This window comes from Staphylococcus sp. AtHG25, from assembly GCF_003217445.1.
GTDB classification, from domain to species: Bacteria; Bacillota; Bacilli; order Staphylococcales; family Staphylococcaceae; genus Staphylococcus; species Staphylococcus haemolyticus.
Window position 1 is genome coordinate 173,014 of the sequence record NZ_QJSN01000003.1, and the last position, 57,671, is coordinate 230,684.

Annotated in this window: 51 protein-coding genes and 1 pseudogene (1 of these 52 running past the window's edge); 19 read left to right on the forward strand and 33 right to left on the reverse strand. The window is 32.3% G+C overall.

Features of this window, described 5'->3' with window-relative positions; translation table 11 throughout:
- Positions 1 to 465, forward strand: partial view of a magnesium transporter CorA family protein gene (locus BDW31_RS03825; protein WP_037535792.1) — the 3' end only. The gene continues 477 nt to the left of window position 1, outside the view; only the last 465 of its 942 coding nucleotides appear in the window; its start codon lies off the left edge, out of view; it ends in the stop codon at positions 463 to 465.
- 597 nt (positions 466 to 1,062) lie between these two features.
- Here the strand turns inward: BDW31_RS03825 and BDW31_RS03830 are convergent.
- On the reverse strand, positions 1,063 to 2,505 hold the full coding sequence (locus BDW31_RS03830) for a sucrose-specific PTS transporter subunit IIBC (RefSeq protein WP_053025032.1): 1,443 nt from the start codon (positions 2,503 to 2,505) through the stop codon (positions 1,063 to 1,065).
- A 180-nt stretch (positions 2,506 to 2,685) separates the two neighbouring features.
- Between BDW31_RS03830 and BDW31_RS03835 the strand changes: the two genes are divergently transcribed.
- The 4 genes from BDW31_RS03835 (at position 2,686) to BDW31_RS03850 (ending at position 7,214) form a co-directional block, all read left to right on the forward strand.
- Complete coding sequence (locus BDW31_RS03835) at positions 2,686 to 3,060, forward strand: YbgA family protein (RefSeq protein WP_037550035.1); 375 nt, start codon at positions 2,686 to 2,688, stop codon at positions 3,058 to 3,060.
- A 1,006-nt stretch (positions 3,061 to 4,066) separates the two neighbouring features.
- Positions 4,067 to 6,172 carry an AraC family transcriptional regulator Rsp gene (gene rsp, locus BDW31_RS03840; RefSeq protein WP_110709190.1) on the forward strand — a complete coding sequence of 702 codons (2,106 nt, stop codon included), beginning with the start codon at positions 4,067 to 4,069 and terminating at the stop codon, positions 6,170 to 6,172.
- Between the two features lie 56 nt (positions 6,173 to 6,228).
- Complete coding sequence (locus tag BDW31_RS03845; RefSeq protein ID WP_370591707.1) at positions 6,229 to 6,660, forward strand: pyridoxamine 5'-phosphate oxidase family protein; 432 nt, start codon at positions 6,229 to 6,231, stop codon at positions 6,658 to 6,660.
- 203 nt (positions 6,661 to 6,863) lie between these two features.
- Positions 6,864 to 7,214 carry a DUF4889 domain-containing protein gene (locus BDW31_RS03850; RefSeq protein WP_110709192.1) on the forward strand — a complete coding sequence of 117 codons (351 nt, stop codon included), beginning with the start codon at positions 6,864 to 6,866 and terminating at the stop codon, positions 7,212 to 7,214.
- Between the two features lie 148 nt (positions 7,215 to 7,362).
- Here BDW31_RS03850 and BDW31_RS03855 read toward each other — a convergent pair whose 3' ends face one another.
- Together BDW31_RS03855 and BDW31_RS03860 are read right to left on the reverse strand one after the other, a co-directional pair.
- Positions 7,363 to 8,640: a cation:dicarboxylate symporter family transporter gene (locus BDW31_RS03855; RefSeq protein WP_053022232.1), complete on the reverse strand. Its 1,278-nt coding sequence runs from the start codon at positions 8,638 to 8,640 to the stop codon at positions 7,363 to 7,365.
- Positions 8,641 to 8,847: 207 nt separating this feature from the next.
- Positions 8,848 to 9,207, reverse strand: a complete 360-nt coding sequence (locus BDW31_RS03860) for a DUF3139 domain-containing protein (protein WP_053025035.1) — start codon at positions 9,205 to 9,207, stop codon at positions 8,848 to 8,850.
- A gap of 280 nt (positions 9,208 to 9,487) precedes the next feature.
- On the opposite strand from BDW31_RS03860, the pseudogene BDW31_RS03865 reads away from it, so the two are divergent.
- Together BDW31_RS03865 and BDW31_RS03870 are read left to right on the forward strand one after the other, a co-directional pair.
- Positions 9,488 to 9,931: pseudogene (locus BDW31_RS03865) on the forward strand (MarR family winged helix-turn-helix transcriptional regulator).
- Positions 9,932 to 10,151: 220 nt separating this feature from the next.
- The gene (locus tag BDW31_RS03870) at positions 10,152 to 10,568 is read left to right on the forward strand and encodes an Hsp20/alpha crystallin family protein (RefSeq protein WP_011274987.1); all 417 of its coding nucleotides are present in this window, start codon (positions 10,152 to 10,154) and stop codon (positions 10,566 to 10,568) included.
- Between the two features lie 79 nt (positions 10,569 to 10,647).
- Here BDW31_RS03870 and BDW31_RS03875 read toward each other — a convergent pair whose 3' ends face one another.
- The 19 genes from BDW31_RS03875 to BDW31_RS03965 all read right to left on the reverse strand — a co-directional run bounded on the left by BDW31_RS03875 (position 10,648) and on the right by BDW31_RS03965 (position 31,020).
- Positions 10,648 to 11,805, reverse strand: a complete 1,158-nt coding sequence (locus tag BDW31_RS03875) for a nitrate/nitrite transporter (protein WP_070581965.1) — start codon at positions 11,803 to 11,805, stop codon at positions 10,648 to 10,650.
- Between the two features lie 229 nt (positions 11,806 to 12,034).
- Positions 12,035 to 12,688 (reverse strand): nitrate respiration regulation response regulator NreC, encoded by a 654-nt coding sequence (gene nreC, locus BDW31_RS03880; RefSeq protein WP_011274985.1) that lies wholly within the window; start codon positions 12,686 to 12,688, stop codon positions 12,035 to 12,037.
- A gap of 21 nt (positions 12,689 to 12,709) precedes the next feature.
- Positions 12,710 to 13,744: a nitrate respiration regulation sensor histidine kinase NreB gene (gene nreB / locus BDW31_RS03885; RefSeq protein WP_110709194.1), complete on the reverse strand. Its 1,035-nt coding sequence runs from the start codon at positions 13,742 to 13,744 to the stop codon at positions 12,710 to 12,712.
- 9 nt (positions 13,745 to 13,753) lie between these two features.
- Entirely contained in the window at positions 13,754 to 14,203 is a 450-nt protein-coding gene (gene nreA, locus BDW31_RS03890; protein ID WP_053025039.1) for a nitrate respiration regulation accessory nitrate sensor NreA, read from the reverse strand.
- A 20-nt stretch (positions 14,204 to 14,223) separates the two neighbouring features.
- Positions 14,224 to 14,907 (reverse strand): respiratory nitrate reductase subunit gamma, encoded by a 684-nt coding sequence (gene narI, locus BDW31_RS03895; protein ID WP_011274982.1) that lies wholly within the window; start codon positions 14,905 to 14,907, stop codon positions 14,224 to 14,226.
- Positions 14,900 to 15,475 carry a nitrate reductase molybdenum cofactor assembly chaperone gene (narJ, locus tag BDW31_RS03900; RefSeq protein WP_053025040.1) on the reverse strand — a complete coding sequence of 192 codons (576 nt, stop codon included), beginning with the start codon at positions 15,473 to 15,475 and terminating at the stop codon, positions 14,900 to 14,902. The genes narI and narJ overlap by 8 nt, the downstream gene beginning before the upstream one ends.
- Positions 15,468 to 17,021, reverse strand: coding sequence for a nitrate reductase subunit beta (gene narH, locus BDW31_RS03905; RefSeq protein ID WP_110709197.1), 1,554 nt, complete (start codon positions 17,019 to 17,021; stop codon positions 15,468 to 15,470). Before narH ends, narJ begins: the two co-directional genes overlap by 8 nt.
- On the reverse strand, positions 17,011 to 20,694 hold the full coding sequence (locus BDW31_RS03910; RefSeq protein ID WP_110709199.1) for a nitrate reductase subunit alpha: 3,684 nt from the start codon (positions 20,692 to 20,694) through the stop codon (positions 17,011 to 17,013). Before BDW31_RS03910 ends, narH begins: the two co-directional genes overlap by 11 nt.
- A 206-nt stretch (positions 20,695 to 20,900) precedes the next feature.
- Positions 20,901 to 21,845 (reverse strand): uroporphyrinogen-III C-methyltransferase, encoded by a 945-nt coding sequence (gene cobA / locus BDW31_RS03915; RefSeq protein WP_053025042.1) that lies wholly within the window; start codon positions 21,843 to 21,845, stop codon positions 20,901 to 20,903.
- Positions 21,836 to 22,150, reverse strand: coding sequence for a nitrite reductase small subunit NirD (nirD, locus tag BDW31_RS03920; protein ID WP_110709201.1), 315 nt, complete (start codon positions 22,148 to 22,150; stop codon positions 21,836 to 21,838). The genes cobA and nirD overlap by 10 nt, the downstream gene beginning before the upstream one ends.
- Before the next feature lie 3 nt (positions 22,151 to 22,153).
- On the reverse strand, positions 22,154 to 24,565 hold the full coding sequence (nirB, locus tag BDW31_RS03925; protein WP_070631828.1) for a nitrite reductase large subunit NirB: 2,412 nt from the start codon (positions 24,563 to 24,565) through the stop codon (positions 22,154 to 22,156).
- A 235-nt stretch (positions 24,566 to 24,800) separates the two neighbouring features.
- On the reverse strand, positions 24,801 to 25,517 hold the full coding sequence (locus tag BDW31_RS03930; protein WP_181414818.1) for a sirohydrochlorin chelatase: 717 nt from the start codon (positions 25,515 to 25,517) through the stop codon (positions 24,801 to 24,803).
- 192 nt (positions 25,518 to 25,709) lie between these two features.
- Entirely contained in the window at positions 25,710 to 26,531 is an 822-nt protein-coding gene (locus BDW31_RS03935; protein ID WP_053025045.1) for a formate/nitrite transporter family protein, read from the reverse strand.
- A 142-nt stretch (positions 26,532 to 26,673) separates the two neighbouring features.
- The gene (locus tag BDW31_RS03940; protein ID WP_011274973.1) at positions 26,674 to 26,856 is read right to left on the reverse strand and encodes a hypothetical protein; all 183 of its coding nucleotides are present in this window, start codon (positions 26,854 to 26,856) and stop codon (positions 26,674 to 26,676) included.
- 59 nt (positions 26,857 to 26,915) lie between these two features.
- Positions 26,916 to 27,395, reverse strand: a complete 480-nt coding sequence (locus BDW31_RS03945) for an SRPBCC family protein (protein WP_070442581.1) — start codon at positions 27,393 to 27,395, stop codon at positions 26,916 to 26,918.
- 150 nt (positions 27,396 to 27,545) lie between these two features.
- Positions 27,546 to 28,061, reverse strand: coding sequence for a YceI family protein (locus BDW31_RS03950; RefSeq protein WP_053025047.1), 516 nt, complete (start codon positions 28,059 to 28,061; stop codon positions 27,546 to 27,548).
- Between the two features lie 137 nt (positions 28,062 to 28,198).
- Positions 28,199 to 29,749, reverse strand: a complete 1,551-nt coding sequence (adcA, locus tag BDW31_RS03955; protein ID WP_110709205.1) for a zinc ABC transporter substrate-binding lipoprotein AdcA — start codon at positions 29,747 to 29,749, stop codon at positions 28,199 to 28,201.
- Between the two features lie 291 nt (positions 29,750 to 30,040).
- Entirely contained in the window at positions 30,041 to 30,637 is a 597-nt protein-coding gene (locus BDW31_RS03960) for a DsbA family protein (protein ID WP_053025048.1), read from the reverse strand.
- Between the two features lie 23 nt (positions 30,638 to 30,660).
- Positions 30,661 to 31,020: a DUF4467 domain-containing protein gene (locus tag BDW31_RS03965; protein ID WP_053025049.1), complete on the reverse strand. Its 360-nt coding sequence runs from the start codon at positions 31,018 to 31,020 to the stop codon at positions 30,661 to 30,663.
- A 254-nt stretch (positions 31,021 to 31,274) separates the two neighbouring features.
- On the opposite strand from BDW31_RS03965, the gene BDW31_RS03970 reads away from it, so the two are divergent.
- The gene (locus BDW31_RS03970; protein ID WP_070631823.1) at positions 31,275 to 32,519 is read left to right on the forward strand and encodes an aminoacyltransferase; all 1,245 of its coding nucleotides are present in this window, start codon (positions 31,275 to 31,277) and stop codon (positions 32,517 to 32,519) included.
- A 64-nt stretch (positions 32,520 to 32,583) separates the two neighbouring features.
- Here BDW31_RS03970 and BDW31_RS03975 read toward each other — a convergent pair whose 3' ends face one another.
- The 4 genes from BDW31_RS03975 to BDW31_RS03990 all read right to left on the reverse strand — a co-directional run bounded on the left by BDW31_RS03975 (position 32,584) and on the right by BDW31_RS03990 (position 36,515).
- Positions 32,584 to 33,315, reverse strand: coding sequence for an amino acid ABC transporter ATP-binding protein (locus BDW31_RS03975; protein WP_053025051.1), 732 nt, complete (start codon positions 33,313 to 33,315; stop codon positions 32,584 to 32,586).
- The gene (locus BDW31_RS03980) at positions 33,312 to 34,031 is read right to left on the reverse strand and encodes an amino acid ABC transporter permease (protein WP_037550342.1); all 720 of its coding nucleotides are present in this window, start codon (positions 34,029 to 34,031) and stop codon (positions 33,312 to 33,314) included. The genes BDW31_RS03975 and BDW31_RS03980 overlap by 4 nt, the downstream gene beginning before the upstream one ends.
- Positions 34,012 to 34,812: a transporter substrate-binding domain-containing protein gene (locus tag BDW31_RS03985; RefSeq protein WP_037550106.1), complete on the reverse strand. Its 801-nt coding sequence runs from the start codon at positions 34,810 to 34,812 to the stop codon at positions 34,012 to 34,014. The genes BDW31_RS03980 and BDW31_RS03985 overlap by 20 nt, the downstream gene beginning before the upstream one ends.
- Before the next feature lie 251 nt (positions 34,813 to 35,063).
- Complete coding sequence (locus BDW31_RS03990) at positions 35,064 to 36,515, reverse strand: MDR family MFS transporter (protein WP_053025052.1); 1,452 nt, start codon at positions 36,513 to 36,515, stop codon at positions 35,064 to 35,066.
- A gap of 167 nt (positions 36,516 to 36,682) precedes the next feature.
- Here BDW31_RS03990 and BDW31_RS03995 point away from each other — a divergent pair, with 167 nt between their 5' ends.
- Positions 36,683 to 36,796 (forward strand): putative metal homeostasis protein, encoded by a 114-nt coding sequence (locus tag BDW31_RS03995; RefSeq protein ID WP_107609856.1) that lies wholly within the window; start codon positions 36,683 to 36,685, stop codon positions 36,794 to 36,796.
- A gap of 210 nt (positions 36,797 to 37,006) precedes the next feature.
- On the opposite strand, the gene BDW31_RS04000 is transcribed toward BDW31_RS03995, so the two are convergent.
- Entirely contained in the window at positions 37,007 to 37,693 is a 687-nt protein-coding gene (locus BDW31_RS04000) for a 2,3-diphosphoglycerate-dependent phosphoglycerate mutase (protein WP_037550112.1), read from the reverse strand.
- A 430-nt stretch (positions 37,694 to 38,123) separates the two neighbouring features.
- Here BDW31_RS04000 and BDW31_RS04005 point away from each other — a divergent pair, with 430 nt between their 5' ends.
- Positions 38,124 to 38,702, forward strand: a complete 579-nt coding sequence (locus tag BDW31_RS04005) for an aggregation-promoting factor C-terminal-like domain-containing protein (protein WP_110709207.1) — start codon at positions 38,124 to 38,126, stop codon at positions 38,700 to 38,702.
- Positions 38,703 to 39,331: 629 nt separating this feature from the next.
- On the opposite strand, the gene BDW31_RS04010 is transcribed toward BDW31_RS04005, so the two are convergent.
- The 3 genes from BDW31_RS04010 to BDW31_RS04020 form a co-directional block, all read right to left on the reverse strand.
- Complete coding sequence (locus tag BDW31_RS04010) at positions 39,332 to 40,198, reverse strand: cation diffusion facilitator family transporter (protein WP_053025054.1); 867 nt, start codon at positions 40,196 to 40,198, stop codon at positions 39,332 to 39,334.
- A 216-nt stretch (positions 40,199 to 40,414) separates the two neighbouring features.
- Positions 40,415 to 40,795, reverse strand: a complete 381-nt coding sequence (locus tag BDW31_RS04015; protein ID WP_053025055.1) for a GtrA family protein — start codon at positions 40,793 to 40,795, stop codon at positions 40,415 to 40,417.
- A gap of 32 nt (positions 40,796 to 40,827) precedes the next feature.
- Positions 40,828 to 42,300: a hypothetical protein gene (locus tag BDW31_RS04020; protein ID WP_053025056.1), complete on the reverse strand. Its 1,473-nt coding sequence runs from the start codon at positions 42,298 to 42,300 to the stop codon at positions 40,828 to 40,830.
- 146 nt (positions 42,301 to 42,446) lie between these two features.
- Between BDW31_RS04020 and BDW31_RS04025 the strand changes: the two genes are divergently transcribed.
- The 5 genes from BDW31_RS04025 to BDW31_RS04045 all read left to right on the forward strand — a co-directional run bounded on the left by BDW31_RS04025 (position 42,447) and on the right by BDW31_RS04045 (position 47,487).
- Entirely contained in the window at positions 42,447 to 43,592 is a 1,146-nt protein-coding gene (locus tag BDW31_RS04025; protein WP_053025057.1) for a glycerate kinase, read from the forward strand.
- 17 nt (positions 43,593 to 43,609) lie between these two features.
- The gene (locus BDW31_RS04030; protein WP_053025058.1) at positions 43,610 to 44,410 is read left to right on the forward strand and encodes a hypothetical protein; all 801 of its coding nucleotides are present in this window, start codon (positions 43,610 to 43,612) and stop codon (positions 44,408 to 44,410) included.
- A 159-nt stretch (positions 44,411 to 44,569) separates the two neighbouring features.
- On the forward strand, positions 44,570 to 45,769 hold the full coding sequence (gene tcaB / locus BDW31_RS04035; protein ID WP_053025059.1) for a putative multidrug effflux MFS transporter TcaB: 1,200 nt from the start codon (positions 44,570 to 44,572) through the stop codon (positions 45,767 to 45,769).
- A 273-nt stretch (positions 45,770 to 46,042) separates the two neighbouring features.
- Positions 46,043 to 46,711 carry an iron-sulfur cluster repair di-iron protein ScdA gene (gene scdA / locus BDW31_RS04040; protein WP_053025060.1) on the forward strand — a complete coding sequence of 223 codons (669 nt, stop codon included), beginning with the start codon at positions 46,043 to 46,045 and terminating at the stop codon, positions 46,709 to 46,711.
- 11 nt (positions 46,712 to 46,722) lie between these two features.
- The gene (locus BDW31_RS04045; protein WP_053025061.1) at positions 46,723 to 47,487 is read left to right on the forward strand and encodes a class I SAM-dependent methyltransferase; all 765 of its coding nucleotides are present in this window, start codon (positions 46,723 to 46,725) and stop codon (positions 47,485 to 47,487) included.
- Between the two features lie 71 nt (positions 47,488 to 47,558).
- Here BDW31_RS04045 and BDW31_RS04050 read toward each other — a convergent pair whose 3' ends face one another.
- Positions 47,559 to 48,080, reverse strand: a complete 522-nt coding sequence (locus BDW31_RS04050; protein ID WP_053025062.1) for a GyrI-like domain-containing protein — start codon at positions 48,078 to 48,080, stop codon at positions 47,559 to 47,561.
- A gap of 140 nt (positions 48,081 to 48,220) precedes the next feature.
- On the opposite strand from BDW31_RS04050, the gene BDW31_RS04055 reads away from it, so the two are divergent.
- Entirely contained in the window at positions 48,221 to 48,844 is a 624-nt protein-coding gene (locus BDW31_RS04055) for a C39 family peptidase (protein ID WP_053025063.1), read from the forward strand.
- A 58-nt stretch (positions 48,845 to 48,902) separates the two neighbouring features.
- Here BDW31_RS04055 and BDW31_RS04060 read toward each other — a convergent pair whose 3' ends face one another.
- Positions 48,903 to 49,721, reverse strand: a complete 819-nt coding sequence (locus BDW31_RS04060; protein WP_053025064.1) for a metallophosphoesterase — start codon at positions 49,719 to 49,721, stop codon at positions 48,903 to 48,905.
- 311 nt (positions 49,722 to 50,032) lie between these two features.
- On the opposite strand from BDW31_RS04060, the gene BDW31_RS04065 reads away from it, so the two are divergent.
- Together BDW31_RS04065 and BDW31_RS04070 are read left to right on the forward strand one after the other, a co-directional pair.
- Positions 50,033 to 51,433, forward strand: a complete 1,401-nt coding sequence (locus BDW31_RS04065; RefSeq protein WP_011274948.1) for an amino acid permease — start codon at positions 50,033 to 50,035, stop codon at positions 51,431 to 51,433.
- 305 nt (positions 51,434 to 51,738) lie between these two features.
- Positions 51,739 to 53,946 (forward strand): cation:proton antiporter domain-containing protein, encoded by a 2,208-nt coding sequence (locus BDW31_RS04070; protein WP_053025065.1) that lies wholly within the window; start codon positions 51,739 to 51,741, stop codon positions 53,944 to 53,946.
- A 59-nt stretch (positions 53,947 to 54,005) separates the two neighbouring features.
- Here the strand turns inward: BDW31_RS04070 and BDW31_RS04075 are convergent, their stop codons facing one another.
- Positions 54,006 to 55,832: an APC family permease gene (locus tag BDW31_RS04075; protein WP_053025066.1), complete on the reverse strand. Its 1,827-nt coding sequence runs from the start codon at positions 55,830 to 55,832 to the stop codon at positions 54,006 to 54,008.
- A gap of 277 nt (positions 55,833 to 56,109) precedes the next feature.
- Here BDW31_RS04075 and BDW31_RS04080 point away from each other — a divergent pair, with 277 nt between their 5' ends.
- Entirely contained in the window at positions 56,110 to 57,603 is a 1,494-nt protein-coding gene (locus BDW31_RS04080) for a serine hydrolase domain-containing protein (protein ID WP_070442634.1), read from the forward strand.
- Positions 57,604 to 57,671: the final 68 nt, after the last annotated feature.

A 57,671-nucleotide genomic window follows, 5' to 3' on the forward strand; every position in this document is an offset into this window, starting at 1 on the left:
GAACTAAAAAATAATATTACCAATAAACAGCTATACAAATTAATGGAAGTTGAAAAAAGTTTGGTATACTTTCTAGCTGCTTTAAAAGGAAATGATACAATTATTAAAAAATTATTCCGTTTACCTGCCATAAAACGCTTTGAAGAAGATGAAGATTTATTAGAAGATTTAGTGATTGAAAACAACCAAGCGATTGAAACGACAGAATTATATACTGGCATTTTAGAGAGTATTACGACTTCGTATTCTTCATTGTTATCTAATGAAATGAATAATATTATGAAGACACTTACATTATTTACAGTATTACTCACATTACCAACACTTGTGTTTAGTTTCTTCGGTATGAACGTTCCGCTTCCACTCGATGAGAAAAGTTATTCATCATGGCTCTTCATCGTAGGAATTTCACTCGTTCTCGTGACTATAGTAAGTATCTTCTTATGGAGAAAACAAAAATTATAATTATAATAGATACAAAAAAGCCTGGGACATAATCAATGACTCAGGCTAAAAATATATATTGGCAGTTGTTGACTGATTTAAAAATGCACTTCTAACAAACTTTTTTATTTTAGTCAACCTTGCCGAGGGGCGGGACCCCCAACAAAGAGAATTTCCTAAAGAAATTCTACAAGCTAAGCAAGCTGGGGTTCGGGGCCCCAGCAAAGAGAATTTCCTAAAGAAATTCTACAAGCTAAGCAAGTTGGGGTTCGGGGCCCCAGCAAAGAGAATTTCCTAAAGAAATTCTACAAGCTAAGCAAGTTGGGGTTCGGGGCCCCAGCAAAGAGAATTTCCTAAAGAAATTCTACAAGCTAAGCAAGTTGGGGTTCGGGGCCCCAGCAAAGAGAATTTCCTAAAGAAATTCTACAAGCTAAGCAAGTTGGGGTTCGGGGCCCCAGCAAAGAGAATTTCCTAAAGAAATTCTACAAGCTAAGCAAGTTGGGGTTCGGGGCCCCAGCAAAGAGAATTTCATTAAGAAATTCTACAAGCTAAGCAAGCTGGGGATAAAACGAAATGAATTTTGGAAAATATTATTTCTGTTCCACCCCTTATTTTTGTTTATTCAGCTGCTGCTTGATAAGCTTTGCGTCGAGATAAGACTAAAGTAATAGCTACAGAGACAATAAAAGCAATGAGCATGCCAATAAAGTAATGCAACCACCCAGCATGCGCTGGATTAATAGAAATAAAGCCTGGTAGGCCAGCTGTACCTAAAGCGATGGCTTTAACTTTAAAGAATGAGATATAAGCTGATCCAATAGCCGATCCAATGATTGCACCTATAAATGGATATCTTAACTTAAGATTTACACCAAACATTGCTGGTTCTGTAATACCTAATAGCGCTGATACACCAGCTGCAGATGCAACACCTTTTAATTTTTTGTTATTTTTAATAATGATAAATGCTGCTAATGCTGCACCACCTTGTGCTACGTTAGACATTGTTGCAATTGGGAAGATAAATGAACCTCCCGTTTTTGCTTGATCAGCGATTAATGTTGTTTCAACAGCGATAAAGCTATGGTGCATACCTGTTATAACAATTGGCGCATAGAATAAACCGAAGATAAACCCACCAATTGCACCACCAAATTCATATAACCATGTTAATCCGTCTGATAACCAATAACCAAGCTGTCTTGTTAATGGTCCTACAAATAAAAATGTTAGAAATGCCGTAACTAAAATAGATAATAATGGTGTTAATAAATTATCTAATACAGTTGGTATAACCTTACGTAACCACTTTTCAATAGTTGCTAAAATATATGCTGCCACCAACATTGGTAACACCTGTCCTTGATAACCCACTTGATTAATATGTAAACCAAATAAGTCCCAATGTGGAATTGCTTTACCCGCTTCTACAGCCTTAGGAAAATCGTATGCGCTCATTAATGATGGATGTACTAAAATCATTCCTAAAGCTGCACCTAAGAATGGATTACCTCCAAATCGTTTCGAAGCACTAAATCCAATTAATATTGGTAATAACGTAAATGGTGCATTTGCAAAGATGTTAATCATATCTGCTAATCCAGCAAACTGACTATGAACATCTATTAAAGACTTATTATCATAAAAGAGATCTGGCGCAGTTAGAATATTATTAATTCCCATTAATAACCCACCAGCAACAATGGCTGGAATAATAGGAACAAATATATCTGATAGCATCTTAACGAATCGTTGTAATGGATTCATGTTTCGAGCAGATTTATCTTTAACATCCGCTGTTGTAGAAGCCTCTTTCCCTGTTATTTTTTCAAGTTCATTAAATACTTTATTGACTGTACCTGAACCAATAATGATTTGATATTGACCGCCAGTTGAAAATGTACCTTTAACAACATCCATCTTCGATAAAGTGTCCTCATCTACTTTACTTTCATCATTAAGTACGAGTCTCAATCTTGTGGCGCAATGGGCCATTGCCTCTAAATTATCTTCCCCACCTATAGCTTCAAGAATTTCTTCAGCCGACTTTTTATAGTTCATTAAATTTCCCTCCTATTGAATGGAACCGGTTCTATTCATTAATTTTATTGTAATCGGTTCCAAAAAATAACGCAATAACCTTTTTTATCTTCACCAATTATTCATATTTTAGATTTGTAATCTAAGTTTCTGGGAAAAACATATTAAAACTTATAAAATAAGTGAGCGAGGCGGTATTTGATGAAAGAACGTGGCTATATTGAAAAGTTATGGAGAGAAGAAAAGTATAATGTCTTGTACCATAGTCAGCAGCATTATAATTATATTCGTGAATTGCTTAAGCAATCTCCAACTTTAAATGAAGTTCAACTCGCTATCAATGAAGCATTCCAAACGACTCCATCCAATGGTTCAATAATCAATGCATACGATCATATGTGGGGATACTTTAAACACAAAGCTAATGAAATTGAAAAAAACAAATCAGCTCAATTAAAAACTGATTTCAAACAAGATAAAGTTCAAAGTAAAGAATTGCTGATTTTTATAAAATACTTAGCCGACAAATATGAAGTATATTACCTTCAAAAAAGTACCCTGCTTAATTTCCAATGAGAATACTTAAGGTATGAAAATTTTATTGGCACGGAAAGAAGTAGCACCTACTATGTTTGAATTAAGTACTTATAATAATAAAAATGCTACTGCTATTCGCTAAATTTATAAAACAAAAAAGTTGAGACAACGTATGTGTTGTCCCAACTTTTTTAAAATTAATTCTGTTTTTCTGTAAAATATTATTCTTGATGTTACGCCTATAATAAAATCAGTATATTAAAGGATGGTAGATATTAAAACTGTTACTTATACATCAGTGATTTAGTAATTGGGGGAGTTAGGTTCCTTAGTAATATACATTAGCTTGCTACTGCTAATACCACTGTTAATAATACGCATACATATTCTTATTCTAAGTTGAATGGCAAATCTTAGGTGTGGTGTCTGACTATTATTTAATTTATTAATTCTCACTCTCTCTAGTTGTTTAATTCATGATGAAGATGAGTTGAATTTCTATATCACGCACAAAATAATTTACTTTACTTGTGTAAGATGGAAAATTCTTGTTGTCTTGTCTAATCATTGATATAGAATTTAATCATTTTAATATGTTGTTGGTACTTGTATCATTAACTTTAATATGTTGGCAGAATTTGAACTCAATGATTTAATTATAGCTTTTCTTGTTGTGGAAATACTTTATGTTGTTATTTCATGTTGTTGATACAGAACTAATGAATGTAAGATTTCGAATCATCAATTAAATTAATAAAAATGATGTTTAATCAATTCTGTTTCGAAATCTATATTTATTATGCATCAAATTAAGTTGTCCCACGCTATTAAAACTTTCCAAATCAGTCACACTATATTTTCAATTTTTCATTTAAGTTGCTTCTTTGAGAAAATTTTTATCGCTTTCACAAAATAATCGCAAAATTTTTTTATTTTTAGTTATTAATTTTTTCTTACTTTTAATTTATAATAGCTTTTATTATTCACAATTCAATTGAACAGTAATATTTAGCCAATAAATATAAAAGCTAGGAGAACAACATACATGAGTAATTCCCTTCTATTACATGAACATTTAACAACTGCCCCATCGCGTAATATAAATTATATTATTATATATTTCTCTTTAACAAATGAATTAACGATTACTATTAATGGTGAAAAGAATGATATTCAAAACCATATTGCTATAGTCAATCAAGGTGATTTATTTAATATCGATCATGCTAAAGATTTAATTGAGTTAAAAATTCCAATAGCTTACTTCTATATAGAAGATAATGATTTCTTTAATTGTTTCTTTGACCGTTATTTATTGCAGTCGAATCATTTTATTAAATCTCAAATTTTGCAATGTCTTTCTAACTTTGCAAGTAATGAAGAACAAGATAGTGAAACAGTATCTAAAATTATAAGAACGTTATATAAAGAAGCCGTAGTTAGAAACACAACATTATATGTACCGACTATGTCTATTGATAATCAGTTACTGTCTAATATTGTCATGTTTATTAACAATAACATTACATCTAATCTATCTTTGTTAGATATTGCACAACATGCACTTATTTCAGAATCATATTGTTCTAATTTGTTTGCTCGCATATTAAATGTAAATTTTAAAGATTATTATACCAGTCTAAAAGTTAATCACTCTGTACAATTACTAATGACAACGAATCACTCTATAACAACGATTTCCGAATTATCAGGTTTTAGTAGTCACACCAATTTTACTAATCAATTTAAAAAACATTTGGAAGCGAGCCCTAAGCAATTTCGTACGATGCTAAATCAATTAGAACCTCTGCCCTCTATTTTAATAAGAAGTTCAGTTAGTCAATCTTTTTTAAATTTAATTTCACAATTTGAGTTTACGAATCATTTGACCACGGAAACCACACAAATTCATATTGCTAATTACGATCCTAAAGATCAGACGCAATTTTCAACGGCTTTTATAGATTTTCAAAACATAAATGAATTATTTCAATTTGTGTTTAATGATTATTTTGATATTGATTTATCCTATTTACCTAGACCAGCAATTTTAATTAATGATGTGAGTGACATGGTAGGTCGTCACACAAATTTAAATTTATTAAATCGTTGCTTTGAGAAATTATTTGAAAAAAATATTAGATTAGCTGTCACTATTAAAAATAATCAAGAATTTAAAATGATATACCAACTAATCATGATATTCTTACAAAATAATAGAGATTATAAATGGAATAAAAAATTAGTGAAATTTATGCTTGTATTTGATACTGAAACAATGTCCATTCATGATATCCACCTTGCACACCTTAAACTCAAGAATAAAAACCGTGCTATCAAATTTAGTTTAATGGTTGATGGTTTGTTAAAACAACTGGGTTCATTACAAGAAACATATGATATTATGCATCGTATGAACTTTGATTTTTACTTTGTTGATATTGAAAATATTGATACCAAGAATGTGCTTATTGATATACAACGTGGCTTTACTCACTCATCGACGCACTTTGAAAATTATTTGCGTTTTATAGAGGGATCTAATATACCTTCAACTCAGTTTATTTATAGCAACCTATCATCAAAATGTTTCAAATACACTAATAATGGTACACAATCACTTCAATTGTCAGATCTCGTATGTCATCTATATCAGTTAATGAGACACGGTGGTGGCGTGTGCTATAAATTAATAGAAACAGATCCAATGTATATCTCACTCTTTAATAATCATGGTAGTTTATTACCTATCATGCATTTATATCGATTTGTTTCTACATTTAGTAATGAGTCATTTCAAATATCAAATAATTATTTAATGTGTTATAAAGATGGGAATTATCATGTGATACTTTTCAATAAAATCAATGACCGTTATTTATCTGATAGCCAACAACACTATATCTTTGAAAATGACTTTAAAGAAAACACCCTATTTATTGTAAATACATTAAATAATGAACATGGCTCAATACAACATTTAATTCCACAATATAAGCGTGATGTTTACATTGAAAAAGATATCATTCAACAATTAGATAGATGTAATCATCCAAAGACTGAACTATTGATTCAAGAAAATGATTATGCCGCATTTCAAATAACGCTAAAACATGATGAAGTGAAATATATTTGTATTAAACCTTCTTAGTATACCTTTGATGTAAGTTTAAAAAACATTATTTAGGCTAAAATTAGTGTAAGGAGATGATAACTTTGGATAAACAACAAGTGATTCAATCAATTGAAAAAGTCTTAGATACTTCAAAAGTCGGCGTCTTATCAACAGCATATAATAATCAACCAAATAGTCGTTATATGGTATTTTATAATGATGAATTAACTTTATATACGAAGACAAGTAATGAGAGCACTAAAGTTGAAGAAATTAAAAATAATCCTCATGCATATATTTTATTAGGTTACAATGAAACAACAAATAATAGCTTTGTTGAAATTGAAGCAAATATAGAAATTGTTGAAGATCAAAAAGTAATTGACTGGCTATGGGAAACGCAAGATAAAACATTCTTTAATTCAAAAGAAGATCCAAATCTATGTGTGCTCAAAGTCGTACCTAAAACCATCAAGTTAATGAATGATGATGACATCGATACACCTGTAACGATTACTGTATAGAATTTAAATAACTGTTTATAATAAAGAGTTTAGGACTGAGTTAATCAAGTTCTGAACTCTCTTTTTTTGATTAATTGGTTAACACCTTTGATGTAGTTTATGTCATTAAATTATAATTCAATTTAATACAGATTATTATTTTATTGCAATTTAATAGTATTTTATGTATAAAAGAGATAGAACTTTTTAAAGGAGTCTATAAAATGAAGAATAAAAAGGGTTTAGGCATCGGTATTGCACTTATTGCTATCATGTTAATTGTATGCATCGTTCTTGTTGTCATGATGATGACAGGTGGTCAAAAAGAAACGTATTATGGCTATATGAAAAACGACCATACAATTGATAAGATGGTAAATGAACAGACTGAAAAAATTGAAAAAAATGTTGAATTGCCTCCTAGCAATGCTAATGTTAAGAAAGGCGACTTCGTTTTTTTAGTCAAAGAAAAAGGATCAGATAAATTTTCAAGAGTATCTAAAGTAGATCACGATGACGTACCACATGGTTTAATGATGAAAATTCATGAAATGCATGATATGAAAGGTATGTAAATTACAATAAATCACTGTCAATGAAGAGAAATCTTCGTTGGCAGTTTTTTAAATATCATAAAGTATTTATACACTAATCTTTATAATTTTAAGCAATAAAAAAGTATCGAGCCTATGCGCTCGATACTAAAAATGTCAGATTTCTTTTTTAAATTGATTCTAAGTATTTTTTACCTTGTTCTTTGTCATAAACCTTTTCCCATTTAGAGATAACAACAGCTGATAGTGCATTACCTATTACGTTAACACATGTACGAACCATATCTAATAAACGGTCTACACCGATAATTAACGCAAGTCCTTGTGCTGGTAAGCCCATAGCTCCTAATGTTGTTAATAATACTACGATTGAAACGCCTGGTACTCCAGCCATACCTTTAGAGGCAACCATTAATGTCACCATTAAGATAATTTGTTCCGATATAGATAAATGAATGCCATACATTTGTGCAACAAATAATGCTGCAATTGATTGGTATAGCGCTGATCCATCAAGGTTGAATGAGTAACCTATTGGAATAACAAAGGATGTGACATCTCTTGGCGCTCCGAATTTTTCCATTTTATTCATCATTACTGGTAATACTGCTTCTGAACTTGAAGTAGAGAATGCTAGTAATAACTCATCTTTCAAAATTTTAATGATTGAGAAGATACTAATACCACAGATTCTTGCTACAATTCCTAGAACAACGATAATGAAGAACACCATCGCGAACACTACTACTAATACTAATTTTAATAATGGAATTAAAGCAGATGCTCCAAAAGTCATTACTGTTGTACAAATAAATGCAAATACACCTATTGGTGCTAATTTTAAAATTTTATTAATCATCCAGAATACTGCTTCAAGAGTTCCATTTAAAAAGCCTTTCACAGGATCTGCTTTTTCTCCTATTGCAGCCAATCCTAAACCGAAGAATACTGCGAAGAAGATGATTGGTAATAATTCGCCTTTAGTTAATGCTTCAAATATGTTTGTTGGTACAATATTTACAATGGTATCAATAAAGTGATTGCCATATGTAGATTGTTCTGCTGCGGATGCAGATGATTGATATTTAGAAATATCGCCTTTTGGTAATTTATCTGGATCTAAACCAGCACCTGGTTTGAATAAGTTACCAATGATTAGTCCTAAACCAATGGCGATTGTTGTTATAATTTCAAAGTAAAGAATTGCTTTCCATCCATAGCTACCTATCTTCTTTGAGTCCCCTAAGTTAGATATAGATAATGCTAATGCACAGAATACAATTGGTATGATGATCATTTTAATTAAATTTAAGAAAACATCACCGAACGGTTTTATATAATTTGCTACGTTATCTTGTCCAAATAATAATAAACCTACAACTACACCTAGCACCAATGCGATGATAACCTGCATCGGTAAACTAATTTTCCTCTTGAACAGAGCCATGTTGAAACCCCCTTCATCTGACATCGTTTAATTATATCAGATAATTATGAAATGAGATATAATATTTTTAAAGCTAACTATATATATACTATTCAATCAAGCTAAAATAATTAAAAATACTATAAAAAGGAGAACAGAAATCATTACGAATTCTATTCTCCTTATTTTTCATGACTTGTAAAATATTAATCCTCATTTAATGCGAAATTAAGGTTTGAAATTTTGGTTAAAATAATTATGTTTTGCATCTTTAATACTTTTTTTAGTTTCAGTATCAAAGCCTTCAGTAAAGATACCTTTGCGTGTTCCTATAGGTTGAATGACATATGTCATATGAGGTTCATCTTTAAAAACGACTTCTTTGTAATAAACCCCTTTTTTTGCACTATATTGTGTTTTTTCAGATTTAATATCATCACTTAAATGTTTTTGCTCTATATAACTATCTACCATTTTAATATTTCTATGACCTTGATACGTTTTCATAGCAAAAAAGAAAGCAATTGCCACTACTAATGAAATCGCCAAAATAATACAAACTCTAATCCATTTTTGTTTTTTACTCATTTTGAACTCCTTTGTACACAACCTAGTCTCATCATCTCTAGTTACTATCTAAATTATTATGAATGATAGTTAGAAAATTTTAAAGTATTTCAGTATTTCTGTAACAAAATGTCCTAACAATTTATCTCTAATTCAAAATAAATCGACACTTACATTAAACATGTAGACGTACTTTCAAATATAGTTCAAAACCCTATAAAAGTCCATGAAATACTATGGCAACAGCATTGACATTACTTTTAGTTCATAATATCTTTAAATAAGTTAAGGGGGGAATTGTATGTATATTAAAGATAGTTATTTAAGTAATCAATTATGTTTTTTATTATATGTTACTTCTAAAGAAGTCATAAAAAAATATACTTACTATTTAAAAAAGCATGATTTAACATATACAAGCTTTATGGTCATCATGGCCATCGAAAATGAAGAAAAGATAAATATTAAATCACTTGGTCGTCGCGTATTTTTAGATTCTGGAACACTAACACCTCTCTAAAAGAAATTAGAGAAAAAAGGCTACGTACAACGTATGCGTGAAAAAGAAGATGAAAGAAACCTTCAAATCACACTGACTGAAAGCGGTATTAATATTAAACCTACATTGGAAGCTATCTCTGACCAAGTTTTTGAGGACTTTGATATTTCACAAGACGAAAAAGATAATCTTGTTAACAGCTTAAAACATGTTATTTCAAATAACTTCGATTATACTACTCACTAATATTTAATCCTGGCAAAAGCGAAATACTTTATTTCACAATTACTAGGCTTTATACATATTGAGACTTTTGCCATGGATTTACTATTCCGCACTTTATCTGCGCCTTATTCTTTTATAATTCCTTTCGCTTTACGTTAATCCTCTCTATTACTATAATGTACTTGAAAAGTATCATTTTACAATTTTTGTATGCACGCTTAAATAAAGGAGAGACATTAGTATGAATAATAGAGAGTTTTTTGAACAATCCATTTTCAAGAATAATCCAAAAGATGTATTTCGTGATTTAGGTGAACAAGTTTTTAATCAATTTTCATCAAAAAGTTTCCCGACAAATATTTATAATCAAACTAATCAATACGTATTAGAAGCTGAACTACCTGGTGTCAATAAGTCTGAAATTGAACTTAAATTTGAACATGCGGCATTAACAATTAAAGTTCAAAAGCATGTATCTGAACAAACAGGTAGCGTTCAATTAAGTGAACGTGCAAGTGGTGAATTAGTTAGACATTTTGAATTTAACGATATTGATAAGTCACAAATTAAAGCAAGCTACGAAGACGGGATTCTAGTTGTTATTTTACCTAAAGAAGTTAGTGCACAAGATCAATCAACAACAATTACAGTAGAATAAATAGATATACAAAATAAAATGTTAAAGAGCAATACAAAACTTTCTTTAGCTTTGTATTGCTCTTTTTTAATGTATAAAATTATTTTGCATATTCTTTTTTATATAAGTGTCCCATAGTAATAAATGCTAAGGTACCAAATATTGCTAAAAGAATAAATGCTAAATGACTTGAACCTGTTAATCCTGTTACATAAGTAATTACTAAAGGTGGGAAGAATCCTCCTAAACCACCCATCATAGAAACAATACCATTAGCTGCACCAGATTCTTTTGCGAAGTAAGATGGTACAAGTTTAAATATTAAACCATTACCTAAACCAGCACAGATACTGATAGTTAAACAACCGATAGTAAATAAAGCAATATGACTTGAAATTCCTAAAATAACAGCACCTATAATCATAATAATAAAATCGATCATTAGTACTTTCACAGCATTAAATTTGTCTCCAAGTATACCGCCAATTGGTCTTAAGAAAGTTGCTAAAGCAATGAACACACCTGAACGAATACCTGCATCGACTTTATCAATTCCAAAGTTATTTACTAAGTAGTTAGGTAAGAATAATCCAAATGCTACAAATGCACCAAACGTAATAAAATACCAAAGACTTAAGTAATATAGCTTATAATTCGATGATAATTTTTTAAACTGAGATGCTAAAGGAACTTTCACTTTCGGTTCATTTTTATCGCCAAAAATAAACATTAAAATTGCAAAAATAGCAATAATAATTAAGTAACTTCTTACTGTTGTTTGCCAACCTATAATACCTGCAATTGGTGGTGCTAAGAATGATGATACTGCCGTACCAATGTTACCCATACCATAAATTCCATTCGCAAGCCCTACTTTATCTTTTGAAAAATATTTAGGTATCGATGTAACACCTACAGAGAATATCGCACCTCCAACACCTAAAAAGAATCCTGATAACATTAGCATTCCTGGCGTTTGTGCTTGTCCTAAAAAGAAGATAGGAAATAATAAAACGACAAAACTACAAAAGAATACCCATTTCGCACCAATAACATTCGTTAAATAACCGAATGGTACACGTAAAATCGAACCTAATATTACTGGAATTGCCAGTATAATTGACAACTGCCCAGGATTAACTTTAATATCTTGAGAGATATATGGCATTAACGGAGAAATAATACTCCATGCCATGAAACCTACTACAAGACTTAACGTTTGTAATGTAAGTTGAAAGCCACCTTTTGTCTTATACATTTTTTCACCTTCATCATTTAATTTTCTATATCAGTAATTGTTATATAAAAGAGGTCAAAAATTTATAATACAATCACATTACTGATTACAATTAAATTTTAGTGTAATTGTGAAAAAATGAACATAAGGATATTCCCTTATACTGCCTGGGAATCCCCCTATATTTTCATTGTTAAATGCACAAAAAAACTGAGACATTGCTGAATTGTCTCAGTATCATTTTCATCATTTAAAAATCTAATAATTTCTTTTTTAATGCATATTCAACTAACTCAGGTTTAGATTTTAAATCGAGTTTGGTCATTATATGTGTTTTATGCGCTTCGACCGTTTTGACCGACACGAATAACTTTTCAGCAATATCTTTATTACCATACCCCTTTGCAATTAAAGGTAGTATTTCTAGTTCACGCTTAGACAATATCTTAAATGGATCGTTAGTAGATACATCATCAGAATGTTTATGATTTACAAATTCATTCACTAATGACGTTGTTAATTTCATATCTACATATGTTTCGCCCTTATAAACTGTTCGCACGGCTAGTAATAATTGTTCATCAGGTGCATTCTTTAATATATATCCTTTAGCACCATTACGAAGAACGTGGAATAGATATTCTTCATCATCATACATCGTAAGTATTAATATTTTAGTTTCTGGAAAACTTTCTGATATTTTACTAGTTGCAATTAAGCCTGATTCACCAGGTGGCATACTTAAGTCCATAATTAAGACGTCTGGCTTATGCTCCATCACCTTTTGATAAGCTTCTCCCCCATCAGCAGCAGTTGCAACCACTTCCATATCCTCTTGAAAGTTTAATATCATTGAAAATCCTGTTCTAACGACTGCATGATCGTCTGCAATTACAATTTTCACTTTATATTCCCCTAACATATTTTAGACTGGCACATCCAATGTAATAATTGTACCTTTACCAATATGTGTTTCCATATTCACTGTACCTTTAACAAGTTCTGCCCTTTCATTCATACCATATAGTCCTAATCCCGTGCCTTGCGGTTTTAAATTAGGATCAAAGCCTTTACCTCGATCAATAATTTCAGCGATAAGGCCTGCTTCCGTTTGTTGAATCGTCACTTCCACTTCATAAACACCTGCATACTTTAATGCATTAAATATCGCTTCTTGAACAACGCGATAAACAACCGTTTCAATTTCACTATCGAAACGTATATTTTGAATATTAGATTGATAGACAACGTTTAATCCATAATTATGCTCTAATTGTTTGAAATAGGATTTAAAAGCCGCTTCTAATCCTAAATCATCAAGTGATGAAGGTCTTAATTCTACTGATAGATTGCGAATATCATTAATTAAATTAGACATTAACATTTCGATGTGTTCAGATTTTTCTATGAGTTGAGCCATATCTTGTTGATATTTCAATAATCTCAATTCAACATCTACATTTAACATCTCTTGAACAACACTGTCATGTAATTCTCTAGATATACGTTTTCTTTCATTTTCTTGTGCAACAATAGTTTTACGTAACATCTGACGTTGATACATCTTTTCTTGTCGCTCTATTTGTGGAGATATATCTTGTAATGTAAAAGCGTAGATTTGTGCCTCATCATCAATACATTGATACGAAGCAGTAAATGGTTGAATTTTATTATCTACCGTCTTCATGAATACTTGGAAGTTCATATCATTAGGCTTTGTCGTATCAAGATAACAGTTAATGCAACTTTGTAATGCAAATTCGTTAGAGTAACCTTCACAGCGATTACATATCGCATTGGTCATCGCACTATAATTATTATCCTTTGAAATTATCTCTTGTGCTGCGTCATTCATCGCGATAACCTTACCATCATTATTTACAAATACGATTTTTTCATTCGTCTTTTCGTAATATTTTTTTAGTAAGTTCTCTAAATCAAGATTATCAACATCCAACATTTTAAACACCTACATTTCTTCTGAAAATGTCCAAAGCTTGCCACTAATATCCAAAGTTTCATAATCAGGAAGAGGCTTGCCATCTCTCTGACCTAAGAGTAATACACCATACACCTGATTTTTGTAACACAATGGGATAGCTACCATTGCAGTTAGATTTTCGGCAATTAAGATTGGATATTTAATCTTATCTTCTGGTGATAAACTTGCTACTACGTCGGCAATGATCATGCGTTTTCCAGTCTTCATAACCATACCGGCTAGACCTCGCCCTTTACGCAAGATAATCATTTTATAGCGATCATTCAAGTTACCTGAGACATAATGCCATTTAATCGGTGCTGAAGTCATATGATGCTCATAAAGTGCAACCCCTGCAAAATCATACCCTTCACTGACCCTTAGATTATTCAATTGTTGTTGGAAATCCTGTTTTTCAAATACTGGATTCGTAATCACATTTGAATCTCCTCTCATACTCATGAACGTGTTTTATGTTTACGATAAACAATATATCTACGATTAGTATACGATAGCGGTACACTCCAAACATGCACTAAGCGAGTGAATGGCCAACAAGCTAAAATTGTAAACCCAAGTAAGATGTGAATTTTAAAAGATAAAGGAACACTCGTCATCAGACTCGCATCTGGTGAAAATGTAAATAAGTGTCTAAACCATATAGATATCGTTTGACGATAATCAAAATCACTTACCATCGCATTCGTAACTAATGTTGAATAACAACCCATGAAAATAATTAATATTAATAAGAAATTTACAAATATATCAGAAGCTGAACTTAGCTTTCTAACATTTTTAATAGTAATTCGTCGTGCTGTTAATAGTAACATACCAATAAACGTCATTATACCAAAGATACTACCGATGTATACAGCACCAAAATGATACATTTCTTCGCTTACACCTAATCCATCAATCCATTTAGCTGGTATAGCGAGACCTACGACGTGACCAAAAAACACCGGGATGATGCCCAAATGGAATAATAAGCTACCCCATTTTAATTGTTTTTTCTCTAAAAATTCACTCGATTTAGCAGTCCATGAGAATTGATCATATTTATAACGAGCGATGTGTCCAACAATGAAAATGGCTACACACAAATATGGAAATATAATCCATAAAAATTGATTAAGCATGAGATGTCACCTCATTTGGAATTTCTAGACAAGCTTTTAATGTATTTCTTAAAGCACGTATCACATAAGCATAAGGATTGTTATCTTGAGCTAAATGATTTGCCATTTCATACGTACCGTCTTCAATAATCATAATAACTAGTTCAATATTACCTTCTGCTCGTGAATCATTTTGCCATGATGCTACGTGTAAGAATTGGAGCATCAATGGTAGATAATCTGATAACTCGTTATCTACCATTTTCAACCCAAACATTTCATATAACACTTTAAGTTTAGCCAACATTTGGCCTCTTTCTTTTTGAGTGTCAAATTTGTTGTAAGTCATATAAAGCGGTGATTTCTTATTAAAATCAAAGGTATCTGTATATATTGCTTTAATTTCTGACAATGTGAATTGATGCATAATCTCTCTGTATTTTACTAAATCATCATAACCAGGATGAGAGGGCTCAATCGTTTCTTCAAATGTTTTTGGATGAAACGTTAATTTCTCCGGAAAATTAAGCTGCTGAGCGATATAACCAAAACTTTCTTGATAATTATGAAATTGTTGTAAATTAATCACGGAAAATCCCTCCATAGAAATTCTCATTATAAATTTCTTGTCCTGTTTTTCCTGAACCTACTGGAACACCACAGCCTTCACAATTGTCTCCAAAGTATTCGCCACCATACCCTTGGCTACCTTGCGCATGATACGTATCTAAATATGTTTCTTTATGAGATGTTGGTACAACAAAGCGATCTTCATATTTTGCTAACCCTAATAAACGATACATATCTTTAGTTTGAATTTCTGATAATCCAAGTCTTTCTAATTTAGAAGTATCAAACTCTTTACCTGTAACTTGTGAGCGCATGTAACTTCTCATCATAGCCATTTTTTGTAAAGATTCCTTAACAGGTTGAACATCACCGGCAGTAAATAAATTAGCTAAGTATTCTATTGGTAAACGCATTTCTTCAATAGCTGGGAAAATCATATCTGGGTTTTGTCCTGCATTTTTACCTTCAAAATAACTCATGATAGGACTTAATGGTGGGCAGTACCAAACCATAGGCATTGTTCTAAAATCTGGATGTAAAGGAAATGCTAATTTATATTCAATTGCCAGTTTATACACTGGTGAATTTTGAGCTGCTTCAATCCATTCATAGCTAATGCCATCTTTTTCAGCTTGTTCAATCACTTCTTCATCAAATGGATTTAAGAAAATATCTAATTGCTTTTCATATAAATCTTTTTCATTTTCAGCTGAAGCTGCTTCATGAACTCTATCGGCATCATATAATAATACACCTAAATATCTCATTCTACCTGTACATGTTTCAGAACAAACAGTTGGTAATCCAGCTTCAATTCTTGGGAAACAGAATGTACATTTCTCAGCTTTGTTTGTTTTCCAGTTGAAGTAAACTTTTTTATAAGGGCAACCAGTCATACAGTAGCGCCAACCACGACATGCATCTTGGTCAACTAAAACAATACCATCTTCATCACGTTTATACATTGCACCAGATGGACATGAAGCTACACAACTAGGATTTAAACAATGTTCACATAGACGAGGTAAATACATCATAAATGTTTCATCAAATTGGAATTTAATGTCTTCTTCAATTTTTTGAATATTTGGATCTTCTGGACCAGTAATATGTGCACCGGCTAAGTCATCTTCCCAGTTAGGCCCCCACTCAAGATTAAGTTTCTCACCTGAGATAAGTGAGTGCGCTTTAGCAACAGGAGAATGCTTACCTTCTTTAGCAGTAGTTAAATGTTCGTAATTGTATGTCCATGGTTCATAATAATCTTTAATAAGAGGCATATCTGGGTTGTAAAAGATTTTACCTAACGCCATTTTTGTCCAACGACTACCAGATTTAAGTTCTAATTTTCCTTTTTTATTTAAGACCCATCCACCTTTATAATGTTCTTGGTCTTCCCATCGTTTAGGATATCCTACACCTGGTTTAGTTTCTACGTTGTTGAACCACATGTATTCTGCACCTGGACGGTTAGTCCAAGTGTTCTTACATGTTACGCTGCAAGTGTGGCAACCTATGCATTTATCTAAATTTAACACCATTGCAATTTGCGCTTTAATCTTCAAGCCAATTTACCTCCTTCATCTTTCTCACTGCTACATATACGTCTCGTTGATTTCCTATTGGTCCATAATAGTTAAAGTGATAACTAATTTGTGCGTAACCACCTACAAGTTGGGTAGGTTTCAAATGAATTCTTGTTGGTGCATTATGTGAACCGCCACGAGTATCTGTAATTTCTGATCCTGGTGTTTCAATGTGTTTATCTTGTGCATGATACATAAACATTGTTCCTCTTGGCATACGGTGTGATGTGACTGCTCTTGCAGTTACAACACCATTTCTGTTATAAACTTCTAACCAATCGTTGTCATTGATGCCATGCTCATCAGCATCCTCATTAGATAACCAAACGACTGGACCACCTCTAAATAATGTCAACATACGTTCATTATCTTGATATGTTGAGTGTATATTCCATTTACCATGAGGTGTTAAATAACGTAATACTAATGCATCTTGTCCACCTTTAACTTGTTTATCTCTAGTACCAAATACCATTGGTGGTAATGTTGGTTTGTATACTGGTAAACTTTCGCCGAATTGTTGGAATACTTCGTGATCGATGTAATAACTTTGTCTACCTGTTAATGTTCTAAATGGTACGAGTCGTTCTACATTAGTTGTGAATGGAGAATATCTACGTCCATTTTTGTTTGAACCAGGGAACACAGCTGTCGGTATCACTTCGCGTGGTTGTGAAGTAATGTTTAAAAATGAAATCTTTTCAGATGCACGTTCTTTTGAAATGTCTTTTAATTCCATACCTGTTTGATTTTCTAAATCTTCGTATGATTTTTGTGATAATTTGCCGTTAGTAGCTGATGATACATTTAAGATTGTATCTGCTACTTTTCTAGCAGTATCGATACGTGGACGATTATTTCTGACTGATTCAGGGTTCTCATCGTTCCAAGTACCTATCATACTTTTAAGTTCTTCATATTCATCTTTCACGCTGAAGCTTACGCCATGTGCACCAACTTTTCCTTTTTCAAGTAATGGACCTAAAGTCACATATTTATCGTAAATTTTAGTGTAATCTCTATCTACAACTGCGAAGTTTGGCATTGTTTTACCTGGAATGGCTTCAACTTCTCCTTTAGACCAATCTTTAACAATACCGTATTCTGAACCTAATTCCTGTTTAGAATCATGGCCAAGTGGTGTCGTTACAACATCTTTAAATGTTCCTGGCAAGTAATCTTTCGCCATTTCTGAAACAGCTTTACTTAATGTTTTATAAATATCCCAGTCTGAACGTGATTCCCATAACGGATCGATCGCTGGATTAAATGGATGAATGAATGGATGCATATCTGTTGATGACAGATCGTGTTTTTCATACCATGTTGCAGCTGGTAATACGATATCTGAGTACAATGGTGTCGCAGTCATTCTGAAATCTAGTGACACTAATAAGTCTAATTTACCTTCTGTATCTTCACGCCATTGAATTTCTTCTGGTTTGTCTTCTTCGTTAGGTTCAGCCATTAGTCCTGAACGTGTACCTAATAAATGTTTCATAAAGTACTCTTGTCCTTTGGCAGAACTTGAAATTAAATTTGAACGCCATACGAATAATGTTTTCGGGTGGTTCTTTCTTAAATCAGGATCTTCTATCGCAAATTGAGTTTCTCTATTTTTAACTGATTCGATTGCTCTATTTAATATCGCTTCATTAGAGTCATCGCCGGCATCTTTTGCCTCTTCTCCGAATAACAAACTATTCTTATTGAATTGAGGGTATGACGGCAACCAACCTAATCTAGCAGCTGTGACGTTATAGTCAGCTGGGTGTTGATGTTTAATATTATTAGCTAATGGAGATTTTAATTTATCAACATTAGATTCCTCATATTTCCATTGATCAGTCGCAAAATAGAACCAACTTGTACCATTTTGCAGACGTGGTGGTCCTTGCCAGTCTTTGGCAAAGGCTACCGTATTCCAACCTTCTATTGGTCTACATTTTTCTTGTCCAACATAGTGAGCCCATCCACCACCGTTAACACCTTGACAGCCACATAAAAGAACAAGATTTAAAATCGCTCGATAAATCGTATCTGAATTGAACCAGTGGTTAATACCAGCACCCATGATTATCATTGAGCGTCCTTTTGTATCGATGGCATTTTGCGCAAATTCTCTAGCTACTTGTGTTACTAATTCTGGTTTAATACCAGTTACTCGTTGTTGCCATGCAGGTGTATATTTTGATTCAGCATCATTGTATGAAGTTGCTTCTAATTCATGATTAAATCGTTTAATGCCATATTGACTTGTCATTAAGTCATATACTGTCGCTACATACACTTCTTTTCCATCAGCTAATGTTACTTTTCTAGCTGCTATTGGTCTTTCAAAAATACCGTCACCTTGACTATCAAAGTAAGGGAATTGAATTGTTTTTAGTTCGTAAGTGTCGTCTGCCATTGACATCGCTGGATCAATCTTAGAACCATCTTCATTTTCTAATTTTAAGTTCCACTTCTTGCCTTCTTCCCAGCGTTGACCCATTGTGCCATTAGGTACTACAAACTGAAGACTATTCATATCGTGAATGACTGGTTTCCATTCGCTATTTTCACTTTCCATACCTAAATCACTTGCACGTAAGAATCGTCCTGCTTTATAGCCATTGTCATCTTCGTCTAACATAATCACGAAAGGCATATCTGAATATTGTTTTGAATAGTTAATGAACATTTCACTAGGATTATCTTGATAGTATTCCTGTAAAATAACATGTGTCATTGCTTGTGCTACCGCTGCATCAGTACCTGGATTAGGCGCTAACCAGTTATCCGCGAATTTAACATTTTCTGCATAGTCAGGTGCTACTGAAACAACTTTAGTTCCTTTATATCTCACTTCAGTCATAAAGTGAGCATCAGGTGTACGTGTAAGTGGTACGTTTGAACCCCACATAATAATATATGAAGCATTGTACCAATCACTTGATTCAGGTACGTCAGTTTGTTCACCCCAAATTTGTGGTGACGCAGGCGGTAAATCAGCATACCAATCATAAAAACTTAACATTTCTCCACCGAGTAAGTTGATAAATCTTGCCCCTGCAGCATAACTTATCATTGACATGGCAGGAATTGGTGTAAATCCTGCGATTCTATCTGGACCATCCTTTTTAATTGTATAAAGAATTTGTGCAGCAATAATATCTGTTACATCTTTCCAGTTAGCTCGAACATGTCCACCTTTACCACGTGCTTGTTTATACGCTTTTGCTTTCTCTTCGTCTTCAACAATAGATGCCCACGATGCAATACGATTTCCATTATTTTCTTCTAACGCTGTATTCCATAAATCTAATAATTTCCCTCTAATGTATGGATATTTCACACGAAGCGGACTATATTCATACCAAGAGAATGACGCACCACGCGGACATCCACGAGGTTCAAATTCTGGCATATCAGGCCCACAACTTGGATAATCGATTTGTTGATTTTCCCAAGTGATTACGCCGTTTTTAACAAATACTTTCCATGAACATGACCCTGTACAGTTAACACCATGTGTTGTTCTAACTACCTTATCGTGACTCCATCTTTCACGGTACATTTTTTCCCATTCTCTACTTTTGCTCTCAAGAACTGACCAATTACCATTAAATGTCTCAGTTGGTTTGAAAAAGTTTAATCCAAATTTTCCCATCTATATGAATCCTCCTACCGTTAAAGGTATTAACTTATTCCGATTTGCCGTTTTACTTTTGAATTTATAATGATTGTACAATTTTTCACATTCATTAGGTATTAGGGAATGTCCTAATTCGCATGGGGGAATCCCTAAAAAACAAAAAAGCAGGTAGTGGTACATAACGTTCTAAGGATTCGTTATACCACTCCTGCAAGGATGACTTATAAATTAATATATTTAATTTTATTGTTATTGATTATTTGTGTATATAATTGTTGTTGTGATGGATGGTAACTTTCATCAACATGCACTAAACAATGATATCCTGTTTCAGATAATTCTTCAGCTTTTAATAAAGCATCTTCTTTCGAACCTTTTATAACATATAATAAATCATCTAAATTTCTTTCATACTCTTGTTTCAACACTTTATCTTTATCAATATGGTCAACAATAGCGCCTAAAATACAAATTCCTGGTTCACCTTCAAGTTCATGTTGTTGTAATTGATGCTCAATGGTGCTTAATTTACCAATGATGACGCTTTGGTTATGACACGTAGCATTAAATACAATTGCTATCGAATAGTCCTCTGAAGTATAAGCTGTGATTTGCTCAATGATACGGCCCAATCGCTTTATCCCCATATAGATGGCTAATGTCCCACCATTAATCAAATTACGTATATCTGTTTCTTGATTGATTGAATCTTTGAAATGACCTGTTGAAAAGGTCACACTAGGTGCTACTGATCTCATTGTTAATCCTAAATCCATTGTTGCAACAGCGGCACTTGCCGAAGTTACACCAGGAACAATTTCATATTCGATTCCATAGTCTTTTAAAGTAATGACTTCTTCAGTAACACGACCGAATATTGCTGGATCGCCACCTTTGAGACGAATGACTGTTTGATACTTTTTAGCCGCTTCAACGATTTTTAAATTAATTTCGTCTTGTTGTATGTGTTTAGCGTAAGGCTTTTTACCTACATCAATGAATTCCGCATCAGCGGGTGCATATTGAAGTATGAGTGGGTTTACTAAACGATCATATAGAATAACTTCAGCTTTCTTAATACATCGTTCTGCTTTTTTCGTTAAAAGATTAGGATTACCAGGTCCAGCACCTATCAAGTAAACCTTTGATTTTTCATCTACAGACATACATAAACGTCTCCATCGATAACTTCAACTGGATATGTTTCAACACATCCAGTATCAAGTTCTTGTACCTCACCACTTCTCAAATCAACCTTTTGATCATGTAGAGGGCAATAAACGTAGTCGCCACTTACTGTTCCTTCTGATAATGGCCCTTGTTTGTGAGGACAAGTGTTATTAATCGCATGAATGTCTCCACTTTCAGTTAAGAAAATGCCAATTTCTTTACCATTAACAATCACTTTTTTCCCAATCAATGGTGTTAATTCTTCTATTGTAGTTACTTTTACTTTTTCCATAGATTTCATATGTTACACCCTCTCAACTTCAAAGATTTTTCGAGCTTCTTTATCTTCAACGATTGCTTCCCAAGGTTCGCCATGTCCATCAATCGCTTTTTTAGCATCCATAATTCTATCGAATAACTCTTTTTGACGTTCAGGATCCAGTAGTACTTCTTTAACATTTTCAAAGCCTAAACGATTTAACCATGGTGCAGTTCTTTCTGCATATATGCCAGTTTCACGATAATACTGCATTAACGCACCACATAATTGAATAACTTCATCTTCAGTTTCAACGGTAGTTAATAATTTACCAACTGTAACATCTGTACCTCCGTTACCACCGATGTAAATTTGATAACCGTTTTCTACTGAGATAACACCGAAATCCTTAACTCCTGATTCAACGCAACTACGTGGGCAACCAGATACACCCATTTTGAATTTATGTGGTGTGTCAATGTATTCGAATGTTTTTTCTAAACGAATACCTAAGCGTGTAGTGTATTGAGTACCGAATCGACAGAATTCTTTACCTACACAACTTTTAACTGAACGTGTTTTCTTACCATATGCTGAAGCTGAACGCATACCTAAATCTTCCCATACTTTAGGTAATTCTTCTTTCTTCAATCCATATAAACCTACACGTTGAGAACCTGTTACTTTAACTAATGGAACATTGTATTTTTTTGCAACTTCACCTAATCTTATTAATTGGTCAGCATCTGTTACGCCTCCACGCATTTGTGGAATAACAGAGAATGTACCATCATTTTGAATATTTGCATGATAACGTTCGTTTGCGAAGCGTGATTCTTTTTCATCTTGATGGTCATGTGGGTATACCATATTTAAATAGTAGTTTATTGCTGGACGACATTTTGGACAGCCATTTTTATCTTTAAAGTCTAGTACGTGACGTACTTCTTTAGATGTTTTTAGACCTTTAGCTCTTATTTGCGTAACAATTTGATCACGTGTTAAATCAGTACAAGCACAAATTCCGGTAGGTTTCGCTGCTACAAAGTCATCACCTAATGTGCATTGTAATAACTCGCCAATTTGTCCTTTACATTTACCACATGAATTACCCGCTTTAGTTGCTTTCGTTACTTCTTCCACTGATGTTAATCCTTTAGTCGTAATCGCATTAACAATCGTACCTTTATCTACACCGTTACAGCCACAAATAGTTTCATCGTCTGGCATATCAGCGATAGAAGTTACCGCTTCTTCTCCACCTTTGTACAATAATGATACTAATGTATAGTCTTCTAAAGATTCATGTTTTTTCATCATATTATAGAATCTTGAGCCATCATCTGTATCACCATATAATACTGCTCCGACAACTTGACCATCACTCAAATAGACTTTTTTATAAATATTATCGACACTGTTGAAAATTTCAATACCATGGACATTTTCATTTTCAACAATTTGTCCCGCACTATATAAATCACAACCAGACACTTTTAATGAAGTGAAAGTTGTAGAACCTTTGTACCCTTCTGTTTCTTTTCCAGTTAGGTAGTCAGCTAACACTTTACCTTGTTCATAGAGCGGTGCGACTAAACCATATACTTTGCCGTCATGCTCTGAACATTCGCCAACAGCATAAATATTAGGGTCTGATGTTTGTAAATAATCATTAACAACGATACCTCTATTTACTTCTAGACCTGCATCACGTGCTACTTGAGTAAATGGACGGATACCGACTGCCATGACCACTAAATCTGTTTCGATTATTCTTCCATCCGCCAATTTAATCGCTTCCACATCATCTTTACCAATAATTTCTTTAGAGTTCGCTTGTAACTCGATATTCATACCTTGACGTTCTAAATCCGCTTTAAGCATGCCGCCAGCTTTACGGTCTAACTGCATTTCTATAAGCCATTCTGCTAAGTGTAATACAGTTACTTCCATACCTTGATCCATTAAACCACGTGCACATTCAAGTCCTAATAATCCGCCACCAATAACGACAGCTTTCTTTTTCGTTTTAGCGATTTCAATCATGCGTTCAGTATCTTCTATTGTTCTCCAACCTATAACACTTGGTAAATCTGATCCAGGTATCGGTAATACGAAAGCACTAGAGCCTGTTGCAAATATACAAATATCATAGTTCACTTCAACACCCTTTGATGTTGTTACTGTTTGTGCTGAACGATCAACCGTCTCTACCGGGTCGTTGACGATGAGCTGAATGTTATTTTCTTCATACCATTCATATGGATTCATTATTGTTTCTTCTACAGTCATTTTCTTCTGTAATATATTTGATAACATTATTCTGTTATAGTTTGGATAAGGTTCTTTCCCAATAATTGTAATGTCAAATTGTGAATCTGAACGCTCTAGAATTTCTTCTATCGTTCTTAATCCCGCCATACCGTTTCCAATCATCACTAATTTTTGTTTAGTCATAAAATATGCCCCTTTTATCACTTTAAATTTACTTATTTTCCATTTGCAATTTTTTGTTTTTTAAAATGTTTGATATTCAACATTTGTTTCTTCACTGCTATTCTATAACAGATCCTACTTCAAATGTGATGATTTTCACAAATTAATTAAAAATCGGGGAATTCCCTAATACGTTTAATAACTTGTCCAATTACAATAAAAAACTGAGACAACATAGTGCCTCAGCTTATAAATCCTAATTAAATGTTAATTGCTTTAAACGTTCACTAATAATTTCCTTCAATATATTATCGAAATTAATAGATGGTGTAATATGAAGCGTACCCTGTATATCCATTTCTGAAATGAGTCGTTTTACTTTGTTTACTAGTCGCCCATCATATAAAAACATTGGCACTACAATAAGTTCATCATACTCATTCGAAAGTTGATCCAAGTCATTTCTAAAAGTAATGTCACCATATAGCGTACGACAAAAGATAGGTACAGGTTGATTCATTTTTTCACTAAATTCCTTTAACTCATCATGTGCTTTCGTATATGAGAAACTACCATGTGCGATTAATACAATCGCATAATTAGAGGAGGTAGAAATTTCAACATCTTGAATACGTTTTTCAACTAAATCTACCATATAGTCATGCGTACCAAGCGGTTCACTAATTTCGTAACTTATTTCAGGATGATCTTTTTTGATATTTGATAAAATTTCAGGAACATCGACGATATAATGCATTGCCGAAAAGATCAAAAGAGGTACAACTTTAAATTGAGTTTCACCTTGCTTTATTAAACGACCAATCGTATTTTCAATACTCTTTTCTTCACCTTCAATAAACGCTAATTCATATTCATACGTTTCATCACTTAATAAACGATCTAAGAATTCTCCCAATGCTTTATTTTGATCACCTTTTCTCATGCCGTGTGCCACTAATATATTCGCAACCAATCGCTTCATCCCCTTTATATAAGACTTTAGTGCTTTTAAAATTTGGTCATAAAATGCTTTAATGTTGATTAAAATGATATGTTTTAATCATAATTTAGTCAACTTTTTTCAATAATGTGGTTGAATTAATTCAATAAAAAAGGTTGTGCTATTTACTCATTTAACTTAGTGATAACACAACCCTATTATTGATTACTTAGCTTTTATACTATCACGTGAACCATTTAAATACGCATATACTAAACCAATAAATATACCACCACCGATATAGTTACCAATTAAAGCAAACACAATATTTTTAATAACACCTAACCATGATAGTGCATCTAAATTATAGAACACCATACCTGCGTATAAACCAGCATTGAAGACAACATGTTCATAACCCATGAATACAAACACAACAACACCTACGGCAATAAAGAATGCTCTTGCCAGTCCTTCTTTAAATAACATAGACACGTATATACCAATATTAATAAAGAAATTACAGAAGATCGCTTTAACTAAAATATTTAACCAAGTTGATTCTACCGTTTTCATATGTACTGTCTTACTTAAGCTGGCAATCATTTCTGGCGTCATAATATGCGTCCCTTTCATTAAGAAGAATAATATGAATCCGCCAATAATATTCCCTATAAAACAGAATAAGAAAATGAACAACATCTTATTAATAGTAATGGCTCTATAATACCAGCCGACCGTTAAATACATGAAATTACTAGTTAGTAATTCTGAGTTCGTCAACACAATTAATACTAAAGCTAAACTAAATGCAATCGCACCTAGCAAATTAACTAAACCTTCATTAGTGCCTGCAAATTGTGTTTTAATTGCCAACATAAATACCGTTACGATTGCTAATAAAAAACCTGACATGATTGTTTTCAATGCATATCTACCAGGCGTTTTTGTAGACATAATTTCTTTCGTCTGTACCTGCCCAACAGCAGCTTCTACAATATCACGCGTTGCATGGGTGTCCTCAACCGTTTTATTGTTCTTCAACATATGTATGCCCCCCTGCATCCTTTAAGGTTATGTTTCAATTATATATTTTTAAAAAAAAACATGAATAGCTTAAATTTTTTAGGTAAAAAAGTGAGGTAAAATCGTATCATGTAGACACGATTCTACCTCACTTAGTAATTCACTATTTATGTGCTTTAAGTCTTGATAAATAGCGTAAACCTGTAGCAAAAATGCCATAGCCTAGCGCTGTTCTTAAAACATATTTAATTGCACTATTATCAATTGCCTTTGAATTGAGTAGTACTGTTGGTATTAATGTACTAACTGAAAATAAAGCTAGTACTTTTAAATATCTTTCTTTCATATCATCAACCTCATTTCAACTACATTATAACTTAAATATAGTTGAATTTTTTGACATACCTATGACTTTTTTTGTTCCAAGAGTGATTCTAGTTGATCCAATGTAGAATTCATTCCCGCTTCTACACCCATATCAAGTGCTTGTTGCGCCGCATCTTTTGTTGGAAAGATTGAAGTTGACGTTACAAGCGTGCTTTGCGCTGATTCTGAAGTGAAATCAATCAAAATTTGCATCCCAGGTAATGATGTATCTTTCTCACCTTGAGATGTAGCAAAGAAATCTAAGTATTCAATATGATTAGGTTTATCCACCTTTTTATATTCAGTCAATGTGTAACTTGTTTGTTCTGGCATTTCTATCGCAAAGAAGGCATCACCACCGACTACTGGGTTAAAACGAAAAACTTTTGTTTTACCTCCTTGAGGATGAAACCATTGTTCAAATAACGTCTCCGTAGTGTATGCCTCGAAAACTTCATTTATTGGCGCCTCAAACGTTCTATTAAATATAATTTTATTATCTTTTAGTTGAATTGACATTTAAATCCCCCTATCTATTTGTTAAATGCTCTCTGAATTTACCAGTTATTGATTTTAATTACAAAAAAGCTCCCTTCAAAGTTTACATTCATTAATATCTACTTTGTAGGGAGCCATATGAGTATTTTTATTAAGTAGTATAACTAGTGATTAGTCTTCAAGTGGAAATTCTAAATCAAATTCAACATTTAAGTCTTTTCCTAATAAGAAACCACCAGTTTCAAGTTGTTGGTTAAACGTAATGCCATATTTTTCACGGTTAAGGCTACCAGTAATTACTAAACCAGCAGTGTTTTTACCGTTTAATGGATTTAAACTAGTACCTTTATAATCTAAATCAAAAGTTTCTTCATGTGTTTGATCTTTCATAGTTAAGTTACCAGTAACTGATTTATCATCTACTTTAGTAATTTCAAATTTAATTTCTGGGTAGTTTTCAGCGTCTAAGAAATCTGCGCTTTTAAGATGATTATCACGATCTGCTACTTTAGTATCAATTGAATTTGCTTGAACAGTAAAAGTACCTTGTAATGAACTTAAATCATTGAAATCACCTGAAATGTTAGCGTCAAATTCGTTAAAACGTCCTTTAACATTTGATACAACTAAGTGTTGAATAGAAAAGTTAACTCCTGAATGTGCTGGATCTAAATTTAAATTAGCCATGTGTACATACCTCCATTATTTAAATTATGAAACTACGTAACTGAAAATCAGTACTATATTTTGTATAATTATTATACTTAATATAATAAAGAAACTTATATGGAAATACAAGTAAAAAGACTCAAATTTTAAATTTATTAATGTGCTAACATCTCTTCTTTAATATCATCCTTATCTAATGAGGCAGGATAATACGTTGACCAATGATCCATTTCTTCAAGTAATGTTTCATTGTTGTTACCCATAAAAATGTGGAAGTGTTCTGCTTTCTTAGGTGCGATATTATGATCACTAAACTGAACGTACTTAGGTAATGTTTGCTTGTCAGAGTGCTTCAATTTAAAAATAAATCTAACTCCACGATTACCTTTCTTATAATCTAGGATTTTTTTACCAACATATTCATACGTTCCAGTAACCTTATTCCCATTTTTTTCAAAAGTAATGTTGTCACCTTTAATATTTATGTTAGAAACGTCAGTTTTGTAACCTTTCTCATAGTATTTTTTATACTCTTTTTCTGTCATAGTGCTATCTTCTTCAGATTTATGTTTCATTACATCATCTAAATCACCATTTTTTAAATAGGGATACACTGATTGCCATTTACCTTCATAATCTGATAATGCACGATCTTTAACTTGTTCATCTTTGAAATAACCATCTGAAATAGCTTTATCATATTTATGTTCAGCTTTTTCGTCTTGTACTTTTATATTGGAACTCAATGCTTTATCTAATACTTCAATATTTTTGTTCATCAATGTTTGATAATTCATCGATGCATCTTTAGATTGTTCTTTATTAAGTGACTCCATATTATAGAATTTTAACGGTTTTGCATTTGTTTCTTTTCTGATTGTTTCAGTTACTTTATTTACAACATTATCCTCATACAATATGTATTTAACATTTTTCTCATTAATCTCTTTTACTAAGTTTGTAAGTTTTTTTTGAGAAGGATCTTCAGCATTCATATTTTGAATTCCCTTTTGAACAAAGCCATAGCGATCTGCGAGATAACCTAGAGATTCATGAGAAATAAATACAGCATTACCTTGTTTATCTTTAGTAATGTTGTTCATTTTATTATCAATATCATTTAACTCTTTTTCTAATTTTTTAAAATTTTTCTCGTATTCATCTTTATGTTCTGGATCTTTAGTTACTAGCTGATCTTTAATTTCTTTAGCAAACACCTTATTTTTCTCAGGATCTAACCATACATGTGGATCATACCCACCATGATGATGGTGTTCGTGTCCATGTGAATCCTCGTGTTCTTCATCACCGTGTTCGTGTTGGTCTGTTAGTAGTGTTGATTGATCTAGTTTATCTTGTAATGAAACTTTCTTTTTATCATTTTTAATTGTGGCTGCAACTTTCTTAGCGACTGGATCTAAATCATCACCTGTATATACAAATAAATCAGATTGATTAACCTTTAACATGTCTTTCTGAGTTGGTTCATAATCATGTAGGTCTGTGCCAGCAGGATAAATAGACGATACATTGACATGGTTACCACCTATTTCCTCTATAAAGGATTGCAAAGGATATACAGTTGTAGACACATTCATTTTGTTATCACCTTTAGAATCTTTATTAGAACGATCTTCCTTTCCACAAGCGACTAATATAAATACAATAATAGTTATCAAAACAGTAAGACTTAAAAAGCGTTTCATTTTATACCTCCTAAATAGTAATACTTACGATTTAAAAGCATAACTTTATTTGTATAAAATTACAATAGTTTTTTATTTTTTTATTTTCAATTTAATAAAAATCATCTTTTATTAAAAATATCTATCATTGATTAAGTTACTACCTTTCTAAATTTTTAAAAAAAGAAGAATCATAGTGAAGTACACTACAATTCTTCTTTGAATCAACATTATTAAATTTATTCCACTTCTCTTTAGTGGTTACAATATAACACAAAATGAATGTCAGCGTTACTCACTATGACATCGTGACTATAAGTATTTCTTCCATTCTTCGACTTTATAAGGATCTTTCACTTTTTTTCCATTTATAAAAACAGTTGGAACAGTATCAATATTATTATCTTCTGTTAGTTCCTTTTGTTTTTCTGCTTTTTTCCAAGCTTCACTGTTCTTAGTCTTATACTGCTTTTTAATGTCAGATTTTTGTTGCGTCGTAATATCTAACTTATCAATTTCTTTATCAAGAAATTGTTCTGTTAACCACTTTTTATCCTCGTCTTTTTGATTCGCGAATACGTTACGTTGAAAAGTTAAGTATTCATTAGGTGCAACTTTTTGCACTGCGTTTCCGGCTCTAGAGCCGGCGATTGAATCTTTACCAAGAAATCCAGCATTAATAAATTGATACTCTACTTTATTCGTATCAATATAGTCTTTTTTAATTGTTGGCATTACATTCTTTTCCACTTTTTTACAGTATGGACATTTAAAGTCTCCATACTCAACGATTAAAATTTTACCATTCTCAGTTTTAGGTGGCTGCTTTTCCTTGTTGTCATTAGAACAAGCACTTATGATGATTATTAAAACCATCATCATACTTATTAACAAAATTCTCTTTTTCATAGATGCTCCTTTGTAATAACATATTAATTCATATTTTCTTCCTTATAATCAGCATCATGTGATTCGATATATTGTTTTGTATCAAAGTTATCAATGCGTTTCGCTTTTTTACCATCAAATTGATAAGTGTAGTAATGAACTTCTTCATTATTACTTAAAGGTTTATACGCTAAGACAACATACTTTCCATCTTCATAAACATAAATATTCGCATCTTTTTTATCAAAGTGTTTAACCATATCTCCTGTATCATTCTTAGACATTTGTTCTTGCTTTTGATCTTGGATTTTTACAGCTTTATCTATTTTATCGACATATTTATCGTTACCACACGCTGCTAGCAATAATATACCGACACTTAACATAACTAATATACGTTTCATATATTCACTCCTATTGCCCAGTTCTCTCTATCTATCATTATACTTCTTTTGCAAATACTATCATACAATGGTTTTAAAATATGCGCTAGTTCATAAAAATTTAATTTTCTAAAAATATTTATTATTATAAATTAAATATATATTTTAACCTACAACTAAAGTACGGTGTGATTTAATAACTTATCTTGTGTAATAGTTGTAGTTATTTGTTAAAATAAAGGATAATTCTTAAAAACGCAGAGGAGTAGATGAATATGAAATTCGTAACTTTATCACCGGAGGAATTTGAGAAATTTACATCCAGTCATTTCTCTCATTACACACAATCTCGAATTCACTTTGAAAACAGAAATGAATTAAAAGGTGATGTGCATGTTGTAGGTGTCAAAGATGACAGCGACAATGTCATCGCTGCAACTTTAATGACTGAGGCACGTGCTTTAAAAGTGTTCAAATACTTTTATACACATCGTGGACCTGTCATGGACTACAGTAATATTGAATTGGTTCACTTTTTCTTTAAATCACTAACAAGTTATTTAAAAAAACATAATTGCTTATATGTATTAGTTGATCCTTATATTTTGGAGAACCTACGTAATGCTGATGGAGAAATTTTAGAAAGTTACGATAACCGAGCAGTCATCAAAACGTTGGAAGATTTAGGTTACAAACATCAAGGATGGACAGTAGGTTATAGCACAATGAGTCAAATACGTTGGTTATCTGTCTTAGATTTAAAAGACAAGTCAGAAGATCAATTATTAAAAGAAATGGACTATCAAACACGTCGTAACATTAAAAAAACGTATGAAATGGGCGTAAAAGTAAGAACGCTACCTATGGATGAAACGGATACGTTCTTTGAATTATTCCAAATGGCCGAAGAAAAACATGGTTTCAAATTTAGAGACAAACCATACTTTTATGAAATGCAAAAAACGTATAAAGACCATGCAATGCTTAAACTTGCCTATATTGATTTAAAGGATTACTTATCTACTCTCCAACAAAAACACGATTCATTAACAGTACAATTATCCGAAGTCGATGCTGTATTAGAGGAAAACCCTAACTCTAAGAAAAATAAAAATAAACGCACACAAATACAACAACAAGTTGATAGTAATGAACGCAAATTAAATGAAACGAAAGATAAAATTGCTGAAGAAGGCGAAACACTTAATCTAGCTGCGGCTTTATACTTATATAATGAACATGAAGTTTATTATTTATCCAGTGGTTCAAATCCTAGATATAATGCGTATATGGGCGCATATCGTTTACAATGGGATATGATTAAATTCGCAAAAGAACATAATGTAGATCGTTATAATTTCTACGGTATTACAGGTGACTTTAGTGAAGATGCTGAAGATTATGGTGTGCAACAATTTAAAAAAGGCTTCAATGCTAATGTTTACGAATACATTGGAGATTTCATTAAACCGATACACCCACTTGCATACAAAATTAAACAACTATTAGAACGTAAATAACTATAAAGCAAAAAACACTTTTCTAAGTTCAACTTTATGAACTTTAGAAAAGTGTTTTTCATTATTAATCTTCATTAATTACATTTAAGAAACGACGTAATTCTTCTGTCTTAGGATGTTCGAATATTTCGTCTGGTGTACCTTGTTCACCAATACGTCCTTCGTGTATAAAGACGATTTTATTTGAGACTTGGCGTGCAAATCGCATTTCATGCGTTACAATCACCATTGTCATACCTTCATCAACTAATTCTTTAATTACTCTTAATACGTCATTAACTAATTCTGGATCTAATGCAGAAGTAGGTTCATCAAACAACATTACTTGCGGATTCATAGCTAGTGCTCTAGCAATTGCTACACGTTGTTGTTGACCACCCGAAAGTGCATGTGGACGTTGATCTTTAACACTTGTTAAACCAACTTTTTCGAGTAATCCCATTGCTCTTTCTTTCGCATCTGCTTTACTCATTTTCTTTACAGTTACTAATCCTTCCATTACATTTTCTAATGCAGATTTATGAGGAAATAGATTATAACTTTGAAATACCATACCCGATTGCTTGCGTACGCTCATTTGAGACTTTTTATTATTAGCGGTATAACTTTCACCATTAACACTAACATTACCTTCAGTCGGAATTTCTAAAGCATTAATCATACGTAGTAATGTCGTTTTACCTGAACCAGATCGTCCAATAAGTGTTATGACTTCCCCTTTTTCTACGTTTAAATCAATGCCTTTAATGACTTCTTTATCATTGAATGATTTATGGATACCACTTAATTCAATCATGAGTTATACCCTCTTTCAATATATGATTCATAGAAGCTTTGGATAACTGAGATAATGAAGCAAATTACCCAATACATAACCGCTACAAGAATATAAATTGTGAAATATTCATATGTTGTAGACGCTACCTCTTGAGCTTTACGGAACATTTCTGCAACTAAGATAAAGCCAAGTAATGATGTATCTTTAATTAAACTTAAGAATGTATTTCCTAAAGCTGGTATTGAAACACGGATCGCTTGAGGTAAAATAATTCTTTGAATCGTTTGTCTATAGTTCATTCCTATAGAATAAGCCGCTTCTGTTTGACCTTTAGGTATAGAAATAATACCACCACGGATAATTTCTGATGCATACGCACCAACATTAAGTGACAAACCGATGATAGCTGAAACAACTGATGATAATGTCCATTGTTCATCAGCATTACCAGTTACTAAGCGTCCTAATTCAGGAATACCATAAAAGATTATGAATAACTGTACGATCATCGGTGTACCACGAATAATTGAAACGTATACTCTTGCGATACCTTTTAAAACTTTACTCGTTGAAATACGCATTAACGCTGTAAATAAAGCAATAATCAAACCTAAGATAAATGTAACTATTGTTATTGGAATAGAATATTTTAATAAACCTTCCAACATTGGTCCAAATGCTTGCCCTGCCGCATCTAATGCATGTTGTTGTTGACTATTTAGGCTCAGAAACATTTTCACCGAACCATTTCTTACCAATTTCCGCTAATTTACCATTTTCTTTTAATGTTTTAAGTCCATCGTTGAAATCAGATACAACTTTATCATCAACATCTTTGTTAAATGTGAATGCTGATTTACTTTGCTCTGCATTTCCTTTGATTGCTTTAATTTTAGCGTTTGGTTTTTGTTTTTTATAATCTAAGTAAGATAAGCTATCGTTGAATGTACCATCAACACGATTAGATAATAATAAGTCCATCGCTTGGTTAAAGCCATCAACTTTAGTAATATCTGAACCTTTATCTTTAGCTAATTGACCATAGTTAGACGTGAATGTTTGAGCCATTTTTTTACCTTTGACGTCATTAAATGATTTAATGTTCTTTTCATTTTCACGTACTACTAAAACTGCGCTTGAATAAGTGTAAGGTGTAGAGAATTTATATTTTTTCTCTCTATCTTTGTTTACACCAACTTGGTTAGCAATAACGTCAAAACGTTTCGCATCTAAACCAGCAAACATTGAATCCCATGATGTTTCATTAAATTTAAGTTTATAACCTTTTTCTTTTGCAACTGCTTTGATTACATCAATATCGTAACCAGTTAATTTGTCTTGTTTATTGTGGAACGTGAATGGTGCATATGTACCTTCAGTACCCACTTTCAGTGTTTTACTATCGCTGTTACTACTACTTGATTTAGAATCACTATTTTTATCAGATGATCCTCCATTACCACAAGCAGCTAACACAAAGATAAGTGCTAAAGCAACAAATAAAAGTCTTTTCATCTACCTTGTCCTCCATATTCCTATTAGATTAGTCAGAATAAATTAATTCTAATCTCATGGGTGGGAATAGTCAACATTATTTTACATTTGCCTAAGTGTTCAGAATGTTTGGATATTAATAAAATAAAAAAGAGACCTAGACATAGAACGTTTTTGTTAAAGGAGCCCTCTATGGTATCCCTTCTATGAAAAAATGCTTAAATATTTTCAACGTTCGTCTTGATCTCTTATTTTAACTATATAAAGTTCATTTAATTATTTTGTAATTTAGCTTCTGCCTTAACCTTTTTCTTACTTTTAATTAAAAATGTAAGCAATAAACTGATGACTGTAATAATAACGGCAAATAAAAATCCTGAATGATAACCATGAAGCATGGCATCAATTTGTATTTGTCCTGCCATTTCTTTTTTATCCATACTTTGATAATCACTCATCGTCGGTTGGAAATTCTTACTTGCTGTACTTAATATTGTTATTAAACCTGCTGTTCCAATTGAACCAGCAATTTGCTGAATGGTATTTGTCATGGATGAGCCATGAGCATTAAGTTCTGGTGTTAGCTGATTCATTGTATGCGTCATTATTGGCATCAAGCCCATTGCAATTCCAATCATGCGAATAGCATAAACAGTTGCCAACATTATCGTAGATGTATGTTCATCCATGACTACAAAGTAAAAAGTAGTTATAAGAACAATAGACATACCAATTATTGCTAACACTTTAGCACCAAATGTTTCGTATAACCAACCTGAAATAACAGACATGATAGCCATAACAATTGCTCCAGGTAGTAAGATGAGTCCTGAATCGATAGGCGTTCTTCCTAAAAGATTTTGTACAAACATAGGCAATACTGTTTCAGAACCTATCATCGAAATCATTGTTGCAGCCATAATCGCTAAACCAACTGCAAACTCTTTATTCTTAAACACTTTGAAACTTAGTAATGGCGTTTCAAGTCTCTCTTGACGCCAAATAAATATTCCGACTAATAGTATACCGCCTATTATCGTTATTAATACTAGTGGATCATCCCATCCATCACTTGAAATAGAACTAACACCGTATAATAATCCACCAAATCCTAATATAGATAATATTATAGAAATGAGGTCAATAGGAGTTTTAACTGTTGTTCCAACGTTTTTAATAATTTTTAAAGCTATAAGAAATGTTATTGCTGAAATCGGTGCTACGACATGGAAAAGTGATCTCCAGTCAAAATATTCAACTAAATAACCCGATAATGTAGGACCAATTGCTGGTGCAAGACCTATGACCAATCCAAACATTCCCATATATTTACCACGTTCATGTGGTTTAAAGACATCTAGAATTGTTGTCATCATCAGTGGCATCATAATACCTGAGCCTAATGCTTGAATAATACGCGCGATTAAAAGGATTGTGAAGTTTGGACTAAAACCGCCTAACATCGTCCCGATAAAGAATATCAGAATTCCAGTTAGGAACACTTGTCTTGTTGAGTATCGCTGTATAATGAATGCAGATAATGGAATGACTACACCATTAGTTAGTAAGAATGCAGTTGTTAGCCATTGTACTTGTGAATATTCAATGTTAAAATCTTTCATTATTCTCGGCAACGCTGTTGTGAGTAGCGTTTCATTTAACAACCCGAAAAAGCCACCTAACAACATCGTAAATATCATTACTAATTTTTGTTTATGTGACATATTATTCCCCTCCTATCTACCTAAGCTTTCAATAGATACATTTGACTATTATACATATATAATTTTAAATTTCATATAAATTGTTTGTATTATTTTGTAAATCGTAATAATTACTATTTACTTTTAGCTTACTTTCCTTTATCCTTTTTAAAAAGGAGGAATCAAATATGAAACAAGATTTACAAACAGCACGTCGAAATTTGAATAGTCCTAATATCAAAACTCGCAAACGTGCATTAAAAATAATTAAACAATACAAACGTAATCGTAAATCAGCTTAATGTTATCTATTTCTTCCATAAATAACTCCTACAAAGAAAAAAGGCTGTGACTAAATAAAATGTCTCAGCCTTCTTTTACCATATTGGCAGTAGTTGGTTGATTTGAAAATGCGCTTAAATCAAGTTTTTTCAAACCTACTCATCCTCGTCGGGATGGGACCACGAATTTATTTTAATTTCTGCCCCGCTCCCACTACTTTAATTTAATAATTATAAATAATAATGATCAATTACATTTAAATTGTCATCTAATTCGTAAATAAGTGGTGCACCAGTTTTAATTTCATAACCAATGATATCTTCATCAGATACATTATCTAAATATTTAATTAATGCACGGATTGAATTACCGTGTGCAGCTACTAGAACTGTTTCTCCATCTAATAGATGTTGAGAAATCTTATCTGTCCATATAGGTACCACACGTTCTAACGTTGTTTTTAAACTTTCAGAATAAGGCATCATACGATGATCTAAATGTCTATAACGACGATCTTTTAAATATGATTCACGTTGTTCTTCAGTTTGTGCTGGTGGCTTAACGTCATATGAACGTCGCCATTGATGCACTTGTTCTTCACCAAATTCTTTTCGCGCTTCATCTTTATTAAGACCTTGTAATTTACCATAATGACGCTCATTTAAACGCCAACTTTTATGCACTGGAATCCACTCTTGATCTGATTCAGCTAATAAAAATTGAGTTGTCTCTAATGCTCTCGTTAACAATGAAGTAAACGCCACATCAATTTCAATGCCATTTTCTTTTAATTTATGTCCTGAAGTAATTGCTTCATTTCGTCCTTGCTCAGATAGTTGAACATCTTCCCATCCTGTAAATAAATTTTTAGCATTCCATTCACTTTGACCGTGACGACATAATATTAATTTTGGCATATCAAAACACCTTCCTATACGTTAGTTTTAATTGAATGATTTTGTTTAAAATGACTTAAAACCAATCACTAACTCTAAATTTACTTCCCTATGCTTTGCAACAAATAACCTACTCTTTTTCTATTACATTTATTATAAAACTATTTCGTTAACTTTCATAATATCTTAAATTCACGCCATTTTTGGCATAAATGACGTTAGCTTGTCATGTTCGTTACCTTCAGTTCATTTTTGATACTATCTTTTGATATTGTAGTAACCTATGTCATTAAATGAGGTGTTATAGTGATTCTACCGTAATCAACAGCAAGACATATTGGGATGCATAATCTAAAAGGATATTAAAAGATACGTAATTATGACTTTACTTAATTTAATAGCAATTTTAGATTACTTACAAAAAACCAATTTCTAAAGAAGATTATTTATTATGAAGAAATCAATTTTTGCATTAATGACAATGGTATCTTTAGGTGCCGCAGGATTAGAATCCGGTCAAGCACATGCGAGTGAAATGACACATGGTCAACAAAATCAATCTTGTCAATATAATCAACATACACAATTACAACACAATCAACCATCTCATCAGAGTCAACATTCTAATGTAGCATCAGCTGCAACTACACAAGCTAATACAACTAATGTTACTGCTAATACATCATCAAGTAACTCCGAATCTACGGCCGATAATAGCTCATCTAGCAACATTTCAAGTGATGACAATTCATCTAAAGAAAGCTCATCAAGTGAAAGTACATCTTCAGTATACAAACAATTTATCGCAGCTGGCGGAACAGAAGAATTATGGGAGAAAATTGTCTTACCTGAATCAGGTGGAGACCCTAATGCGTCTAATGGACAATATCATGGTTTAGGACAGACAAATCAATCTTGGGGCTATGGCTCTGTCGAAACGCAAACAAAAGGCATGATTTCATATGCTAAAGAACGTTATGGTTCAATTGAAGTTGCAATTAGTTTCCGTGAATCTAACGGTTGGTGGTAAAATTTAACAGAGCTTAAGTTCTGAGGCAGAACGCTTAGAATTTATGTTTAAATAACTCGAAAAGCGTCCGGGACATAAATTTTCTGGATAAGTATAACAGACAATTTCTATTGAAATAATATAGGAATTGTCTTTTTTTATTTTAATGTAGAATTCCATATGAATTCAAAGTATTTTGGTGCGACTCTTGGCGTTTTAATTATTGAACACAAGTGCTGTTGCACTTGTATAAGGCGTTCTAAGATAGAATACAAAACATAGTTGCGAAGACTCCTAGGGTAGGGTAGAGCAGTGCCAGTCGAAGACTACAGGCTGAGACGGCATCCCAGGAACGCGAAGCAACTTATGTGAGTAATCATCTATCTAAGAACGCCTTTAGAGGACTACAGGCACGAGCCTTTCCTGCAAGAAAGTGTCGCAACTATAATGAGTAAAAATTCATCTAAGAATTTCTTTACAACCCAGTCCCCTAGGCAATTGAGCCAATAATACGAAGTATTATAAATAAAGAAGCTAGTAAATGAAGTTTTTAAGAGTCATTTACTGGCTTCTTTATTCGTAATCACTATTTTCAGAAAAAAATCATTAAAATTAACAATGCTTTTGTTCAGAATCTATTCATCTTACTTTTACAAAGTATCCGGTTCTGGATGTACATATACTGATGATATACCTTTACTATGCAAGTGATTCTCCACTCGATCACAAATATCATGTGCTTGTTGAAGAGACAAATGTGCATCAACAACAATCGTTACATCTAAAAATATACTACTTCCATGGTAGCGTCCTTTAAGATTGTTCACATCTTTGACATCATCCACTTCCAATACAATATTACGATATTCTTCAAGATCCTGTTCATTGAATCCATCGCTAAGTGCAAAAATTGACTCTCTAAAAATACCAAATCCGGTATAAATAATTAAAAATCCTAGAATCGTTGCTAAAATAACATCGACAATAGGTAAACCAAATTGAGTAAATACTAGACCAATTGCCGTACCCATACTAACTAATCCATCTGATAAGTTATCTTTTGCAGCGGACTTTAACGAACTACTCATCGTTTTCTGAGCTAATCTATGATTTATTGCAAACACACCTATCATAATTAACCCACTTATTAAACTTACAAATATTGTGACTACATTTGGTGTATTGTGCTCATTTGTAAATATTCTAGGTGCATTTTCAATCACAACTTGAATACCCACGAACATGATAATAAATGATACCAACAACGTTGAAATATTTTCAGATTTCAAATGACCATAAGGATGATTTTTATCTGCTGGTTTTATTGAAATTTTCAACCCAACAATAACAGCTATAGATACAATAATATCTGTCATATTATTCAAAGCATCTGCTCTAACAGCTGCTGAATCAAAAACAAATCCAGTAATATATTTAGAAACAGATAAAATAATGTATACTACTAAACTTAAATAAGCGCCTCTTTGTGCCAATTTAAGATTTTCACTTTGAGACATTTTGTTAACCACCTTAAATGCTTTAATATCAATAGTATGTACTATCAAAATATGAATGACAACGTTTTTTGATTTCTATAAAATCCGTATAATTAATCTAATTAAATTTTTAGCAAAACCTAAATTTCACTTTAGCTAAAGCTATAAAATTGTCACTCTTTAAAGTCATTTGAAGTTTCGTATTATAAAAATAAATCACCTAAAGTTGCACGTCATTTAATCCTTTAAAATCCACTTTGAAACAATAAATGTAATTGGAATAGTAATAATTAAACCTGCAAATGGTGCGATTTCAGATGGAAATTGAAACCACTTAACAAAGACATATAATAATAATGTTTGCATACCCATATTTATAACTTGAGTTAATGGAAAGCTTAAAAATTTCTTAAGCGTTGGTCTTACTTTATAAACGAAATAACAATTTAAATAATAAGAAATAACAAAACTTACTAAGAAACCAGCAATATGACTAATCATATAATTCACGTGAAATAATTTTAATAATAATAAATACACAATATAATAATTAAGGGAATTAATCCCCCCCACAATTATAAATTTAATAATCTCAAAGTGGGTTTGATTCAATTTCATCGTCTTTCTCCTTTGTCGTCATTTTTTCTTTTTTAATTTTCAAACGGCAGTAGTTTAAACGAATATTTTTCTGAAATATGATGAAACTCTTTGAAGTTAGTTAAATCTGCTTCATCTGCTGGTGTAATTTCAAATAGGTAAGTTTCATAAGGTAAATGTGATAATGTTATGTGACGCTTATTGCTATCAATTTGCGATTTTACATCTTCTAGTCGTTGTTCACTACGAATATGTACATCAGTGAAAATAATTATATTTATAATTGCAAAGATAAGTATACAACTTTTTAAAAGATTATAATGGTTCAACGTCAAAATGCCTAATTCTGAAATTAAACTAATGAGTACAATTATACAAAGTAAATATGCTAAATAAAATTGTCGAACTGAAACTTCAGTAATTAAAATAACTGGTAACACACTAATTGTAATAGAAACAAGTGACATAAAAACCAACAATCGATTATATGGTAATTGAATGACTAACTTACATGAAATTGCAATGCTAACCATCATTATAAGACACAATAGAGTATTAATGATTTCAAACGTAAATGTCTCTGACAATTGTTTCAAATTAAAAGGTTCATATATAAAGATTTTATATATAGGCAATATACAAATACCTATTTGTAAAATGATTCGCTTTATTGTAGGTAAAGTTAAGAACGCGCTACTTTTTAATAGCAATATCATTAGAATAATCACTATTAAGGATAAAATAATAATATTATTAAAAAAGAGATATCTTGGAATATCTTTTAGAAGTGATATTTCGAACTTATGGTTTAACCCAAGCATGTCTAAGTGTCCTCTTAATGCCTCAACACTTGAGAAGATATAAATATATTTATCATTTAATAGCATCACCATCGCCCCACATAATGAAAGCAACCAACCAAGTACCAGACTATAGTAAAACTTATGATTGCGTATGGCATAATAAATCATTCCTACAAGTAATATACTGGCATTATAAAAAGCTAAAGGCTCAGCAAACCACTGTCCCAATGTACATATTAGCCAAAATATAAAAACTTCAATACGACTAAATTCATCTTTATTAAGTAATACTTTTATTATAAAACTTAAGATATATAAAGAAAAACATGTGCCAAAAACATATGTATAAAAAAATTCAAAATTACCATAGCTTTGTGCAAACAAGGAATTGGGTATAATAAATAATAAAACAGTGCTTAATATTAAATAATTTGTGTCACCAAACTGATTCAATAATCTTAATAAAAGTACCACGATAAAGATTGATATAAACGCAAATGATAATGTACGAAGTAATATAGAATGGACACTTGCAAATTCTAATAAATTGCTAATGTATCTTCCATTAAAATTATTAAAAACATTTCTGACCACTTGCATACCGTGGCCACTACCCCAAAACCAATCTGTACTATGTAAAGGGATAATGTAGCCTAAATAGCCATAATATAGGATCAATCCAATCATCCAGATGTAAAATTCATGATGTTTAAGTCTATGCATGTCGAACTCCTTTATGTCATAAAGTTAATTAAATTAGCACTCGTTTTGGCTCAACTAATTATATTATATTCTTTTTTTATTAATTATACATTCAAATATTATTTTATACTAATTTTAAATATATAAACTATTGGAGGTCTACTAAGATGAATCTTAGAAAAATAGTCATTGCCACTGATTCATTTAAGGAGAGCATGTCAGCTAAAGAAGCTGGTTTAGCAATACAAGATGGTTTCAAGAAAATATTTCATGAAGATATTCACTATGACATTATCCCAATGGCAGATGGTGGTGAAGGTACAACAGATGCTCTAAAGGAAGCGCTTAATGCTAAGACGTACACCATTCCAGTTCATGACCCATTGCATAGAAACATTGAAGCTTCATATGCACTTTCCCAGGATAATCAAGTAGCTATCATTGAAATGGCTGCATCATCAGGACTAGATTTATTGACAGATGAAGAACGTAATCCACTTATTACATCTACTTACGGTGTTGGAGAAATAATATTAGATGCGCTTGATCATCATGTTACTAAGATCATTTTAGGCATTGGAGGAAGTGCTACCAATGATGGCGGTAGTGGCATGTTATGTGCATTAGGCGCTCAATTTCTTGATTCTAAAAATCAACCTTTAAAACTCGGTGGCGGCTACTTATCTGAGCTAGCAAAAATTGACTTTTCAAACTTAGATCAAAGACTTAAGCACGTCACATTTGAAGTTGCTTGTGATGTGACAAACCCGTTATTAGGTGCTAATGGCGCAACTGAAATCTATGGTCCTCAAAAAGGTGCTGACGCTAAGATGATACCAAAGTTGGATTCCGCACTTACAACCTATCATGATATGATAGAACGAGAACTAAATGTAAGTGTCAAAGATATCCCAGGTGCCGGTGCTGCTGGTGGATTAGGTGCAGGTATCCTCGCATTCTTCAATGCGTCACTTTCTAACGGTATTGATATTATATTAAAAGAAATTGACTTTTCGAGAAGAGTGCAGGATGCAGATCTTGTCATAACTGGTGAAGGAAAGATGGATGCTCAAACAGTCTTTGGTAAAACACCTATCGGAGTAGCTAAAGCAGCAAAAGAACATCACGTTCCTGTTATAGCTATTTATGGTAGTCTTGCCGAAGGATACCAAGATGTTTATAAGCATGGCATTGACAGTGCATTTAGTTTAATTGAGCAACCAGAATCATTGCCTTCATTATTAAATAACGCTAAACGAAACATGACACATACTGCTGAAAATATTGCAAGACTATTCAAACTAACTATTTAAAATATGAGGTGACTATCTTGAAACGAACAGACAAATATAAAGATTCTTACAAATATGATGAACAATATCGCAAACGTAACCGACAAAGCGCGGATGGACGTGCGCGTCATGAACGACGCGAAAGTCATGAAGCATACAATCGTAGCAATTCACGTTATCGAGATGATGATCCGAGATATCGTAATGATGACCATCGATATCAAGATGATTATGATTATCGTGAGGATTATCGCCGACGTAATGATGAATACGATGAAGATGGTAATAGATACTATAACGATCGTGACTTTAGACGCGAACAACAGTTAGAAGAAGAGAACGAAAAAAATAAGAAATCTAAAAAATGGCTAATTGCTATTATTGCAATATTGTTGATTATCGTAGCGGTATTTGCCACAAGAGCAATACTTAATAACAATAGTAGTGATAACCAACAAACGAATAATGCTTCTAATGACAACAATGTATCTAAAGATTATAAAAATGAAGTACAAAATCAAACTGATAATATCAAACAACAAGTAGAAGATGCTAAAAATGACATTAAAGATAAAGTAGATACTGACTCAAGAATTAAACAAATTCAAGAGGATGTTAATAACTTAAAAAATAGTGAACAAACTGGTGAAGATTCTAAATTAACTAAATTTTATCAAGAGCAAGTCAATAAATTAAAAGAAGCTAATAATGCTCAACAAAATAACGAAAGCCAAAGTAAAGTTAATGACTTACTCAACGATGTAAATACAAAATTTGATGAAATTAAAGAGAAATTAAATAGTATTCTTGGAAATTCAAGTGATACAAATTCACAATAATTGGCTTGATTGAGAAAGCTTATATTCAAAACTTTTTGAAAGTTAATCAACCTATATTAGGCGACACAATGAATTCTGTGTCGCTTTTTTATTTTGTAAATTACAAATATACAAAAAACCTTTATAATGTAGTTTGCAAACTTTTTAAGGAGAAACATTATGCAACCTTCAACTCATACAAAATTACCCCTATTGCTTCTAATAGTATTAGGTGTAATGACTGCATTTGGACCTATGATTATTGATATGTATTTACCCGCATTACCTGAAGTACAACATCAATTTAGGTCATCGACATCTGAAATACAACTTACATTATCATTTGCAATGATAGGTTTAGCACTTGGCCAATTCCTATTTGGCCCATTATCTGATGCATATGGTCGTAAAAGAATAGGTCTTATCATATTATGTATATTTTTCTTAGCCACACTTAGTGGCGTATTCGCTACTAACCTAATTTTATTTTTATGTATTCGTTTTACCCAAGGGTTTACAGCCGGTGGTATTATCGTTATAGCCAAAGCTTTCGCTGGAGATAGATACGAGGGCGATTTATTAGCAAAATTTCTAGCATCATTAATGGTCGTGAATGGTATTGTTACTATCATCATGCCATTACTCGGTGGACTATCATTAGCACTTGGATCATGGAGAATTGTATTCATTATCCTAACATTTATAAGTCTATTAGTACTATTAGGCGTCGCTACAATGATGCCAAAGACACATAAATCGGAACACAAATCACTTAACTTTAAAGACATTTTATTAGATTTCGGTAGTCTAATGAAAAAACCACGATTCATTATTCCAATGTTTCTACAGGGGTTAACGTATGTAATGTTATTTAGTTTTTCATCCGCTTCTCCATTTATTACGCAAAAAATTTATAATATGACACCTCAACAATTCAGTATCATGGTCGCTGTTAATGGTGTCGGTTTAATTATCGTGAGTCAGATCGTCGCACTTCTTGTAGCTTATATTAATCGTTTCAAACTTATGATTTATTTAACCTTAATACAAGTTGTAGGTGTCATTTTAATTGTGATTACACTTGCAGTTCATGGTCCCTTATGGATTTTACTTATCGCATTTTTCTTAAATGTATGTCCTGTTACGTCTATTGGGCCACTTGGTTTTTCAATGGCAATGGAAGAACGTACTGGTGGTAGTGGTAATGCGTCTAGTTTATTAGGACTATTCCAATTTATACTTGGTGGTATTATCTCTCCTATTGTAGGACTCAAAGGACAATATGACACAACCCCATACATTTTCGTTATTATGATAACAGCAGTCATTTTAATAACACTACAAGTGATTTATTTTAGAAATCATCGTAACCCAGCATAATAAATCTTTTATTCAATATAACTAGAAGATTAAGACAAAGGATTAAAATGCTACATAAAATCATGCAGTAGTCGACTAAACTGAGAAGATGCTCATATCGAGCTTTTCTCAGTTTTTTGCATTTCATTTTAAAATGAGGCCATTAATTTAAAATCAAAGTTACTCGTTCACAATATTTTAATAACTTTCCAACAAATAGGTGACAGCTATATTTTTTCTAATTGATAATTATTATTAACGATTATAATGAAAGTAAATAAAGGAGGAGTTTTAATGATTACAAATGAATCTATCGTTGCAGAAATTGTTACTGATATCCCACTAAGTGCTGATATTTTCAGAAAATATGGCATCGACTTTTGTTGCGGTGGCAATATATCTATAAATGAGGCAGTTAAAAATAAAAAAGTTGATGCAGAAACTTTAATAGATGAAATTAATGAACTTCCAAACCATGATCAAGGAAACATTAATGTGAAATATCTTGATGCACCGTCATTAATTCAATATATACAATCTCGCTATCACGAAACAATACGTGAAGAATTTAAGAATCTATCCCCTTATGTTACAAAAATTGCTAAAGTTCATGGACCGAACCATCCATTTCTAATTCAGTTACAAGATTTATATCGTCAATATCGAGATGGTATGCTTGAGCATATGGCTCAAGAAGATGAACATGATTTCCCAGCGTTAATTAAACTTTCTCATGGTGAACAAGTAGATCATTCATCTGATATCATTCAAAGCTTAGTTGACGACCACACTCAAACAGGACAATTACTTGAAGACATGCGTGAATTAACTAACCAATATCAACCTCCTAGTGAAGCTTGCCAAACTTGGAGGTTAGTATATCATCGTCTAGAGAATTTAGAACGTGAAACTCATGAACATGTACATTTAGAAAATCACGTACTCTTTAACAAATTCAGTTAGAACAGGAAGTGTTGACTACGGTAACTAAAATAGCCGGCCATACATTTTTAGCACAATTAGGAAAGAAACGTTTACGACCAGGGGGTGTGTTAGCAACAAATTGGCTTATAAATAAAAGACACTTCACCAGTGGCAAACGTGTTTTAGAAGTAGCTTGTAATATGTGTACAACTTCTATTGAATTAGCTCAAAAATATAATTGCCACATTGAGGGCGTAGACTTAAATAAAACCGCTTTAGAAAAAGGTAAACAAAATGTTTCGAAACACAATTTAGATAAGCTTATTCATTTAACGCAAGCCAATGCTATGAAATTACCTTTTGAAGATAAGAGTTTTGATATTATTTTAAATGAAGCGATGCTAACAATGTTGCCTTATCAGATTAAGGAAAAAGTGCTAAATGAATATTATCGAGTATTAAAGCCGAATGGCATTATACTTACACATGACATTGCAATTATTAATAGACAAGAGGCAACAACGGTCATTGATGAATTAAGTAACGCCATCAATATGAAAGTTACACCTTTATCGCCTGAAGATTGGTATCAACTCTATCAAGAAGCTGGTTTTTCAAATATTGAGTCTAAAGTAGGTCCACTATCTTTAATGACTCCAATAGGCATGATTCGAGATGAAGGCCTCCTTGGTACGTTAAAAATTATTAAAAACGCTCTAAAATTAACTAATCGCAAAATGTTTATCAAAATGTTTAAAACAATGCGTAAACATAAAAAGAATATGAATTATATCGTTCATGCAATTAGAAAATAAATTGTGAAAGTATAACAAGAACTGAGAAACGCTTAAAAGAGTGCCTCCTCAGTTCTTTTAATTACAGTATTTTATAGTTTTGTAATACCTATTTTATCTAAATCTTTTGTCTGATCCTCTATAGGAATCCAAATTTCCGTAATATAATCACTACTTTGGGTATTTCCTGGTAAATAATGTTCAAACATAGGTGCTCTAATCGTCTTAAATTTAGCTTGAGGTAATAACTCTTGATAGATTTTAGGCATTATCGATTTAATCGCTTCGGGAACTTTTCCTTTCGCATCTATAACAACATACTTATGAGCTGACAATTCGAGTGTATTAAAGTGAGAATCATTATTATTCGAATTATCACAAGGTACACCAATGAAATAGTCGAAATGATTATCTTCTTTCTGTAAAATGACGCCTAACAATCCTGATAATGTTTGATTACTAAGTTCAATTAAATCATCTACAACCCCATCATTATTTACTTTTTGCCAAAATGACGGTATATCTTTTTGCATCTCATCGCCACTCTCATACTTTCTTAAGACACCGATGAGTTGAACATGATTTAACTGTTCCAATTTATATTGTATTGCCATTCAAATGTCCCCTTTTTCATTTATTCTATATCAATAAAGTCAAAATCCATATTAATATACGAGATGACCACTAAGGTATATAATAAATTTACTTAAATTAAGTGATGTAAATCATAAAAGTGTCTTTGAGGAGAATAAGGATGAAAAGAACGATATTATCAATCAAACCAATTAGCCAATTATTTCCAATTCCAATGGTCATGGGCTGCGAAGGTGTTTCAGCAGCAATGTTACTTCAATATAACAGTCATAATATTAAAGCAACTGAAATTATGAAACATTGGCCCAAACATCCTAATAATCCCTATAAAGGCTATGTGGGTCATCACTTACTTGTCAAATTGGGTCATCATCAAACCATCTTTCCAGATGCTTATGTTCCATATTTACAAACAATTGATTCACGTATTGTTGATGGCACAGGTACTGACCTAACATCGTTAGAGACCGTAATCGATTCAGGTCAACCGGTCATCATGTACCACACGAGTTTAGGACGTAAACCATTTCGAAAACACTTTACATTTGATGATCATGAGAAAGCACTCGTTTCTAACATTCATGTTACGCTATTAATTGGATATGATGATAAATATTACTACTATATAGATCCCTTATGGAGTCATTTATTTAAAATTGTTATCTTTCCTGCTATAGTTCCTAATCGCTTTCAAATTATTAAAATTGCAAAGTCGAAATTAGAACGTAGCTTTAACGCTCCTGGTCGTACATGTATTTATCTTAAAGTAAACACCAATGATTAATAGTTACTGTTAAGTGAGGTCGAGATAATTTAAGACACTTCCCGATCTCACATATATTTTATTCATCACTAATATCAAATGTTACTAAAGCGTTATTGATTTCTTGATTAATATCACTCGTTCTCCATTGTCGTTGATACCCTAAGCAGGGACAAATATATGTGATGCCATTTTCACTAATCATCTTGCGAAAATGCACATGCCCCATAATGCTATAACGAATGGAATAGGTTGAATAAAATTCATCAAAGTCCTTAGTACCAATATAAGCATTAAAGAAATCAAAAATGCGATGCGGCATAGGTACTATAAATTGAGGATGCGTAACAATGTGTGTCATTAAAATAACATGTTTATCTTTCACTTGTTCTAAGTCTTCTTGTATTTGTTTAGCCGCCTCTTTAGATAACACTCTATCATCAATATCCCAATCAATTTTCACTTTATCTTGCCATGTGGCACCATAATATTTCCCTCTTTTAATTCGATCCAAATCAAATTTGCTATCCGCATAGCTATAATCATACCAAGCTGTATGTCCAACAATTGCCCAATTATTATTAATAATATAAGGTTTTCCGATTAAACAATCTGGCTTGCTAGCATAAAATTCATAAATTTGCTTTGAACTGAGTGATGCTTCTGAAGTCCAATAGTCATGATTACCAGGCACGAATAAGATTGGTATACGACATTTTTCTTTTAAGTCTTGAATAAATTGATAACCTTGCTGAAAATGATTAGACATATCTCCTGCAATTAATAATAAATCAACACTTCTTTGTTCCACAATATGGGCGAGTGCATCAAGATATGCTTGTGGCTCTAGTTTAGGATGTCGATCGATATGTAAATCTGAAATTGTACCTATCTTCATTAATGTCTTCCCTCTTACTTGTTTTGAATTGAAATCATTATGTCATATTTATTATTAATAATAAATAAATCTGTTTATTAAATTTTCAGAAATTTGTTTATATTTTATACAATAAAGAGTATAATAAAATTACCTTTTAGCAAAGTTACATAATTTGTGAACAATTAGTATCAAAATCGCTTTTTATCTAAAATTTAACAGCTATTGAACAAACGCTATACTTTGTTAAAAGAAAAAATTTTTTGCATAAAAAGAAAGCGTTTACAACTAAAAATTAAAAATCGCATCATTGCTTTCTAAGGAGGAAGTATATGGCTAGACAGTTGGAAAGAGAACTAAACAACAGGCATATTCAATTAATTGCGATTGGGGGCGCAATTGGTACAGGATTATTCCTAGGTTCAGGACAAACAATTGCTTTAACAGGACCTTCCCTTTTACTAACATACATGATTATTGGTATGGTCATGTTTGCATTCATGCGAGCACTTGGAGAATTGTTATTAAGTAATACACGCTTTAATTCATTTGTAGATATTGCGAACGAATACATAGGTCCCTTTGCCGGATTTGTCATTGGTTGGACATATTGGCTCGCTTGGATTGCTTCAAGTATGTCAGATTTAACAGCAATGGGACAATATTTTAGTTTTTGGTTCCCACAAGTTCCACATTGGATTACCGTCTTGTTCATAGTATTAATGTTAATCTCTTTTAACATGTTAGGTGCAAGATTATTCGGTGAATTGGAATTTTGGTTCTCAATTATCAAGATTGTTACTATTATTGCGATGATCATCGTTGGACTTGTCATGATATTCTTCTCATTTAAAACATCTTATGGTCATGCATCGTTTAGTAACTTAACTAATCACGGCGGTATCTTCCCTAATGGACCATTTGGATTCTTAATGGCATTCCAAATTGCCGTTTATTCATTTATTGGTATTGAACTTATCGGGGTAACTGCTGGTGAGACGAAAGACCCTAGAAATGTAATTCCTAAAGCGATTAATAACGTGCCTATACGTATCTTATTATTTTACGTCGGTGGTTTATTAGTCATCATGTCGGTTATTCCTTGGAATAAAATAGACTCAAATAGTAGTCCATTCGTAACGATGTTTAGTTTAATCGGCTTACCATTCGCTGCCGGACTAGTAAACTTTGTAGTATTAACTGCCGCAGCATCAGCAACAAACAGTGGTATTTATTCTAATAGTCGTATTTTATTCGGACTTGCTAAACAAGGTTTAGGACCTAAAGTTTTAAGCAAAACAAATGGTAGCAGTGTTCCCTACTTATCTATGTTAGTATCATCTGGTACCTTATTAGCAGCAGCATTGCTTAATTTTATTTTCCCAGATGCCATTAAATTATTTATTTATGTTACAACACTGTCAACTGTTCTATTTTTAGTAGTATGGGCAATGATTATCATTTCTTATATTGTTTTCGTTAAAAAGAATCCAGAAGAACACCATAAGAATAAATTTAAACTCTTTGGCGGACTTAAGACAGCATATGTCGTACTCGCATTTTTCGCGTTTGTGTTTGTACTACTATTCTTTAGCGAAGATACAAGAGCGGCCATTTTCATTTCACCAATTTGGTTTATCTTCTTGTTCATCTTTTATAGAAAATACAAGTCTAATGCAGAAGACTTAGCAGAACGAACTCGTAGTCAAGGTCGTAATTCAATTAATTATTAATCATCACATTAATTAATTGATAAACGAAATTTTTCAATTTATATAAGCAAATTAAACTGAGAAGATGCTTAAATCAAGCTTTTCTCAGTTTTTATATTTTTATGATTTTAACTCTGTTCTCACTATAATACAACTTTATTCAACTACTCCCACTTTTAAACATTTCAAACAACTCTATATTGATAACCACTTTAATTCATATATCCGTTTATAGACACTTAAATATGGTAAATAGGTTGCCATTTTTGGTAGCTTATCATGTCACATGGTAAACTATTAGTATTCATTTTATAAAGGAGTTATTCATGGAGCTATTAGAAGCATTTTTATTATTTATATTCGCAGTTATTATTAGTTCTATTATTTATAATAGGTTCCCTAAAATTCCTACTGCTTTTATTCAAATCGCATTGGGTGTCTGCTTATTTGTGCTACCTATTCCAATGCACTTTGAATTTGAATCGGAAGTCTTTATGATGGCTGTTATCGCCCCTCTGCTATTTGTGGAAGGTACTCATATTTCCAGAACAAAGTTACTTGAGTATCATAAACCCATTGTTCTTATGGCAATGGCCCTTGTATTTACTACCGTTATTGGTGTAGGTTTCTTTATTCACTGGATTTGGGCTGATTTACCAATGCCAGCCGCATTTGCAATTGCTGCAATTCTGTGCCCTACTGATGCAGTCGCAGTTTCCGCAATTACTAAAGGTAAGATATTACCTAAAGGGTCAATGTCAATTCTTGAAGGTGAATCGTTACTTAATGACGCTGCAGGTATCATTTCATTTAAAATTGCAGTTACTGCACTTGTAACTGGTAGTTTTTCAGCGTTTGATGCAATAGGCCAATTTATTATTTCAACTATTTTAGGTGTGTTAATTGGTATCATTGTTGGCGCACTAGTCGTAACTTTAAGAGTTTATTTAACTGCCAATAAAGGGATGAATGATAGTAATACGTTAACATTCATTCAATTACTTACTCCTTTCGCCGTTTATTTTATTGGCGAGGAGCTTCACGCATCAGGAATTATAGCTGTAGTTGTCGTTGGTTTAATCCATGGTTTAGAACGCGACCGTTTAATTCGTGCCCAAACGGAATTACAAATGAACTATAACCAAATATGGAATACGCTAAGTTATGCATTAAATGGCTTTGTATTTGTAGTGTTGGGATATATTGTTCCCGAAGTAGTTATGGAAATTATTCATGACGAACCACAAAACATTGTATTTTTAATTACAACCGCCCTATTAATTGCGCTAGCGATTTATGTATTTAGATTTGTTTGGGTGTACTTATTATTTAAAGATTTTTACTATCCAAACAACGTTCAATCTTATTTAGATGATGAAGAAGATGCTGGACCACCGAAGCGTAATCACTATGCCTTTATTATGACGATGTGTGGGATACACGGTACCATTTCTTTATCAATGGCATTAACACTTCCATATATGATGGATGGTAACCAAGAGTTTATATATCGTAATGATCTATTATTCATCGCTTCATTTATGGTATTAACTAGCTTAATTCTCGCCCAAGTTGTTCTACCGTTTATCACACCATCTGAAAAGGTCTCAGAATTTAAAGGTATGTCCTATCAATCAGCTAAAATATTTATGGTTCAACAAGTACTTGATACTTTTAAAAAGAAAAACTCTGAAGAAAAAAGTATGGATTATCGACCAATATTAAATCAATATTTTAATGAGTTATCATTCTTAATCAATATGGAACCGGACAATAAAAATACGAAGGAATTACGTCGCCTTCAAGAAATAGCTGAAGAAGAAGAAACAAGAACACTAGAACGATTAATCGAAAAAGAAAGAATTACTAAGAAGGATTTAACAGACTATCGCAATATTATGGAATTCAGTCAATCTTATCGTGAAATGTCTATTCTAAGAAAAATAAGTCGTTTCTTTAAATTGATTGGCTTACGATTTAAAGCTCGTAAAGAATCACGAAAAGAGGCACATCGCATTCATAAAGAAAACCGTGCATTATTAAAAGAAGAACATCATGCTACATCTGAACAAAATAAAATGGATATTAAAGCTAAGCGTGAAGAATATAAAGCTGAACGTCAAAAAGTAAAAGACGATAAAAAGGCACAAAGAGAAGAATTTACAAATAGCTTTAACAAAGTGCAACAATTAATGCGTGTTGTTAATCACAATATTATTATGAAAATGCGTCAAGAACAAAATAGTTCAAATGTCTTAGAAGTGAGTTTAATTATTAACCAATATCACAATCTATCTCGTACGATTCGTCACAATAAGAATAAAAAGCAACAAAGAAATCAAAACAAAGAAGTATATGAACTTACTACACAGCAACAACAAGATGTAAAATTGGAAGCATTATACATCCAACGCACCATTTTAGATGAATTAATTTCACGAAATAAAGTAACTAATGAAGTTGCAACCCAATTACGAGAAAACATCAATTACAATGAAATCGTTCTAGCACATGAAGTAAGCAACGCTCACTAAAATCAATTAAAGCCCATAGATAATGTAACCTTGCATTATCTATGGGCTTTTCTATAAGTTTATTTGTGTAATTTAAATGGTACAGTTGCCAAAATAACATTCTTTTGATAGAACAAGTGCATTTTTAATCTAATACTCGTTTGATTGTGTAAGAAGTTATGCCAAGATTTTTTTGTAATAAACTGAGGCACAACAACTGTAATGACATAATTTTTATCATTCGCTTTTTTATTGATCTTATCAATAAATCTTGAAATTGGTCTAATGACACTACGATATTCAGAATGTAAGATGACTAAACGCACATCTGGATAATGACGTTGCCATTTTTCAGCAAAGCATTTATCCGCTTCATCACCAAAGGAAACATGTACTGCTATAACATCATCAGCAATCATTTGAGCATAATACACTGACTTATCAATGGCTGATGTAATCGTACTTACAGGAACAATCGCTAAATTTTTATCAACGATTGGCATATCTTGCACCATCGCTGTCGATTTCAACTGTTTAGCAATATCTTTATAATGACCTTTGATACGTAGGAATACAGTCACAATTAAAGGTAAAAATATCAATATTGGCCATACATGGCTACATTTAGTGATCAAGAAGATCATAAATACGATAAATGTAATTGTTCCACCTATCGCGTTGGCAATCAATTTACGAGACCACCCCTTTTCTCTGCCTCTAATCCATTTTAGCACCATGCCATATTGAGCTAATGTGAACGGAATAAATACACCTACAGCATAGAGTGGAATTAAGTTCTCAGTTTTACCATCAAAAATGATAATAAGTAAGATAGCCCCAACACCTAAAGTAATGATAGAGTTCGAATAACCTAAGCGATCTCCTCGAACACTAAACATACGAGGCATATATTTATCTTTTGCCATGCTAGCAGCAAGCATTGGGAATGCGGTAAAACCGGTATTCGCTGCTAAAACTAAAATCATTACTGTTGTTGCTTGAACAAAATAATAACCAGCATTGTGTCCTAGAATGTTCATTGCTAATTGAGACAATACGGTCGTTTCAGTCTCAGGCATTACGCCGTACCAATAGGCCAAACCTACAATGCCTACTAATAGAAATGCAAGGATGCCACCCATTGTAACTAATGTTTTAACAGCATTTTTCGGACCAGGATCTTTGAAATTAGTCACCGCATTAGATATAGCTTCGACACCTGTTAAAGATGAAGCACCAGATGAGAATGCTTTTAATAGTAGGAATAGCGTAACACCAGGCACAGCTGTTCCCACTGTTGCGTGCATATGTGGTTCAGCTTGGCCAGTTGCAACTTTCCATACTCCTACAACAATCATAATAATTAACCCGATAATGAATAAATAGACTGGATAAGACAATACTGTAGCAGATTCTGTCAATCCACGTAAATTCATTATTAAAATAAATAGTACTAGTAAACATGCAATCAATACTTTGTGATGATACAGTGACGGAAATGCAGCTACAAACGCATCTGCACCAGAAGCAATACTTACCGCTACAGTTAAAATATAATCAACAAGTAATGAACCACCAGCTACTAGTCCCCATTTTTCTCCTAAGTTAGTCTTAGAAACCATATAAGCACCGCCGCCCTTAGGATAGGCATAAATGACTTGGCGGTATGATAAGATTAAAGCTGCTAATAGTACTAATACTGCACATGCAATTGGTAACGTGTACCATGACGCCATAGCGCCAACGACTGCAAGTGTAATCAAAATTTGCTCCGGACCATAGGCTACTGATGACAATGCATCCGAGGAAAGTATTGCTAAAGCCTTGAAATTACTGATTTTTTCATTTTTCAAATCGCGATTTCTTTTAGGTTTACCAATTAAAAGTCTTTTAAATTGAGTGAACATAATACTCTTTACCTCTTTATATTCAAATTCAATGGATAAAATATACTCCCATTTTGATAAAAAGTATAGATGGCCCCACTATTTTAATGTGATTTATTACCATTAAAGTTACATTTTACAGTTATATTTATTTGTAAAATTTCTATTATTAATAATTTAAATCAATAGATAGCAACACAAAAGAAACACAAGAGCAATTTATCAAAAAACTTGCTATACTATTTTCGTTAACGTATAAATTGTTCACTACTTAAATCTTATGATTAGAGGATTAAAAATGAAAAAGACATTTCTTTTCAGTGGAGTCGTATTAGTTATTATCTTATTTATTTGTTCAATCATGATTAAATGGCAACCCAACTATTCAATGATTAGCCCTACTTCTCAAAATTATTTGGACAGCATTGTCGAAAACGAAATGAATGATGGTCACATTCCAGGCGTCTCTGTATTAATTATTAAAGATAATAAAATGTTACTCAATAAAGGTTATGGGTATGCAAACATTAAAAATAAACAAAAAGTAACCTCTAATACACGCTTTGAAATTGCTTCTAATTCCAAAGCAATGACGGGATATGCCATTATGCAACTCGTCAATGAAAGGAAAATCAAATTAAATGACCCTATAAGTAAATACATACCTAACTTTCATATGAAATATAAAGGAAAAAAAGTAGAAATCACTATTAATCAATTAATATCTCAAACTAGTGGTATTCCAGGAGATATCACTGACAATGATAAAATTACAAAAAAGACGGATAGTCTAGATGGAATTGTTAACAGTATTAATGGTCGTTCACTGAACCATCGACCAGGAGAACAGTTCGAATATGCTAATATGAATTACGATATTTTAGGTTTAATTGTTCAGAATATATCTCATTCTCCCTATTCATCTTATATGAGTGAACATATTTTCAAACCTTTAAATATGAAACATATTTCTACTAAAGAGAGTAATAAAAAGGGCGGAGATGATGCTCAGGGGTATGATATTCAACATAATAAAGCATACTCAGATAATCCAAAGTTTAATATCGGTGATAACCCGTCAGCCTATTTAATGGCTAGCACACATGACTTAGAACCTTGGATAAAATTTCAACTTCATCCCCCAAGACATTTAAAATCTTTAGTTGAAGCTACACACAAACCAAAGGTTAAAACAAATGACGATGATGATTCTCAATATGCAACAGGCTGGTTTGTCACTAAGGATAATCAAGAAACACTTATCTATCATCCAGGTACGCTTGAGAACTATTCTTCTTATATTATTTTGAATCCTAAGAAAGACTATGGCATTGTTGTTCTCGCAAATGCTTATTCTAGTCATACTCCAACGCTTGCCAAACATTTAAATACGCAATTAAGTCAAGGACAGCATATTGATACGGTACAATACTACATCAATCAATACAAAACTATGATTATTGTAGTTACAATCGTGATTTGGATCATGGTTGCTATAACTTTGATTTACTTATATCGTCATATCACCAGTCATCAACTGATCCTATTAAGCGTTCAACATAGAAACACGAAATATCGAATACTCATACTTTCAATCGGCTTTATTTTAATTTTAGGTCTTCTACATGTATTGCCTTCATTGTTACTAAATGGCTCTGATTGGCAATTTATTATGTCTTGGCTACCGGCACCAGCTAAAGTCACTATACTAGGTTTCATCACTTTATTAACGAGTCTTTTTGGTTTGACTCTTTTAAAAATAATTACAGTTACAAATAAATCAAAGTCATAAAATTGAGATTAACCGCTACGCTTATCATGCGAATATGTTAAGCTAAACATATTAAAGACTAAGATTAT

Bases quoted from the DNA above. Each gene is read 5' to 3' on its own strand.
- BDW31_RS03830 (WP_053025032.1), bottom strand. From the start codon at position 2,505: ATGAACTATAAAAAGTCGGCTGAAGAAATTCTTGAAGCTATAGGTGGG.
- BDW31_RS03835 (WP_037550035.1), top strand. From the start codon at position 2,686: ATGAAAGAACGTGGCTATATTGAAAAGTTATGGAGAGAAGAAAAGTAT.
- rsp (WP_110709190.1), top strand. From the start codon at position 4,067: ATGAGTAATTCCCTTCTATTACATGAACATTTAACAACTGCCCCATCG.
- BDW31_RS03845 (WP_370591707.1), top strand. From the start codon at position 6,229: ATGATAACTTTGGATAAACAACAAGTGATTCAATCAATTGAAAAAGTC.
- BDW31_RS03850 (WP_110709192.1), top strand. From the start codon at position 6,864: ATGAAGAATAAAAAGGGTTTAGGCATCGGTATTGCACTTATTGCTATC.
- BDW31_RS03855 (WP_053022232.1), bottom strand. From the start codon at position 8,640: ATGGCTCTGTTCAAGAGGAAAATTAGTTTACCGATGCAGGTTATCATC.
- BDW31_RS03860 (WP_053025035.1), bottom strand. From the start codon at position 9,207: ATGAGTAAAAAACAAAAATGGATTAGAGTTTGTATTATTTTGGCGATT.
- BDW31_RS03870 (WP_011274987.1), top strand. From the start codon at position 10,152: ATGAATAATAGAGAGTTTTTTGAACAATCCATTTTCAAGAATAATCCA.
- BDW31_RS03875 (WP_070581965.1), bottom strand. From the start codon at position 11,805: ATGTATAAGACAAAAGGTGGCTTTCAACTTACATTACAAACGTTAAGT.
- nreB (WP_110709194.1), bottom strand. From the start codon at position 13,744: ATGTTGGATGTTGATAATCTTGATTTAGAGAACTTACTAAAAAAATAT.
- narI (WP_011274982.1), bottom strand. From the start codon at position 14,907: ATGCTTAATCAATTTTTATGGATTATATTTCCATATTTGTGTGTAGCC.
- BDW31_RS03910 (WP_110709199.1), bottom strand. From the start codon at position 20,694: ATGGGAAAATTTGGATTAAACTTTTTCAAACCAACTGAGACATTTAAT.
- cobA (WP_053025042.1), bottom strand. From the start codon at position 21,845: ATGTCTGTAGATGAAAAATCAAAGGTTTACTTGATAGGTGCTGGACCT.
- nirD (WP_110709201.1), bottom strand. From the start codon at position 22,150: ATGAAATCTATGGAAAAAGTAAAAGTAACTACAATAGAAGAATTAACA.
- nirB (WP_070631828.1), bottom strand. From the start codon at position 24,565: ATGACTAAACAAAAATTAGTGATGATTGGAAACGGTATGGCGGGATTA.
- BDW31_RS03935 (WP_053025045.1), bottom strand. From the start codon at position 26,531: ATGTTGAAGAACAATAAAACGGTTGAGGACACCCATGCAACGCGTGAT.
- BDW31_RS03940 (WP_011274973.1), bottom strand. From the start codon at position 26,856: ATGAAAGAAAGATATTTAAAAGTACTAGCTTTATTTTCAGTTAGTACA.
- BDW31_RS03945 (WP_070442581.1), bottom strand. From the start codon at position 27,395: ATGTCAATTCAACTAAAAGATAATAAAATTATATTTAATAGAACGTTT.
- BDW31_RS03950 (WP_053025047.1), bottom strand. From the start codon at position 28,061: ATGGCTAATTTAAATTTAGATCCAGCACATTCAGGAGTTAACTTTTCT.
- adcA (WP_110709205.1), bottom strand. From the start codon at position 29,749: ATGAAACGCTTTTTAAGTCTTACTGTTTTGATAACTATTATTGTATTT.
- BDW31_RS03960 (WP_053025048.1), bottom strand. From the start codon at position 30,637: ATGAAAAAGAGAATTTTGTTAATAAGTATGATGATGGTTTTAATAATC.
- BDW31_RS03965 (WP_053025049.1), bottom strand. From the start codon at position 31,020: ATGAAACGTATATTAGTTATGTTAAGTGTCGGTATATTATTGCTAGCA.
- BDW31_RS03970 (WP_070631823.1), top strand. From the start codon at position 31,275: ATGAAATTCGTAACTTTATCACCGGAGGAATTTGAGAAATTTACATCC.
- BDW31_RS03975 (WP_053025051.1), bottom strand. From the start codon at position 33,315: ATGATTGAATTAAGTGGTATCCATAAATCATTCAATGATAAAGAAGTC.
- BDW31_RS03980 (WP_037550342.1), bottom strand. From the start codon at position 34,031: ATGTTTCTGAGCCTAAATAGTCAACAACAACATGCATTAGATGCGGCA.
- BDW31_RS03985 (WP_037550106.1), bottom strand. From the start codon at position 34,812: ATGAAAAGACTTTTATTTGTTGCTTTAGCACTTATCTTTGTGTTAGCT.
- BDW31_RS03990 (WP_053025052.1), bottom strand. From the start codon at position 36,515: ATGTCACATAAACAAAAATTAGTAATGATATTTACGATGTTGTTAGGT.
- BDW31_RS03995 (WP_107609856.1), top strand. From the start codon at position 36,683: ATGAAACAAGATTTACAAACAGCACGTCGAAATTTGAATAGTCCTAAT.
- BDW31_RS04000 (WP_037550112.1), bottom strand. From the start codon at position 37,693: ATGCCAAAATTAATATTATGTCGTCACGGTCAAAGTGAATGGAATGCT.
- BDW31_RS04005 (WP_110709207.1), top strand. From the start codon at position 38,124: ATGAAGAAATCAATTTTTGCATTAATGACAATGGTATCTTTAGGTGCC.
- BDW31_RS04010 (WP_053025054.1), bottom strand. From the start codon at position 40,198: ATGTCTCAAAGTGAAAATCTTAAATTGGCACAAAGAGGCGCTTATTTA.
- BDW31_RS04015 (WP_053025055.1), bottom strand. From the start codon at position 40,795: ATGAAATTGAATCAAACCCACTTTGAGATTATTAAATTTATAATTGTG.
- BDW31_RS04020 (WP_053025056.1), bottom strand. From the start codon at position 42,300: ATGCATAGACTTAAACATCATGAATTTTACATCTGGATGATTGGATTG.
- BDW31_RS04025 (WP_053025057.1), top strand. From the start codon at position 42,447: ATGAATCTTAGAAAAATAGTCATTGCCACTGATTCATTTAAGGAGAGC.
- tcaB (WP_053025059.1), top strand. From the start codon at position 44,570: ATGCAACCTTCAACTCATACAAAATTACCCCTATTGCTTCTAATAGTA.
- scdA (WP_053025060.1), top strand. From the start codon at position 46,043: ATGATTACAAATGAATCTATCGTTGCAGAAATTGTTACTGATATCCCA.
- BDW31_RS04050 (WP_053025062.1), bottom strand. From the start codon at position 48,080: ATGGCAATACAATATAAATTGGAACAGTTAAATCATGTTCAACTCATC.
- BDW31_RS04055 (WP_053025063.1), top strand. From the start codon at position 48,221: ATGAAAAGAACGATATTATCAATCAAACCAATTAGCCAATTATTTCCA.
- BDW31_RS04060 (WP_053025064.1), bottom strand. From the start codon at position 49,721: ATGAAGATAGGTACAATTTCAGATTTACATATCGATCGACATCCTAAA.
- BDW31_RS04065 (WP_011274948.1), top strand. From the start codon at position 50,033: ATGGCTAGACAGTTGGAAAGAGAACTAAACAACAGGCATATTCAATTA.
- BDW31_RS04070 (WP_053025065.1), top strand. From the start codon at position 51,739: ATGGAGCTATTAGAAGCATTTTTATTATTTATATTCGCAGTTATTATT.
- BDW31_RS04075 (WP_053025066.1), bottom strand. From the start codon at position 55,832: ATGTTCACTCAATTTAAAAGACTTTTAATTGGTAAACCTAAAAGAAAT.
- BDW31_RS04080 (WP_070442634.1), top strand. From the start codon at position 56,110: ATGAAAAAGACATTTCTTTTCAGTGGAGTCGTATTAGTTATTATCTTA.